The organism is Anaerosalibacter bizertensis, from assembly GCF_009696605.1.
In the GTDB taxonomy this organism is placed as follows: Bacteria; Bacillota; Clostridia; order Tissierellales; family Sporanaerobacteraceae; genus Anaerosalibacter; species Anaerosalibacter bizertensis.
This window is the reverse complement of the sequence record NZ_VULR01000015.1, coordinates 1-52,810: the sequence shown is the minus strand read 5'-3', so window position 1 is coordinate 52,810 and position 52,810 is coordinate 1. Positions and strand designations below refer to the sequence as shown.

At 32.4% G+C, this 52,810-nt stretch carries 45 protein-coding genes; 32 read left to right on the top strand and 13 right to left on the bottom strand.

What is annotated here, in order from left to right; genetic code table 11:
* The first annotated feature begins 102 nt into the window (after positions 1–102).
* The 6 genes from FYJ27_RS10200 (at position 103) to FYJ27_RS10175 (ending at position 7,526) form a co-directional block, all read left to right on the top strand.
* Entirely contained in the window at positions 103–504 is a 402-nt protein-coding gene (locus FYJ27_RS10200) for a FadR/GntR family transcriptional regulator (protein WP_154484745.1), read from the top strand.
* A 52-nt stretch (positions 505–556) separates the two neighbouring features.
* On the top strand, positions 557–823 hold the full coding sequence (locus FYJ27_RS10195) for an NAD(P)-dependent oxidoreductase (RefSeq protein WP_154484744.1): 267 nt from the start codon (positions 557–559) through the stop codon (positions 821–823).
* A 167-nt stretch (positions 824–990) separates the two neighbouring features.
* Entirely contained in the window at positions 991–2,442 is a 1,452-nt protein-coding gene (locus FYJ27_RS10190) for an alanine/glycine:cation symporter family protein (protein WP_154484743.1), read from the top strand.
* A 24-nt stretch (positions 2,443–2,466) separates the two neighbouring features.
* A complete protein-coding gene (locus FYJ27_RS10185; RefSeq protein WP_154484742.1) occupies positions 2,467–4,095 on the top strand; it encodes an amidohydrolase in 1,629 nt (542 codons plus the stop codon).
* A gap of 10 nt (positions 4,096–4,105) precedes the next feature.
* Positions 4,106–5,761, top strand: a complete 1,656-nt coding sequence (locus tag FYJ27_RS10180; RefSeq protein WP_154484741.1) for a M20/M25/M40 family metallo-hydrolase — start codon at positions 4,106–4,108, stop codon at positions 5,759–5,761.
* A 136-nt stretch (positions 5,762–5,897) separates the two neighbouring features.
* Positions 5,898–7,526 carry an amidohydrolase gene (locus FYJ27_RS10175; RefSeq protein ID WP_229775535.1) on the top strand — a complete coding sequence of 543 codons (1,629 nt, stop codon included), beginning with the start codon at positions 5,898–5,900 and terminating at the stop codon, positions 7,524–7,526.
* Between the two features lie 105 nt (positions 7,527–7,631).
* Here the strand turns inward: FYJ27_RS10175 and FYJ27_RS10170 are convergent, their stop codons facing one another.
* Positions 7,632–7,907 carry a hypothetical protein gene (locus FYJ27_RS10170; RefSeq protein WP_229775534.1) on the bottom strand — a complete coding sequence of 92 codons (276 nt, stop codon included), beginning with the start codon at positions 7,905–7,907 and terminating at the stop codon, positions 7,632–7,634.
* 206 nt (positions 7,908–8,113) lie between these two features.
* Here FYJ27_RS10170 and FYJ27_RS10165 point away from each other — a divergent pair, with 206 nt between their 5' ends.
* From FYJ27_RS10165 to FYJ27_RS10065, 21 genes are all read left to right on the top strand, one after another.
* Positions 8,114–9,475, top strand: coding sequence for a sigma-54 interaction domain-containing protein (locus FYJ27_RS10165; RefSeq protein WP_154484739.1), 1,362 nt, complete (start codon positions 8,114–8,116; stop codon positions 9,473–9,475).
* Positions 9,476–10,118: 643 nt separating this feature from the next.
* Positions 10,119–11,561, top strand: coding sequence for a sodium:solute symporter family protein (locus tag FYJ27_RS10160; RefSeq protein ID WP_154484738.1), 1,443 nt, complete (start codon positions 10,119–10,121; stop codon positions 11,559–11,561).
* An 89-nt stretch (positions 11,562–11,650) separates the two neighbouring features.
* Positions 11,651–12,829, top strand: coding sequence for a pyridoxal phosphate-dependent aminotransferase (locus FYJ27_RS10155; protein ID WP_154484737.1), 1,179 nt, complete (start codon positions 11,651–11,653; stop codon positions 12,827–12,829).
* Between the two features lie 104 nt (positions 12,830–12,933).
* Positions 12,934–14,580, top strand: a complete 1,647-nt coding sequence (locus FYJ27_RS10150) for a M20/M25/M40 family metallo-hydrolase (protein ID WP_154484736.1) — start codon at positions 12,934–12,936, stop codon at positions 14,578–14,580.
* A gap of 172 nt (positions 14,581–14,752) precedes the next feature.
* Positions 14,753–15,772 carry a LacI family DNA-binding transcriptional regulator gene (locus FYJ27_RS10145; RefSeq protein ID WP_154484735.1) on the top strand — a complete coding sequence of 340 codons (1,020 nt, stop codon included), beginning with the start codon at positions 14,753–14,755 and terminating at the stop codon, positions 15,770–15,772.
* 12 nt (positions 15,773–15,784) lie between these two features.
* Positions 15,785–16,915, top strand: a complete 1,131-nt coding sequence (locus FYJ27_RS10140; protein WP_154484734.1) for an ABC transporter ATP-binding protein — start codon at positions 15,785–15,787, stop codon at positions 16,913–16,915.
* A complete protein-coding gene (locus FYJ27_RS10135; protein ID WP_154484733.1) occupies positions 16,908–18,266 on the top strand; it encodes an ABC transporter substrate-binding protein in 1,359 nt (452 codons plus the stop codon). The genes FYJ27_RS10140 and FYJ27_RS10135 overlap by 8 nt, the downstream gene beginning before the upstream one ends.
* 65 nt (positions 18,267–18,331) lie before the next feature.
* The gene (locus FYJ27_RS10130; protein WP_154484732.1) at positions 18,332–19,198 is read left to right on the top strand and encodes a carbohydrate ABC transporter permease; all 867 of its coding nucleotides are present in this window, start codon (positions 18,332–18,334) and stop codon (positions 19,196–19,198) included.
* Positions 19,198–20,025, top strand: coding sequence for a carbohydrate ABC transporter permease (locus tag FYJ27_RS10125; protein WP_154484731.1), 828 nt, complete (start codon positions 19,198–19,200; stop codon positions 20,023–20,025). The genes FYJ27_RS10130 and FYJ27_RS10125 overlap by 1 nt, the downstream gene beginning before the upstream one ends.
* A gap of 19 nt (positions 20,026–20,044) precedes the next feature.
* Positions 20,045–22,195, top strand: a complete 2,151-nt coding sequence (locus FYJ27_RS10120) for a TIM-barrel domain-containing protein (RefSeq protein ID WP_326831076.1) — start codon at positions 20,045–20,047, stop codon at positions 22,193–22,195.
* 15 nt (positions 22,196–22,210) lie between these two features.
* Entirely contained in the window at positions 22,211–23,689 is a 1,479-nt protein-coding gene (gene malQ, locus FYJ27_RS10115; RefSeq protein ID WP_154484730.1) for a 4-alpha-glucanotransferase, read from the top strand.
* Positions 23,690–23,694: 5 nt separating this feature from the next.
* Entirely contained in the window at positions 23,695–26,070 is a 2,376-nt protein-coding gene (locus FYJ27_RS10110; protein ID WP_154484729.1) for a glycogen/starch/alpha-glucan phosphorylase, read from the top strand.
* A 144-nt stretch (positions 26,071–26,214) separates the two neighbouring features.
* On the top strand, positions 26,215–27,936 hold the full coding sequence (locus FYJ27_RS10105; protein WP_195839122.1) for an HD-GYP domain-containing protein: 1,722 nt from the start codon (positions 26,215–26,217) through the stop codon (positions 27,934–27,936).
* A 349-nt stretch (positions 27,937–28,285) separates the two neighbouring features.
* On the top strand, positions 28,286–29,038 hold the full coding sequence (locus FYJ27_RS10100) for a DeoR/GlpR family DNA-binding transcription regulator (protein ID WP_154484727.1): 753 nt from the start codon (positions 28,286–28,288) through the stop codon (positions 29,036–29,038).
* Between the two features lie 19 nt (positions 29,039–29,057).
* A complete protein-coding gene (gene fba, locus FYJ27_RS10095) occupies positions 29,058–29,912 on the top strand; it encodes a class II fructose-1,6-bisphosphate aldolase (protein ID WP_154484726.1) in 855 nt (284 codons plus the stop codon).
* A 16-nt stretch (positions 29,913–29,928) separates the two neighbouring features.
* Positions 29,929–30,861 carry a 1-phosphofructokinase gene (pfkB, locus tag FYJ27_RS10090; protein ID WP_154484725.1) on the top strand — a complete coding sequence of 311 codons (933 nt, stop codon included), beginning with the start codon at positions 29,929–29,931 and terminating at the stop codon, positions 30,859–30,861.
* A 207-nt stretch (positions 30,862–31,068) separates the two neighbouring features.
* Positions 31,069–31,497 carry a galactose-6-phosphate isomerase subunit LacA gene (gene lacA / locus FYJ27_RS10085; RefSeq protein ID WP_154484724.1) on the top strand — a complete coding sequence of 143 codons (429 nt, stop codon included), beginning with the start codon at positions 31,069–31,071 and terminating at the stop codon, positions 31,495–31,497.
* Positions 31,498–31,508: 11 nt separating this feature from the next.
* Complete coding sequence (gene lacB, locus FYJ27_RS10080; RefSeq protein ID WP_154484723.1) at positions 31,509–32,024, top strand: galactose-6-phosphate isomerase subunit LacB; 516 nt, start codon at positions 31,509–31,511, stop codon at positions 32,022–32,024.
* A gap of 211 nt (positions 32,025–32,235) precedes the next feature.
* Positions 32,236–33,939, top strand: coding sequence for a PTS transporter subunit EIIC (locus tag FYJ27_RS10075; RefSeq protein WP_154484722.1), 1,704 nt, complete (start codon positions 32,236–32,238; stop codon positions 33,937–33,939).
* 21 nt (positions 33,940–33,960) lie between these two features.
* Complete coding sequence (locus tag FYJ27_RS10070; protein WP_154484721.1) at positions 33,961–35,403, top strand: glycoside hydrolase family 1 protein; 1,443 nt, start codon at positions 33,961–33,963, stop codon at positions 35,401–35,403.
* 79 nt (positions 35,404–35,482) lie between these two features.
* Positions 35,483–35,794, top strand: a complete 312-nt coding sequence (locus FYJ27_RS10065; RefSeq protein ID WP_154484720.1) for a PTS lactose/cellobiose transporter subunit IIA — start codon at positions 35,483–35,485, stop codon at positions 35,792–35,794.
* Positions 35,795–35,934: 140 nt separating this feature from the next.
* Here FYJ27_RS10065 and panC read toward each other — a convergent pair whose 3' ends face one another.
* From panC to FYJ27_RS10050, 3 genes are read right to left on the bottom strand one after another with little or no spacing between them, the layout of a single operon-like run.
* Entirely contained in the window at positions 35,935–36,792 is an 858-nt protein-coding gene (panC, locus tag FYJ27_RS10060) for a pantoate--beta-alanine ligase (RefSeq protein WP_154484719.1), read from the bottom strand.
* A gap of 14 nt (positions 36,793–36,806) precedes the next feature.
* Positions 36,807–37,634: a 3-methyl-2-oxobutanoate hydroxymethyltransferase gene (gene panB, locus FYJ27_RS10055; RefSeq protein WP_154484718.1), complete on the bottom strand. Its 828-nt coding sequence runs from the start codon at positions 37,632–37,634 to the stop codon at positions 36,807–36,809.
* The gene (locus tag FYJ27_RS10050) at positions 37,609–38,469 is read right to left on the bottom strand and encodes a Rossmann-like and DUF2520 domain-containing protein (RefSeq protein WP_154484717.1); all 861 of its coding nucleotides are present in this window, start codon (positions 38,467–38,469) and stop codon (positions 37,609–37,611) included. The genes panB and FYJ27_RS10050 overlap by 26 nt, the downstream gene beginning before the upstream one ends.
* Positions 38,470–38,661: 192 nt before the next feature.
* Here FYJ27_RS10050 and FYJ27_RS10045 point away from each other — a divergent pair, with 192 nt between their 5' ends.
* On the top strand, positions 38,662–39,207 hold the full coding sequence (locus tag FYJ27_RS10045; RefSeq protein WP_154484716.1) for a TIGR01440 family protein: 546 nt from the start codon (positions 38,662–38,664) through the stop codon (positions 39,205–39,207).
* A gap of 61 nt (positions 39,208–39,268) precedes the next feature.
* Here the strand turns inward: FYJ27_RS10045 and FYJ27_RS10040 are convergent, their stop codons facing one another.
* From FYJ27_RS10040 to FYJ27_RS10015, 6 genes are all read right to left on the bottom strand, one after another.
* Positions 39,269–40,429 (bottom strand): DUF1015 domain-containing protein, encoded by a 1,161-nt coding sequence (locus FYJ27_RS10040; RefSeq protein WP_154484715.1) that lies wholly within the window; start codon positions 40,427–40,429, stop codon positions 39,269–39,271.
* 23 nt (positions 40,430–40,452) lie between these two features.
* Complete coding sequence (locus tag FYJ27_RS10035; protein WP_154484714.1) at positions 40,453–41,619, bottom strand: phosphoglycerate dehydrogenase; 1,167 nt, start codon at positions 41,617–41,619, stop codon at positions 40,453–40,455.
* Positions 41,620–41,646: 27 nt separating this feature from the next.
* Positions 41,647–42,729, bottom strand: a complete 1,083-nt coding sequence (serC, locus tag FYJ27_RS10030; protein ID WP_154484713.1) for a 3-phosphoserine/phosphohydroxythreonine transaminase — start codon at positions 42,727–42,729, stop codon at positions 41,647–41,649.
* 217 nt (positions 42,730–42,946) lie between these two features.
* Positions 42,947–43,969 (bottom strand): NADPH dehydrogenase NamA, encoded by a 1,023-nt coding sequence (namA, locus tag FYJ27_RS10025; RefSeq protein WP_154484712.1) that lies wholly within the window; start codon positions 43,967–43,969, stop codon positions 42,947–42,949.
* A 114-nt stretch (positions 43,970–44,083) separates the two neighbouring features.
* Entirely contained in the window at positions 44,084–44,443 is a 360-nt protein-coding gene (locus FYJ27_RS10020; protein ID WP_154484711.1) for a hypothetical protein, read from the bottom strand.
* 52 nt (positions 44,444–44,495) lie between these two features.
* Positions 44,496–46,076, bottom strand: a complete 1,581-nt coding sequence (locus FYJ27_RS10015) for a PucR family transcriptional regulator (RefSeq protein WP_195839121.1) — start codon at positions 46,074–46,076, stop codon at positions 44,496–44,498.
* A 142-nt stretch (positions 46,077–46,218) separates the two neighbouring features.
* Between FYJ27_RS10015 and FYJ27_RS10010 the strand changes: the two genes are divergently transcribed.
* Both FYJ27_RS10010 and FYJ27_RS10005 read left to right on the top strand, forming a co-directional pair.
* Positions 46,219–48,165, top strand: a complete 1,947-nt coding sequence (locus tag FYJ27_RS10010) for an NAD(P)/FAD-dependent oxidoreductase (RefSeq protein WP_154484709.1) — start codon at positions 46,219–46,221, stop codon at positions 48,163–48,165.
* Between the two features lie 382 nt (positions 48,166–48,547).
* The gene (locus FYJ27_RS10005) at positions 48,548–49,258 is read left to right on the top strand and encodes an MgtC/SapB family protein (RefSeq protein WP_154484708.1); all 711 of its coding nucleotides are present in this window, start codon (positions 48,548–48,550) and stop codon (positions 49,256–49,258) included.
* A 91-nt stretch (positions 49,259–49,349) separates the two neighbouring features.
* Here the strand turns inward: FYJ27_RS10005 and FYJ27_RS10000 are convergent, their stop codons facing one another.
* The 3 genes from FYJ27_RS10000 to FYJ27_RS12795 are packed head-to-tail and all read right to left on the bottom strand — an operon-like array spanning position 49,350 to position 51,310.
* Positions 49,350–50,321, bottom strand: a complete 972-nt coding sequence (locus FYJ27_RS10000; RefSeq protein ID WP_154484707.1) for a dipeptidase — start codon at positions 50,319–50,321, stop codon at positions 49,350–49,352.
* A gap of 21 nt (positions 50,322–50,342) precedes the next feature.
* On the bottom strand, positions 50,343–51,044 hold the full coding sequence (locus FYJ27_RS09995; protein ID WP_229775532.1) for a DUF819 family protein: 702 nt from the start codon (positions 51,042–51,044) through the stop codon (positions 50,343–50,345).
* Entirely contained in the window at positions 50,984–51,310 is a 327-nt protein-coding gene (locus FYJ27_RS12795; RefSeq protein ID WP_229775531.1) for a DUF819 family protein, read from the bottom strand. Before FYJ27_RS12795 ends, FYJ27_RS09995 begins: the two co-directional genes overlap by 61 nt.
* Positions 51,311–51,490: 180 nt before the next feature.
* Between FYJ27_RS12795 and FYJ27_RS09990 the strand changes: the two genes are divergently transcribed.
* Both FYJ27_RS09990 and FYJ27_RS09985 read left to right on the top strand, forming a co-directional pair.
* Positions 51,491–52,045, top strand: coding sequence for a cupin domain-containing protein (locus FYJ27_RS09990; RefSeq protein ID WP_154484706.1), 555 nt, complete (start codon positions 51,491–51,493; stop codon positions 52,043–52,045).
* 231 nt (positions 52,046–52,276) lie between these two features.
* On the top strand, positions 52,277–52,810 hold a 534-nt coding region (locus tag FYJ27_RS09985), incomplete at its 3' end, for a transposase (protein ID WP_195839120.1).

Below are 52,810 nucleotides of genomic sequence, written 5' to 3'. Positions count from 1 at the left end.
TATTTATTTTCCATACTTGTATCGTATCACATTTTGTGTACGTTGCCAAATTATACATACACATAGTTTTATATTTGGGCTATCCATCCCACACCTAAAGAAGTGGGCTTTTCGCCCCTTGCTGTAAAATTAGCTGCTGAGAGAAGGACAGATGAAGATATAAAAGAAATGCATTATTTAATAGAACAACAAGAACAACTTCTTCAAGATGAAGAGGTAGATGTAAAACAGTTTATGAAGCTAGATATAGAATTTCATTGTGTCATATCTAGGGCAACTAACAATGAAATACTAAAAAGGTTAACTTTAGAGCTAGTAGAAAGTTATAATAGATATATTTTAATAGCCCCCTTTTTAGATAGAGCAAATACTATAGTTTCAGAACATAAACGAATAATAGAGGCCATTAAAGAAGAGGACGGGGAAAAAGCTGCAAAGATAGTACAAAATCATATTACCGATATAAGGGAAAGTTTAAAAGAAAGAATTGAAAAGATTTTATAATTATAGAGGTATACAAATACAAAAAACTCATAGGATGGTGTGTTAATTATGTCTGAAAAATTTCAATGTTAATATTTTAATTTATTATCCTAGAATAAAAGAGGAATTTAAAGAAGAAAGGGTTAAGTTTGTTGATTTTGAAAGACTTTTAAAAGATTCTGATATAATCACTTTACATATTCCTCTAACTGAAGAAACTAGATATATGTTTGATATAGAAGCATTTAAAACAATGAAAAGTACGTCTTTTCTTGTAAATACATCAAGAGGAGCTATAGTTAAAGAACAAGATCTGTACACAGCTTTAAATATGGGGTAAAATAACCATTGAATTGTCAGAATCTTGTTTATATAATGAATGTATACAAACACATATACAAATTCACTCATATTTTTTTACCCAAAAAAGAAAACGTTTTCTACGGAGGTGAAACACAGGAAATTTTTTAGGTTCTTCAAATCTTTCAAAATAAGGGAGGAATTTATATGGAATTATTTTCAAAGATAGTTGGATGGCTATGGGGACCCCCTCTAATTATTATGATGACAGTAACGGGACTTTATTTTACTATTGGTTCAGGCTTTTTTCAGTTTTCAAAATTCGGACATATAATGAAAAAAACTTTCGGCTCTATTGTAGGTAAGGAAGAAGATGAGGGCGGGGAAGGTTTACTTTCTTCGTTTGAAGCTATAAGTGTTGCTATAGGAGGATCTGTAGGTGTTGCTAATATTGGTGGTGTAGCTACAGCAGTAGCAGTAGGTGGCCCAGGAGCAATATTTTGGATGTGGATGTCAGCACTTCTAGGCATGGTTTTAAAGATGGCAGAAGTAACTTTATCAGTATATTATAGAAATAAAGATGAGAATGGTGTTCCATTTGGTGGTCCTACATTCTACATGGAAAAAGGATTGGGAGAAGAAAGAGGAATTAAAATATGGCCTGTACTGGCAGTAATATTTGGTGCAGGAATATTCTCAACATTTTTCTTAACATTACAAAACTATACTGTATCAGAAGCCATAGGTAATACATTTGGTATAAGCCTTATAACTGTAAGTGTTATTTATGTAATCTGTACTTATTTAATCATAAGTGGTGGTATTCCAAGTTTAGGTAAAGCAGCAGCAAAGATTGTTCCTTTTATGTGTTTATTCTATATAGTTGGTGGTCTTATAATAATATTCAAAAACATTACTGTACTTCCTCAAGCACTTTCAATGATAGTAAAAGGAGCTTTCACCGGTACTGCAGCTGTAGGAGGATTTGCTGGTATAGGAGCTATGAAAGCTTTACAACTAGGTATGGCAAGAGCCGTATATAGTAATGAAGCTGGTTGGGGTACTTCTCCAATGATTCATGCTACAGCTAAAGTTGAACATCCAGTGAAACAAGGACTTTGGGGAGCATTTGAAGTATTTATAGATACAATTGTAGTTTGTACAATAACAGCATTAGTAGTTATTATGACTGGACAATGGTCAACAGGACTTGATGGAGCAACATTGGCTTTAACTGCTTTTGAAGTAGGCTTAGGTAGATTTGGAAGAATAATAATTGCATTTTCTATATTCTTACTTGGACTTTCAACAACAACTGGTTGGTATGCATATTATGAAGTTATTCTTCGTCACTTATTCAAAAATAGACCTGATATAAAAGACAATATCCTTAAAGTATATAGATGGGTATATCCTATACCAGGAATGCTTTTAGTAATTATGGCAGTAACAAGTGGACTACCAGGAGCAGCAGTATGGCTATTTGGAGATTTCACATCAGCTATTCCAACATTTGCAAATGTTATAACCATATTGATACTTAGCCCTGTTTTTTTCAAGCTTATTAAAGACTACAAAGCAAGATATTTAGGCATAGGCAAAGTAGATCCAGAGTTTGAAGTATTTTATGAAGACAAGAAGGAAAAAGCATCTAGGTAGTTAGCAAAAAAGGAGGTCTTTATATTGGACAGAATTTTTATCAACGGAAAAGTAGCAACTATAGACTCAAAGAACTCTTTTGCTGAGGCTGTAGCTGTAGAAAATGGGAAAATAGCTAAAGTAGGTTCTAAAGAAGAAGTTTTAGAACTTAAAAATGATAAAACAGAAGTCATAGATTTAGAAGGGAAACTTCTTCTTCCAGGATTTAATGATAGCCATATGCATTTACTGATGTATAGTTATCATCTTCAAAATGTAAATCTTGTAGGAACTACTTCTATAGATAATATAATAGAAAGAACAAAGAATTTTATAAAAGAAAGAAATATCGCTTCAGGGAAATGGATTTTAGGAATAGGCTGGAATCAAGATTATTTTACAGAAGGCGAAAGGGTTTTCCCTACTAAATACGATTTAGACAAGATATCTACTGAACACCCAATAGTTTTTATAAGAGCTTGTTATCATATAGTAATAGCAAATAGTAAGGCTATGGAACTAGCTGGAATAACCAAGGATTCTCCTCAAATAGAAGGGGGGAAATTTGACCTTGATGAAAATGGGGAACCTATAGGAATATTTAGGGAAAAAGCTCAAGGTTTAATAACTAGCCATATTCCAGAGCCTACAGTAGAAGAAATAAAAGAAATGCTCATTGAAGGTATGGAAAATGCCAACAAATGTGGACTTACATCTGTACAAACAGATGACTTTGAAGCTATACCGGGGAAAAATTATGAAAATATAATAAAAGCTTATAAAGAATTAAATGAAGAAGGGAAAATAAACTTAAGGATATATGAACAATGTCTACTACCAAGTATGGAAAGATTGAAAGGATTTTTAGATAGAGGATATAGAACGGGACATGGGGACGATTTCTTTAAAATAGGGCCATTAAAGTTATTAGGAGATGGATCACTTGGAGCAAGAACGGCAGCTTTAACTAAACCCTATGCAGATTGTCCGGAAACTTGTGGTATACCAGTATTTACCCAAGAGGAAATAGATGAACTAGTAGAAATGGCTCATAACAATGATATGCAAATAGCAGTTCACTGCATAGGAAATAAGGCAATGTACATGGTATTTGAAGCAATGGAAAAAGCTTTAACAAAAAATCCAAAAGAAGATCATCGTTACGGAATAGTACATTGCCAGATAACTGATAAATACCTATTAGACAAGTTTAAAGAATTAAATGCAGTAGCTTATATTCAACCAATATTCTTAGACTATGATTGGCATATAGCAGAGTCTAGAATAGGGAGCGAACTACTAAAAACCAGCTATAACTGGAAAACCCTATTGCATAGTGGAGTCCATCTAGGATTTGGCTCAGATGCACCAGTAGAATCCTTCGATGTACTAAATGGTATCTATGAAGCCGTAACAAGTAAAGATTTAAATGGAAATCCAGAAGGTGGATGGAAACCAGATCAAACCCTTACAGTAGAGGAAGCTGTTCATTGCTTTACTATGGGAGGAGCATATGCTTCCTTTGAAGAAAATGTGAAGGGATCTATAGAAGAAGGTAAATTAGCAGATATGGTAGTCCTTTCAAGAAATATATTTGAAATACCAGAAGACGAAATAAAAGATATAGAAGTGGAGATGACAATTTTCAATGGAAATATAGTATATGAAAAATAGGAGGGTTAATATGTATTTAAACTGTTTGGAAGAAGTTAAAAATATAACTAAAGAATTAGTGAAGGTACCAAGTATAGTAAAAACAGATGGGGAAACTAAATGTGCACAGAAAATATATGATTATTATAAAGAAATCCCATACTTTAAAGAAAATCCAGAAAGACTTCAAATGGTACAAACAATAGATGACGAAATAGAAAGGCATATAGTTGTTGCCCATGTAAAAGGTACAAAAGGAGATTCAAACAAAGCCATAATACTTATGGGACATTTAGATACAGTAGGAGTAGATGATTTTGGCACTATTAAAGAATATGCCTTTGATCCAGACAAACTTCCAGAGGCTTTAAGAAAACTAAATTTAGACGAAGAACTAAATGCAGATATAGATTCAGGAGAGTATATGTTTGGAAGAGGGGCTCTTGATATGAAATCAGGAGTAGCAGGCCATATGTATTTAATAAAATATTTTTCAGAACATCCAGAAGAACTAAATGGACATCTTATAGCACTGGCAGAATGTGATGAGGAAGACAATTCCCATGGTATATTAACTGGTTTGAAAGTTTTTAAAGATATAAAAGAGAAGGAAAACTTAGAATATGTTGCAGCTATAAATGCAGATTATTCTACTCCATATCATGCAAAAGATGAAAACAGATATGTATACTTTGGAACTATAGGAAAACTACTTCCATCCTTCTATGTAGTAGGAAAAGAAACCCATGTAGGTCAAGCTTTTGGTGGATTAGATCCAAACTTAGTAGTAGCAGAGCTTACAAGGCTTATAGAGTTAAATCCAGAACTTTGTGATGAAGCCTTTGGAGAAGTTACTATACCTCCAATGTCACTAAAACAAGCAGATTTTAAAGAAGGATATACAGTTCAAACTGCCTTAGCTGCTTATTCCTATTATAACTTCTTTACTCATAGTATGAGTCCAAAAGATGTAATGGAAAAGATGAAAGAAAAGGCAGAAGAAGCCTTTGACAATATTATAGAATATACCAATAGTTCCTATAAAGAATTTTGTGAAAAAGGAGGCCATACATATACAAAGCTTCCATGGAAGAAAAGGGTATATACTTGGGACGAGTTTTACAATGAATTAGTAGATATTCATGGGGATAAATTTAAAAAACATATACGCGATTTTGCAGATGAATTAAATAAAAAACAACCAACTATGGATTTAAGAGAATTCAGTGCAAAGGTTATAGAAGAAGCTTGGAAATGGGTTGAAGATAGGAGTCCAGCCATAATAATATACTACTCTTCAATATTTTCAGCTAGAATAGAAGTAACAGGAAAAGATGAAAAAGAGAAAAATCTATTGGATAGTGTCAATGAATCTATAGATTTTGTACAGAAGTATTCAGATAAACCTATAGTAACTAAAATGTTCTATCCATATATTTCAGACTCTAGCTTTATGACAATAAGTGATGATCTGGAAGATTTAAAGGCGTTGGAAAACAATATGCCAGCTTGGGGAACAAAATATGTATACAATGTAGATGATATACTGGCTATAAATGTCCCAGTAGTAAATATAGGTACCTTTGGTAAAGATGGACATAAAGTAACTGAAAGGGTTCATATGAAACATACCTTTGAAAATGTACCTAATATAACATACAATACAATTAAAAAAATATTAGCTTAAAAATTACAAGCATTTCAACAAAATAACTAAAGGTAATAACGCCATATTACAATATGAAACTCCTTTCTGTAGCTTATAGGAAGGAGTTTCCATGTATAATATACCTATGGAATTAATTAAAAGAGGGGGTTTTAATATGGATAAAATAATTTTAAACGGAAAAATAGCTACAATGGCTTCAAAAGATATGTCTTGGGCTGAAGCTATAGCTATAAAGGATAGAAAAATAGCCAAAGTAGGTACCAATGAAGAAATACTAGCTTTGAAAAAGGATGATACAGAAATAATAGACTTAGAAGGTAAAACGGTACTTCCAGGTTTTAACGATAGCCATATGCATCTACTTAGCTATGGATATTCTTGTAGAGCTGTAAATCTAAATGGAACAGAATCCATAGATGATATAGTAGGAAGGATAAAGGACTTTATTGAAGATAAGAATATAAAAGAAGGGAAATGGATTGTAGGAAGAGGATGGAATGATGATTATTTTAAAGATGAAAAAACTTTCCCTACTAGGTATGATCTAGATAAGGCTTCAACAGAACATCCAATAGCTATAATTAGAGCCTGTGGCCATATTCAAATAGCTAATAGCAAGGCCTTAGAATTAGCGGGAATAACTAAAGATACCTCCCAAATAGAAGGCGGAAAGTTTGATTTAGATGAAAAGGGTGAACCTATAGGAATATTTAGAGAAAATGCTGTAGAACTTCTAACTAGCAAGATTCCAGAACCTACAGTAGAAGATATAAAGGAAATGCTACTTGAAGGTATAGAAGATGCCAATGCCTGTGGTATAACTTCTATTCAAACAGATGATTTTGAAGCTATACCAGGGAAAAACTATGAAAATATGATAAAAGCATATAGAGAATTAGAAAAGGAAGGAAAACTTAGTCTTAGAATATATGAACAATGTTTACTACCAAGTATAGAAAGATTGAAAGGATTTTTAGACAGAGGATATAGAACAGGGTTGGGGAATGAATATTTCAAAATAGGGCCATTGAAATTATTGGGAGATGGATCTCTTGGAGCAAGGACGGCAGCTTTAACTAAACCCTATGCAGACTGTCCAGAAACTTGTGGTATACCAGTATTTACCCAAGAGGAAATAGATGAACTAGTAGAAGTAGCCCATAATAATGGTATGCAAATAGCAGTTCACTGTATAGGAGATAAAGCAATGTATATGGCCTTTGAAGCAATAGAAAAAGCTTTAGAGAAAAACCCAAAAGAAGACCATCGTAATGGAATAGTACATTGTCAAATAACTGATGAATACCTATTAAACAAGTTTAAAGAATTAAATATGATAGCCTATATCCAACCAATATTCATAGACTATGACTGGAAGATAGTTGAGTCTAGAATAGGAAGTGAACTACTTAAAACCAGCTATAACTGGAAAACCCTATTGCATAGTGGGGTCCATATAGCTTGCGGCTCAGATGCACCAGTAGAATCCTTTGATGTACTAAATGGAATATATGAAGCAGTTACAAGGAAAGATTTAAAGGGAAATCCAGAAGGTGGTTGGATGCCAGAACAGAAACTTACAGTAGAAGAAGCAGTTTGGGGATTCACCAAAGCAGGATCCTATACTTCCTTTGAAGAAGATATAAAAGGTTCAATAGAAGAAGGAAAAGTAGCAGATATAGTAGTCCTTTCAAGAAATATATTTGAAATACCAGAAGATGAAATAAAAGATATAGAAGTAGAAATGACCATATTTGATGGAGAAATAGTATATGAGAGATAAAATTGTTTGATTTGAATATTAGGGATTATGCTAACAACGGTATGATTATTTTTTTCAGTAAAACAAAACATTTCACAGGTATTCCTACCTGTGAAATGTTTTGTTTTACTTTATTCTCCTGAGTATTATTTCCTCATGTTTAGACACTTCTTCCTCAATTCTATCTAATTTATCAGAATTTTGTTTGTGTCCATCAAATAAGGCATCTAATTTAGATATAACTTCATGTTCAATTTTAGTATTTGTTTTTTTAGCTTCATTCTCTACACCATCTATTTTTAAATTGACTTGTTTAAATCCTTCTTGCATTTCATTATATATTTTTGTCATAAATTCAAACAATTGTTCATTTATCATGTTCATATTATTTTTATCAACCACCCCATTATACACCCCCATATGTAAACTATTTTTATTATATCATTAAATTATTATTTTATTCAATAGAAAAACATCCCACAAAATCAATTAGGCTATTATAAAAAATATATTATTTGAATATTAGAAATAGTAATGATAATATAAAATTAAAATATATACTACAATATTCTTCATTTCTATATAAAAAAGGGGGTATTACATAGAATATGCGGAAAACAGATGTAGAAATTATTCCCACACTATTTAACCATATAGATTTTCTAGTTGTTACTGACAAGGAGGGATATATAGAATACTATAAAGTATTTAGAAGTTTGGGAAGTAGAATAGTAAAGGATCCAGTAGGACTCCATATATTAGAATTACATCAACATTTGGACGAAAAAACTAGTACAATCATGAGAGTGTTAAAGAATAAAGAACCAATAATAAATGAAAAGCAGTACTTAAATATTTTCAAAGAAAGAACTGTAACTGTTATATCTACTACTCTACCTATAAAAGAGGGAAATGAAGTAATAGGTGCAGTAGATATTAACAGGTATATCTATAAAAGTATTCGTGACATAGAAAATAGTAAATATGAAGATATAACTAAGAAAAAAAATCATGTATTTACTATAGATGATATTCTAACCAAAAATGATGCTATGATTAAAGTGAAAAATAGGACCCTTAAAGCTGCTCAAACCAACTCGCCTGTTATGATATATGGAGAGACAGGTACAGGTAAGGAACTAATAGCCCAATCTATACACAATCATAGTCTAAGAAAGGACAATCCTTTTATTGTACAAAACTGTTCAGCAATACCATTAACATTAGGAGAAAGTACTTTCTTCGGCACTACAAGAGGAAGTTTCACAGGTGCAGAAAATAAAATGGGACTTTTTGAGATGGCAGATGGCGGTACCTTAGTATTAGATGAGATAAATTCTATGGATATAAATCTACAATCTAAATTACTTAGAACAGTAGAAAACGAATCTTTTAGACGGGTTGGTGGTAAGGATTTAATAAATGTTGATGTAAAGCTTATTTCTATTTTAAATGAAGATATCTATTCAGTCTTAGAAAACAATAAAATGAGAAGGGATCTTTTCTACAGATTAGGTGTAGTCCTAATCCATATACCACCTCTTAGAGAAAGGAAAGAAGATATACCTCTACTGGTAGATAGTTTTATAAATGAATACAATTTTAAAATGGGAAAAAATATAAAAGGTGTTAGCAAAGATGTTATGGATTTATTTATGGAATATAATTGGCCAGGTAATGTAAGGGAATTAAAACATGTTATTGAAAGTGTCTTTAATTTTACTGAAGATGACATTATAGAGGAAGAGCAATTACCAAATTATATAATACCTAAAGAACAAGAAAAAGCATCGAGAATTAGTATAAATAGTAATTTCTGTTTGAATGATGCAGTTGATGATTATGAAAAAGGATATATTGAATTAGCATTGAAAAGTAGTTCTACTATAACTGAAGCAGCTCAATTATTAAAAATATCAAGACAAAGTTTAAAATATAAAATAGATACTTATGGAATTGAAATTAAATAAAATGTAATATTTATAAATAAGAAGACAGAAAACGCAAAGAAAACTTTGCGTTTTCTGTCTTTTTATTTATAAAATTATAATAAATTATTAAAATAATATCATAAAAACTTTCAAAATAAAAATATGAATATTGATATACAGCCATTGAGAAAGGAAATAAAACTCAATAGTTTATGATTGGTATGATGTTTGCAATAATACTTAATATACAAACAATAAAGAATTATGAAACTATTGAAATATCTCATAGGAGGTGATTAAATTTTTATATAAATATAATTACTTGAGGGAATTGCATAATTTGATCTATAAAATTAAATAAAAAAGTATAGAGCGATAGCTCATTAAAAATGAGATTTTAAATTTCATATTTTAATTTTATAGATTTGCAAAGCCCTCCTAATTAGTATTAACATTCAAGTATTTATATTCTGTTAATCAGCTTTATTTAATGATTTATCTAAATTTACTGCAATAGTTCCAGCTACTAAAGTTATACAATTTAGTAGTGCATGTACTTTAACTTTTTTAATGCTTGTAAAGAATTTAATAATCAAGAAAAGATTTAAATTGACTTAAAAACTATTGTTAATAAAGGAAAATTATAATTTAATTATAAGTGTATTATATAAGGAGGATATTTATGGGTTCATTTGATATATTCATAATAATTGTTTATTTTGGTCTATTAATAATTATCGGTTCAATAGTATCTAAGCAAGTACATACGAATAAGGATGCACTTGCTGGTGGAGAAGGATTTGGGATTTTTACAGCTGCAGTTGGAAGAACTGCCAATATGGCAGGAGGGCCTGCAACAGTTGGAAATACTACTTATGGCTATCAGAGTGGACTTGGAGGAAGTTGGTTTGCAATTTCAAATATTATCGGAATGTGGGTAGCGGCCCCATTTGCTCCAAGAATGTATAGAGCAATGAAGCGTAAAGACTCTATTACAATAGGTGGTTATATAGGAAATAGATTTGGAAAATTTCCTAAAATATTTGCTGGTATCACTAATTTCTTAGCTTATACTGGGTTTGTTGCATCAAATCTATTAGCTACAGGAACAGTTCTTAGATTAATCCTTGGCTGGGACTTTAAAACTAGTATGATTATTACAGCAGTTATTGTAACTATCTATACATTATCAGGAGGATTAAAGTCTGTATTTCAGATAAATATAATTCAAGTAGCAATCATGATTTTGGGATTTGCTGGAATATTAATGCCATTATCAATAAAGGCAGTTGGCGGATGGAGTGTATTAATGAGTTCAATACCAGATGCTTTTCGAGATTTTGGAGTGATGGGTTGGGGAACAATTATAGGTACTATAATTATTCCTACGGCTTTAACGGGATTTACCACACAAGCGGGATTCATAGGAATAGCTTCATCTAAAAATTTAGATGTTACCTGGAAATCAACATTGCTAGGTGGAGTATTCTATATTTTTATAGCAATTCCAGTTATTTTTGTTGGCATGTCTGCTTTCTTGCTGTTTCCTGAAGCAAATGCACAACAAATTCTTGCAATAAGCATTGTAAAAATACTTCCAACTGGATTAATTGGAGTATTAGTAGCATCAGTTATTTCTGCTACTATGAGTACAGCAGCTTCTTGTGCCTTAAATGCTGTAACTTGCTTTAGCAAGGATGTGTTAGAACCTTTAAGAGGGAAAAAACTAGATGATAAATCTGGATTACGTTTAACACGTATTTTAATTGTTATAATAAGCTTGATTGCAACATTATTTGCTGTATTACTACCAGATGTTATTGAATTACTTTTAATTGGCTATTCTTTAGCAGCTGGCGGATTATTAGTTCCAGTATTTGCAACGATGTTTTGGAAAAGAGCAACTAATTCAGGAATTATTGCTGCTATGTTAGGGGGAGGTATTTCCTATTTAATTTTAGAAAGTGTTATAAAAGTAAGTTGGCCACCATTATTTTTAAGTATTCCATTAAGTTTAGCATTGGTAATCATAGTATCTCTTATGACAGAGCCACAAGAATTAGAAAAGTATGCTCCGTATTTTGAAGACTCATGGGCTAAATATACTAGTGCAACTGAAAAATAAATATAGATAATTAATTGAAAATAATAAAAGTTATTTGTAATGAAAAATGGCTCCTCTATTTAATTATTTAAGAAAGGAAAAGTGATAATATGAGAAGTAGTAATTCTAGGATTAAAGATATTAAATTTGGTGGATTATATGAAATTTTCACCAAGGCAAATGCTTTAGAAGAAGAAGGCAAAAGAATTATTCATATGGAGATTGGACGGCCTGATTTTGATTCTCCTGAAATGGCAAAAAAGGCAGTAAAAAAAGCATTGGATAATGAGCACGTCCACTACACAGATATAAATGGGATTCGTCCTTTAAGGGAAGCTATTATTAATAAAGAAAAAAGAAGATTTGGATTAGAATATGATTCTGAAACTGAAATCACAGTAACAGCAGGAGCTTGTGAAGCACTTTCTGCAATTTTACTAGCCTATATGGATGCTGGTGAAGAGTTACTTTGTACTAGTCCTTTTTTCTCAGCTTATTCTGAAATGGCTCTAATTACAGGAGTTAAGTTAGTAGAGGTTCCAGTATATATTGATAATAATTGGAAATTAGATATTAATGAAATTAGAAAAAGAATTACTTCAAAGACTAAGATGCTTTTAATTAATTCACCAAATAATCCTACTGGGTATGTGTTGTCAAAAGAAGAACTTCAATTAATAGCAGATATTGCAATTGAAAATGATTTAGTAGTTATTTCAGACGAATGTTATGATGAATTTAATTATGAAGGGGAACATGTTTCAATAAGTACATTGCCAAACATGAAAGAGCGTACTTTAGTAGTTAAGTCAACTTCAAAGTCTTTTTCAATGACGGGTTGGAGAATTGGTTATGTATTAGGACCAGATCATATGATTAGATATATCAACAAAGTGCATCAAAACCTATCTACATGTGCTACAGCTTTTGCCCAATATGGTGCTGTAGAAGCTTTTAATAATGGAGATAAATATATAGAGAATATGGTTACCGAGTTTAAACGCCGAGGTGATCGTTTTTATGAAGATTTATCCAAAATCAAAGGATTACAAATTGTTAAACCTGAAGGAGCTTTTTATATGTTTCCCAAAATTACTTCTTTTGGATTATCAGATGTTGAGGTTGCAGAATATTTATTGGAAGAAGTTGGAGTAGTAGGAGTTCCCGGTTCATCATTTGGAGAATTTGGAAAAGGGCATATACGATTAGCTTACTCTAGATCATATGAAGATATTGTAGAAGCAGGAGAAAAACTTAAATTTGCCTTTGATAAACTAAGAAAAAGATAATTATTCACATGATTAGAATTAGCAAGAATGCAAAAATAGTAGTTAGGAAATAGCATCTTTTAATATACTTTTATTATATTGTCACCTTAGGAGGTATTTGAAAAATGAATAAAGATATAAGTAAAAAGATCAAAAATCTTACAATAAAATTAACAGAAATTCGAGGAGTTGTAGGAACAAAAGAAGAAAACAATGTAGCTGACAAGGTATATGAAAAGTTTATGGAAATGGATTATTTTAAAAAACATCCAGAATATGTTGACTATGTAGATGTAATAGATGATCCTCTTGGAAGAAAAAGTGTAATGGCTATGGTTAAAGGAGAAAAAGGGAATAGTAATAAAACAGTTATTTTGATTGGCCATATAGATACTGTAGGAATATCTGACTATGGTGATTTAAAAGAATATGCTACTAAACCTTTAGAATTAGTAGAGAAATTTAAAGGAAGACCTCTTCCAGAAGATGTAGTTAAAGATTTAGAGTCTGGAGAGTATTTATTTGGTAGAGGTATATTCGATATGAAATGTGGAGTAGCTACCCTTATGACTTTAATAGAAGAAATCTCCAATGATGTAGAAAATTTTGAAGGAAATATAGTATTTGCAGGAGTATGTGATGAAGAAGGGAACTCTGGTGGTATGCTTTCAGTAGTTCCTGAGCTAGTTAAATTGAAAAACAAAGAAAACTTTGAATATCTAGCAGTACTTGATACAGACTATAGTGCAGCAAGATATGAAGGGGATAATACTAGATATGTATATGTAGGTACTGTAGGAAAGCTAATGCCTACATTCTATATAGTTGGAGCAGAGACCCATGCAGGGGATCCTTTCAAGGGAATAGACTCTAACCTAATATCTTCAGCTATAACTAATGAAATAGATTTAAATACTAAATACTGTGACGAAGCAGAAGGAGAAGTTACTGTACCTCCGATTACTTTAAGACAACAAGATTTAAAACCAGAGTATTCTGTTCAAACAGCAAAGACTAGCCATCTTTACTTTAACTATGGTACCCATGTAAGTACTCCAGATGAAGTTATGGCTAAGGTAATTGAAGGAGCAGACCTAGCCTTCCAAAAGGTAATTGACAATTTAAATGTAGAATATAAAAAATACTGTGATTCAAATAAGTTTCCATATGAAAAGCTACCTTGGAAATCAAGGGTTATGTCCTATGACGAACTATATAAGAAGGTAAAGGAAGAAAGAGGGGAAGAAGTAGATAAGCTAATAGAAGATTTAAATAAGGAACTACTGGATGATCCTAATGTAGACGATAGAGACTTTGCACTAAAAATAGTAGAAGGTGTTCACAATATGTGGTCAGATAAAGATCCTGTAGTTGTAGTATTCTTCTCACCACCATATTATCCACATATATATGTAGAAGGTAAATCTAAACTAGAAGAAAAACTTTTAAATACAGTGAAGGAAACTGTTGAAAACACAGATTCTAAATACGATATCAAAGTTAAGAAATTCTATCCTTATATTTCTGATTTAAGCTACGCAGCAGCTCCAAGGGAAGAAGAAGCTATTGAATCCTTGAAAAACAATATGCCGGGATTTGGAACAAAATATAAACTACCTATTGAAGATTTGCAAGAGCTAAATCTTCCTGTACTGAATATAGGGCCTTTTGGTAAAGATGCTCATAAATTTACAGAGAGATTGGAAAAAGACTATTCCTTCAATGTAGCACCAGAAATTGTTTACAATACTATTATAAATTTATTGAAATAATGTGGTATAGAAATAGGGCAGACTGATTTGTATAGTTTGCCTTATTTCTTTTATTCATAAATTAATATTTGAAAATTTAAAAAGGTGTGGTATAATGATATTAAAAGAAATTGGGAACGTTTCCGGTAACGTTTTCGGTAACGTTCCCTAAAACATATGGAAGAGTGATGCTATGGCTGATTTGAGCATAAAAGATATTGCAGAGATTGCAGGTGTTGGGGTAAGTACTGTATCCCGAGTTTTAAACGATCATCCAGATGTAGGAGCCAAGACTAGGGAAAAAGTTTTGGAGATAATTGAGGAATACAACTATATTCCTAACAATAGTGCAAGGAATTTAAAGAGGAGTAGTACAAACAATATTGGGGTTTTAGTTAAAGGTATCCATAACCCATTTTTTTCACAGATGATAAAGGCTGTGGAAGAAGAAATAAATAAAAAAGATTATTCTATGATACTCCATTACAATGAGAAAAACTCTAACGATATTGAAGTCGCTATAGAACTTATAAAGGAAAAGAGACTAAAAGGCTTGATCTGCCTTGGAGGAGATTTCGATGATTTAGAAAACAATCAACTACTGAATTTAAAAACTCCTATAGTTTTAACATCTATAAATATAACTGAAGAAGTAAATAAGGATGTGTTCTCCAGTGTCATAATAGAAAACGAAATTGCAGCTTTTGAAGCAGTAGACTATCTATGTAAGCTAGGACATGAAAAGATTGGATTAATTAGTACTGGAGAAGGGGACAAAAACGTAGGAAGGCTTAGACAGGAAGGATATAAAAAGGCCTTAAAAGCAAATGGAATAGAATATAATGAAGAACTCATATCCTTTGCCCATTATACCTTTAAATCTGGCTATGAATCTATGAGTAGATTGTTGGACAAAGGTTTAGGCATAACAGCAGTATTTGTTACTTCAGACATAATGGCAATAGGTGCTTCAAAGGCAATCTTAAGCAGAGGTTTAAGGATTCCTGAAGATATATCTATAGTTGGATTTGATGGAATTGAATACTCAGAGTATTTCCATCCATCTATAACTACAGTGAAACAACCAATAGAAGAAATGGGTAGAAAGAGTGCAGAAATATTATTTCATTTAATAGAAGATAAAAAAGAACAACAACATATAGTATTTAAAACTGAACTATTAAAAAGAGAATCTTGTAAAAAATTAAAATAGGGGGACTATTTTATGTCGAAGGTAGTATTGAAAGGTGTTGAAAAAGTTTATCCCAATGGCTTTAAAGCTGTTCATGGAATTGATTTAGAAATTAAAGATGGTGAATTCATGGTTTTAGTAGGACCTTCAGGCTGTGCAAAGTCTACTACCCTAAGGATGGTAGCAGGATTAGAAGAGATAAGTGGAGGTACTATTAGTATAGATGACAAGGTGGTAAACGATATCCCACCTAAGGATAGGGGTATAGCTATGGTATTCCAAAACTATGCCCTATATCCTCATATGACAGTATATGAAAATATGGGGTTTTCCCTAAAGATGAAGAAAAAATCTAAAAATATTATTGATGAAAAGGTAAGAGAAGCAGCTAAGATATTGGATATAGAAGATTTATTAGATAGAAAACCTAAAGAATTGTCAGGAGGACAGAGACAAAGGGTGGCTGTAGGTAGGGCCATAGTGAGGGATCCAAAAGTATTCCTATTTGATGAGCCACTATCCAACTTAGATGCAAAACTAAGGGTTCATATGAGGGTTCAACTATCCCAGCTTCATCAAAGACTCAAATCTACTATGATCTATGTAACCCATGACCAAGTAGAAGCTATGACTATGGGAGATAGGATATGTGTTATGAACCTAGGAAAGATAATGCAAGTAGATACTCCACTAAATGTATATCAATATCCAGCAAATAAATTTGTAGCAGGTTTTATTGGCTCACCACCTATGAATTTTATGGAAGGGGAAGTAATTGAAACAAATAATAATATACAAATTAAAATCAAGGAGGTGAAGCTGAAACTACCATTAGATAAGGCTAAAAATTTAAAAGACCATATTGGCAAGAAAGTATGGTTTGGCATTAGACCAGAAGATATAACTATAGGGAATTCAGATGGAGAAAATACAATGAAAGGTAAAGTAAAAGTAATTGAATTTATGGGAAATGAAGCCTTTGTATATTCTCAAATAGGGAATGAAGAGCTCATATCCAAAGTGGATTTCCTAGGTGCCAAAGATTTAAAGAATGGTAGTGAATGTTTCTTTTCTATTAATATGGACAAATGTCATATATTTGATTATGACAGTGAAAAAAATATAAGCCTAGGGCTTAAAATTAAGGGGGAGTTCAATGTTTAAGTCAAAAAAAGTCTTGACATTAGCAATTGTCATGGTACTTGCTCTATCATTAGTTGTAACAGGTTGCTCAAATGATGTAAAAGATGAAGAAGCTAATAGTGGAAATGAAAAGGCTGCAACTGAAAAGTCAGGAGAAAAAGCAGAAATAGATATATTCCAATTTAAAGTTGAAATAGCTAAAGAATTGGAAGAAGCAGCAAAAGCTTATGAAGAAGAAAATCCAAATGTAAAAATAAATATTCAAACAGTTGGCGGTGGAGACGACTATGGTGCTGCACTAAAGGCTGCATTCCAATCAGGAAGTGAACCAGATATATTCAATGTTGGTGGTCCACAAGATATTAAAGACTGGATGGACAAGCTAGAAGATCTATCTGATCAACCTTGGGTAGATAAAGCACTAGAAGGAGTACTATCAGGAGCTACTGTAGATGACAAGGTATATGCATTGCCTTTCAACCTTGAAGGCTATGGATTTGTTTACAATACAGAAATATTTAAAGCTGCAGGTATCGATGCAGAAAAAATAGTAGATTTCAAAAGCTTAGAAGAAGCGGTTAAAACTTTAGACAAGAAAATTAAAGATGGAGAATTAGAAGAAGATTTTCCACTACTTGAATCTGTATTTGAATTTCCAGCAAAAGAAACTTGGATCACTGGACTACATACATCAAATGTAGCTCTAGGACAAGAATTTGACAGCTCCATAGAAGCTTTCAATGCAGAAGAAGTAGAGTTTAAATATGGAGATTCATTAAAGAAAATAATAGATTTACAAGCAGACTATTCAATGCATAGAGATGACAAACAAAAATTAAATGCTGTAGACTATACAACACAAGCAGAAGAAGGAATAGCAATAGAACGTGTAGCTATTATACAACAAGGAAACTGGGTATATGGCTTAGTTGAAGGTGTAGACGAAGAAGTAGCAGAAAAACTAGATATACTACCTATACCTTTAGAAGGTGGAAAAGAAGACTCTATACCAGTTGGAGTTCCAATGCACTGGGTAGTAAATAAAGATAGTGATGACGCAGTAAAAGATGCAGCTAAAGATTTCTTAAACTGGTTATATACATCTGAAAAAGGAAAAGACTATGTAGTAAATGAATTCCATTTCATACCTCCACTAACTGGATATGAAGATTTAGAAGTAGAAGACTCCCTAGGAAGAGCAGTTTCAAGATATGCAGAAGCAGGAAAGACAACTCCTTGGGTATTCATGGGTTATCCAACAGCATGGGGCATGGAAGGATTAGGAAATAATATACAAAAATACTTATCAGGAGAATTTACTTGGGAACAAGTAATATCTGAATCACAAGCTCAATGGAAAGAAATGAGATAAGAATAAAACTTAAGGGATATACATTTGATGTATATCCCTAAATAATATATGGAAAGGGGATCAATATGAAAAATTCCAAAGGTTGGTTTTGGATTTTTGTAGGTCCAGTACTATTAGCATTTATTATTGTGGTTATTGTCCCCATGATTACAGGAATATATTATTCCTTTACAGATTGGAACGGAATAGGCAATGATGCAAACTGGGTAGGTCTTAAAAACTATACAAAAATATTTACTGAAGATAAGGACTTTTTAAATGCCTTCCTATTTACAGCAAAATTTGCCTTAGTGTCTTTAATAACCATAAATGTAATAGGCTTTGGTCTAGCACTTTTAATGACTAAGGATTTTAAATTGACTAATTTCTTTAGAAGTATATTCTTCATGCCCAATATGATAGGTGGACTTATACTAGGATTTGTTTGGCAGTTTATATTTACAAAAGGCTTTGACTCACTAGGAAAACTATTAAATTGGAGCTTTCTAAGAGGGTGGCTAGCCGATCCAACAACAGGATTTTGGGGACTGGTAATACTTATGTCTTGGCAGATGTCAGGTTATATGATGGTTATCTATATAGCGGCAATAGAAAATATACCAGAATCATCCCTTGAAGCAGCCAAGATAGATGGAGCCAATGCTTGGCAAAGGCTTAGATATATAATAATGCCACTAGTAGCACCAGCTTTCACAGTAGGACTATTTTTAACACTATCAAATTCCTTTAAACTATATGATCAAAACCTATCATTAACAGCAGGTGGTCCTCACAATTCCACCCAGATGTTGGCTATGAATATATACAATACAGCTTTTAAATTTAATAAACTAGGACTAGCCCAGGCAAAGGCAGTTATATTCTTAATCACTGTAGCAGTTATTACATTGACACAGATTTATTATAGCAAGAGAAGAGAGGTGGAAATGTAATGGAAGGGGAAAAGAAAAGTAAGAAGGGAACTTTGATACTCACTATATTCTTGGCTATTATTTTCCTATTGCCTTTTTATATAGTGTTGACCAACTCATTTAAAACCCAAAAAGGGATATTCCTAAATGTAACAGGACTTCCTTTTGGCCAGTTCTTCACTTTAGAAAACTATGTAAATGCTTTTAAAGAATTGGATTTTGTCCGTTCATTCTTTAATTCACTTTTAATAACGGTAGTTAGTACAGTTTTAATTGTCATATTTTCATCTATGGCAGCTTGGATGCTAGTTAGGACTAAATCAAAACTAAGTAGCTTCCTATACTTTTTATTTGCTGCAGCTATGCTCATACCATTCCAATCTGTAATGCTACCCCTTATAAATTTAATGGGGAGAATAGGATTTTTAAATAGGGGTGGATTGATCTTCATGTATATTGGCTTTGGAGCCAGTCTATCTATAATGCTCTACCATGGCTTTATAAAGAGTATACCTGTAGAATTAGAAGAAGCTGCAACTATAGATGGCTGTAACAAGTTTCAAATATTTTGGTACATTATATTCCCAATGCTTAAGCCAATAACGGTGACAGTTAGCATATTAAATGCTATGTGGATATGGAATGATTTCTTGCTACCACAGTTAGTAATCAATAGACCAGAATCCCATACAATACCACTAAAGATGTTCTACTTCTTTGGACAGCATTCCAAACAATGGCATCTAGCATTGGCAGGCCTTGTAATCGGCATGATACCTATAATCATATTCTATATACTGGCACAAAAACATATTATAAAAGGGGTTACAAAAGGCTCAATAAAATAGTTTTGGAGGGATATGTACTGTGAAGGTTTATAAGATAGGAGACAATATTTTAAAATATAGATTTGGAACCCCCTTTCCTACAGATGCAGTAGTGAAAGCTGGGGAAGGAATAGAAAAAGATAGTATAGATTATTTTCAAATAGAAGAAAAGGAAGAATTAAAACTCCTTTATAAAATGGCTCCTAAAGATATAGTATTTGGTCTAGGAGAAAATCAAAGAGGCATCAATAAAAGGGGAGGAAAGTATATATCCTTCTGTTCCGATGATCCAAACCATACTCCAGGGAAAAGGTCACTATATGGAGCCCATAATTTTATAATAATAGATGGGATGGAGAACTTTGGAGTATTTATAGACCATCCAGGGAAGGTAGTATTCGACATAGGATTTAATCACAAGGATTATTTAGAAATAACCATTGAAGATAAAAATTTCGACCTATATATAATAGAGGGAAATAGCCCTAGAGAAATAGTTAGTAGCTTTTTAAATATTATTGGAGAAGGCTATGTACCACCAAAATGGGCCTTTGGATATCAACAGTCTAGGTGGAGCTATCCAGATGCAGAAAAGGTAGAAGAAATAGCAGACAAATTTATTGAAAACAATATCCCCTGCGATGCCATCTACTTAGATATAGACTATATGGAAGACTATAAAAACTTTACAGTAAGTGAAGAAAGATTTCCAAACTTTAAAGAATTTGTAGAGAAGATGAAGGACAAAGGATTTAGGCTGATTCCTATAATAGATGCAGGGGTGAAAATAGAAGATGGCTATGAGATATATGAAGAAGGGGTAGAAAAGGGATATTTCTGTGTAAATAGTGAAGGGGAGCCCTTTGTAGCAGCAGTATGGCCAGGTAGGGTACATTTTCCAGATTTTTTAAATAGGGAATCTAGACTATGGTTTGGGAAGAAATATGGAAAATTAATTGACTGTGGCATAGAAGGATTTTGGAATGATATGAATGAGCCAGCTATTTTCTATACAAATAGGGGAATAGAGCAGGCTATAGAAGAAGCTAAAAAAGCTGAAGGCAAGAACTTAAATATAGATAGTTTCTTTGGTCTTAAAGATGAGTTTAGGGATATATCAAATAATATAGAAGACTATAAATCCTTCTATCACAATATAGAGGGCAAACTAGTGAACCACTATGATGTTCACAATCTATATGGCTACAATATGACTAGGTCTGCTGATGAAGGTTTTAAGAATATAGCCCCTAATAAGAGATTTTTACTAATCTCCAGATCTTCCTATATAGGAATGCATAGACATTCAGGAATATGGACTGGGGACAACCACTCCTGGTGGGAACATATTCTATTGAATGTAAAGATGATGCCTTCATTAAATATGTGTGGATTCCTATACTCTGGAGCAGATACAGGAGGATTTAGTGATGATGCCAACGGGGAGCTTGCTGTAAGGTGGACCCAGTTTAGTATATTTACACCATTATTTAGGAATCACTCTGCCAAAGGTACAAGACATCAAGAACCCTTTGCCTTTGATGAAGAAAGTAATTCTATTATGAAAGAGGCTATAAAACTTAGATATGGACTTATACCTTATATTTATTCTGAATATATGAAGGCAATTATAAATAAGGATATCTACTTTGCACCAATATCCTTTGAATACAATGATGAATATTCAAGAAGGGTAGAAGACCAACTTCTAGTTGGAGATTCACTGATGATTAGCCCTATATATGAAGAAAACAGTAGAGGAAGATATATATGGCTGCCAGAGGATATGCTCCTATGGAAAGCCAAGGACTATAGTGAAAGAAAGTATGAAATTGTAGAAAAGGGCCATAGGTATTTAGATATTGATATAGATGAAATACCTATATTTATTAGGAAAAATAAAGTATTGGTACTAGGAAAACATGCCAATACTGTTGATGATATAGATAATGAAGAGCTAGTAGTCATAGCCTTTGCAGAAGACAAGGCTAGCTATACCTATTATGATGATGACGGAAGATCCTTAGACTATAGGGATGGAATATATTCAAAAATCATTATTGAAATTGAAAAGAGGGAAGATGACTACCAGATAAATGTAGAAAACCATGGCAATAAGGATATTAAGAGATTGAAACTAGAAATAGTAGATAGAGAAGGGAAAGTAACTAAGAAAACTATCAATATTTAATAAAGGAGAAGGAATATGACTGGAAGAAGTAGCGGAATACTAATGCATATTACATCCTTGCCAAGTCCCTATGGTATTGGCACCTTTGGCAAGGATGCTTATAGATTTGTAGATTTTTTAGAAAAAGCAGGACAAGGCTACTGGCAAGTATTGCCCCTAGGCCTAACTGGATATGGAGATTCTCCTTACCAATCCTTTTCATCCTTCGCTGGAAACCCTTATTTCATAGACTTAGAACTATTAAGGGAGGAAGGACTCCTTGAAAAAACTGATTATCAAGGACTAGATTTTGGTAATAATGATGAAAAGGTTGACTATAAAAAGATTTTCCAACATAAGATGCCTGTTTTAAGGACTGCCTATGAAAGAGGGAAGGAAAAATATATAGAAGAAATAAAAACATTCCGAGAAGAAAACAAAGATTGGATTGAAGATTTCGCCCTATATATGGCTGTGAAAAAAGAATTTGATTTAAAATCCTGGCAAGAATGGGATGAAGATATTAAGCTGAGGAAAGAATCTGCTCTAGAATATTATAGTGGAAAACTAGAAGATGAAATAGATTATTGGATATTTCTACAATATATATTTGCTAAACAGTGGAAAGAACTTAAATCCTATGCCAATAGCAAAGGGATTAAGATAATTGGAGATATACCTATATATGTAGCACCAGATAGTGCAGATACTTGGGCAAATAGTGAACTATTCTTATTAGATAAAGATAAGAAGCCTATTGTAGTAGGAGGCTGTCCTCCAGATGCCTTTTCAAGTACTGGCCAACTATGGGGAAACCCTATATACAATTGGGAGCTATTAGAAGAAAGGGGCTTTGACTGGTGGATTAGAAGGATTGAAAACAATATGGAGTTATTTGATGTAACAAGGATAGACCATTTTAGAGGTTTTGAATCCTATTGGGAAGTACCCTTTGAAGAAGAGACTGCAATAAATGGTAGATGGAAAAAGGGACCAGGGATGAAACTATTCCATGCAATTAACAATACACTAGGTAATGTAGATATTATTGCTGAAGATCTAGGATTTTTAACTGAAGAAGTAATAAGTCTTAGAGAGGAAACTGGCTACCCTGGCATGAAGGTACTCCAATTTGCCTTCGACACAAGGGAGGAAAGTGACTATCTACCCCATAACTATGATAGCAACTGTGTTGTATATACTGGAACCCATGATAACGATACAGTAGGTGGATGGCTGAAAAACGCTGGAGCTTCAGACGTAGAACATGCTATTAAATATTTAAAATTAAATGAAGATGAAGGCTACCATTGGGGATTTATTAGGGGAGCCTGGAGTTCAGTAGCCAATCTTTCAATAGCCCAAATGCAAGATTTCTTAGGCTTAGGAAGTGAAGCTAGGATGAACATACCTTCAACAATAGGTGGAAATTGGCAATGGCGAGTGAAACCTGAATATTTAACCGATGAATTGGCAGAAAAAATTCACGATATGACTAAGTTATATGGGAGGTAGAGGATTTGTTTGATAAGGTAAAGTTTAAAGAAACTGTAGAAACCATATTGAAAGTAGACTATGGGAAAACCATTGAAAATGCAGAAGAATATGAGAAATACAATAGTGTATCTAAGGCAATAATGGAGCAAATAGCAGATAACTGGAATGGAACGGAAAAGCTATATTCAAAAGGTAAACAAGCCTATTATTTTTCAGCAGAATATCTAATAGGAAGGGCCTTAGGTAACAATCTACTGAACTTAGGTATATATGAAGAAGTGGAAGATACCCTAAAAGCGTTGAATATAGATATAAATAGTATAGAAGAAATAGAAGAAGATGCAGGTCTAGGAAATGGAGGACTAGGAAGACTGGCAGCTTGTTTCATGGACTCAGCTGCAACTATGAACCTCCCTCTTACTGGCTATGGAATTAGATACCAATATGGAATATTCAAGCAGAAGTTTGAAAATGGATTTCAAGTAGAAAGTGGGGACAATTGGCAAAAGTATGGGGACCCTTGGTCCATTAGGAGGGCTGAAGATACAGTCCTAGTAGAATTTGGAGATGGAAAGGTAAAGGCTGTTCCCTACGATATGCCTATTGTAGGATATAATACTAAAAATATAAATACCCTAAGACTTTGGAGTGCAGAGCCTATGGAAGACTTTAATTTCCAACTATTCAATGAGCAGAAATATGATGAATCGGTGAAAGAGAAGAACAGGGCAGAAGATATATCCAGAGTCCTATATCCTAATGATTCCAACGAAGAAGGGAAGCTACTTAGGCTTAAACAACAGTACTTCTTCGTATCAGCTTCCTTAAAGGATTTAGTAGGCAAATATAAGGGCAGATTTGGAAAGGATTTTAGTAAGTTTTCAGATTACCATGCTATACAGCTTAACGACACCCATCCAGCAGTGGCAATACCTGAGCTAATGAGAATATTAATAGATGAGGAAAATATGGCATGGGAAGATGCTTGGAATATAGTTGAAAATACTTTTTCCTATACCAACCATACAATATTGGCTGAAGCACTGGAACAATGGGATATAGAACTATTCAAAAAAGTACTGCCAAGAATATATGAAATAGTTGAAGAAATAGATAGAAGATTTGTACTAGAACTAGAGGAAAAAGATTATTCCCTTGAGAAAATACAGGAAATGGGAATAATATCTAACAATACAATTAAAATGGCTTGGTTGGCAATCCATGGTACCCATACAACTAATGGAGTAGCACAGCTCCATACAGATATATTGAAGAATAAAGAGCTGAAGGATTGGAACAAGCTATATCCAGAAAGATTTCAAAACAAGACCAATGGCATAACCCCTAGAAGATGGATAGCATTGTGCAATAGGGAGTTAACAGGAATGATAACAGGACTACTTGGCACAGAAGAATGGATAACAGATCTATCTATGTTGAAGAAATTAGAAAGATATATAGATGATGAAGAAGTTTTAAATAGGCTATTGGCTATAAAGATGGATAAGAAGGAAGAATTGGCAGACTATATACTTGAAAAAGAAGGAATAGGGATAGAGCCAAATTCCATATTCGATATTCAAATAAAGAGGCTCCATGAGTATAAAAGGCAACTTTTAAATGCTTTCCACATATTAGACCTATACTACAGGCTTAAAGAAGATCCAGATATGGATATACTGCCAAGAACCTTCATATTTGGAGCAAAGGCAGCACCAGGATATTTTAGGGCTAAGGGAATAATAAAATATATAAATGAAATAGCTAAATTGGTAAACAATGATCCAGATATAGATGGCAAGATTAAAGTTGTATTCGTCCAAAACTACAATGTATCCTATGGAGAAAAACTATTCCCTGCTGCAGATATATCAGAACAGATATCTACTGCTGGCAAAGAAGCTTCAGGTACTGGAAATATGAAATTCATGCTAAACGGTACCCCTACATTGGGAACCTATGATGGAGCAAATGTAGAAATAGTGAAAGAAGCAGGAGAAGAGAACAACTTCATCTTTGGTGCTAGGGTAGAAGAGCTAGAAGAAATTGAAGAAAGCTACAATCCAGTAGAATACTATGAAAATACTCCAGGACTAAAAAGGGTAGTAGATACCCTAATAGATGGAACCTTTGACGATGGTGGCACAGGTATGTTCAAAGAGCTATACGACTCCTTACTAATAGGTGCCCATTGGCATAGACCAGACAATTATTTCATATTTAGAGATTTTGATGAATATAGACAAGCTCACAAGAAGGTTGATAGAGCCTATAGGGATAGACTTGATTGGGCAAGAAAATGTTTAAAAAACATAGCCAATGCTGGAAAATTCTCCAGTGACAGAACCATATTAGAATATGGCAAGGAAATATGGCATATAGAAGAGAGGAGACTATAATGAAAAGCGACAGGCTTAAAAACCTGTCGCTTTTATTCATTATACGAATATATAACCGAATATTGTCGAAAAACAAAATAAATGGTAAAATAGTCCTATAGACAACGGTAATTTATAACTATGTATTTGAAGGAGGGGGTTTTATTGTCTGTTAAATTAGATATTAATTCAAGTATATGGATTAGAAGTCAATGTAGTACAGTAAAGAAAGAACTAGAAGAAACAGAAAAAAAGATTTGTAAAATATTGGATTATGACATATGTGCCTCTCTTTTGTTCAACGATTCAAGGAACATAGCTATTAACAAAAGTACATATGCTAAAACTCTACATGATAAGAAAAGTATATTTCCCAACATTATATTTTTCAAAAAAGATCCTGATAACAAATTAAATGAACTTATAAGAACTAAGGATATAGTGGAAAATTATTATATAGAGGAAAAATGTAAAACGCTAGAGGAAGTCATATCTGAAGTTTTTATTCCTATTTTCAATTCCCAAGGTGATACTATGATATTAATAGGCTGTATATATTTAGGTTCCTATAGTAAAAAACGTTTTCTAGAAGAAGTATTATTAGAAGATACAATGTTGAATGAATATATATCTAAAATATCAAAACTTCTTACATTATCTTTGTTAAAATTTGAACAAATGGAAAATGTAATGAATATGATTAACATATTTACAGAGCTTATAAAACAAAAAGACCATTTTTTACCTAACCATAACTATAATGTAGCTAACTGGTGTAAGATAATTGGCATAGAGCTTGGCTTATCTCATCAGGAGTTGGACAAGCTATACCTTGCAGGATTGTTACATGATATAGGCAAAGTCATGATAGACTTCAATATTGTAAATAAGCCTGATAGATTAACAGAAGAAGAGTATGAGATAATTAAAGAACATCCAATATATAGTTATATTATTTCAAAATACCTACTAGGCCATATACCAAAATTAAATGATGTACCTGAAATAGTTAAACATCATCATGAAAGATATGATGGAAAGGGATATCCTGATGGATTAAAAGGTGAAGAAGTTCTACTTAGTAGCTATATAGTCGGTATTTCTGATGCAGTAGATGCCATGATGTCCAATAGGGCCTATAAAAAGGCTATGCCACTAAATACAGTAATTAGTGAGCTATATAGGAATAAAGGCACCCAATTCCATCCACAATTAGTAGATATTATGGTGAAGAGACTGGCTAAAGCTGAAGAACAATTTGAGAAAATACTTGAAAATACTATTAATCTAAGCTCTTTAATAGTTAGTTATAAAGAAGATATATTTATTTTAGAAGGTTCATTAATGAATATAGATAATTGCTATATGTTTAAACCTTTTGAAAAATTCTTAATAGAAGATTTTGAACTATCTAAAGTCATGGATGTAGAAATAGTAATTAAAGATTTGACTAATCTACACCATTATCATGTGAAAGTTGAAGATTTCAAAGATGATACTTTCTACATATCCCATTTACAGCTTATACCATTATCAAATACATTTAATTTACTTTGGAGTATTGAAGGAATACTATACCACCCAATAGATAATAAAGAAATGCCTATAGAAATAATGAGGATTGGTGGAGATGCTTTTTCCTTTGCCATTCGTGGTGATATAGCAGAAGAAATACCTTATGGAAAACCTTTGAAGGCAAAGATATTATTTGAAGAATATGATATTGATATTTCAGGGAATATAGTGAAAGGTTATGATTTTGGACCTTATAAATATTTTGACTTTTACTATACAAATATTCCAGATTTCAAAAGGGATATGATATTTCGACAACTGTTTAGGAAACAAATAGAATTGAGAAAAGCTATACTAGAGTATAAAAGTTAAAACAATAGCCAAAGTTATATAACTTTGGCTATTGTTAATAAAATACTATCCTTTAATATCTATAATTTTTTCCCTAAATCAATGAAAATATTATTTTAACTTTTAAAACTGGTCTTAATGTCTTAATATTTACAATTTCAATATAATCTATAGAGAGAATTTTAGTATAAAAGTAACTATTATGTTTTGTAATAGCTTAAGTTTATACTAAATATTAGGAATGTAATGTTGATAATATTTTTATTTTATATATGTATTGACAAGGAACAGATATGTTGATAGCATTTACATAAAAGAACAAAACATAACAGCATATAACATAAAGTAAAGTAGTTAGAGGAGTGATTTTTTGTTAAAAGCTGAGAGAATCGACAAGATATTGGAAATGTTTAATGAAAACAATGTCATTAAGATATCGGAAATAAGCAAATTGCTTGATGTAAGTGAAATGACTGTTAGGAGAGATTTAAAAATATTAGAGGAACGTGGACATGTAATCTGTATTCATGGCGGTGCTAAAAAGAAAGAACATAATATGTTTAGAGAGTTATCCCATAATGAAAAAAAGGATATAATGGTTGAAGAAAAAAAGCATATTGCAGAGATGGCTGCTAGTTTAATAGAAGAAAATGATATTGTATTTATTGGTCCAGGTACTACGAATGAGTTTATATATGATTTTCTTAATATCTCTTATGCAAAGATAATTACAAACTCCATATCAGTTTTTTCAAAGTTTGCTAACGATAATCGATTCGAGTTGATTCTTGTTGGAGGAAGGATACGTTCTAGAACAGGGGCATTTGTTGGCAGTTTTGCTAATGAAATGTTGTCAAAGTTAAAAGTAAAATTAGCTTTTGTAGGAGCTAATGGAATTTCTGAGAATTATATTACTAATTCTAATGAGGAAGAGGGGGTATGCCAAAAAATTATTTTAAACAATGCTAATGAAAGATATATTTTATGTGATAATAGTAAATTTGATAGAGATGCTTTTTATAGATTTTATAATTTAGAAGATGTAACAGCTGTAATCACAGATGATAAGATTGATCCTAATATTAAAGAGAAATATAGTCAGTATGTTAAGATAATTAATTAATAATAAGGGAGGAAAAAATATGGATATTGTATCAACTAAAGAAATGCTTTTAGATGCAAAGAAGAATAATTATGCTATTCCAGCTTTTAATATTCATAATTTAGAGACTATGCAAGCAGTATTAGAGAGCGCATGGGAAATGAAGTCACCAATAATTATAGCAACTACTCCAGGAACTGTTAATTATGCAGGAGTAGATTTTTTAGTTAATATGGCCAAGGCAGGTGCCAAAAATTTCGATATCCCTATTGCAATCCATTTAGATCATTGTAGTGATGTAGATTTTGTAAAAAAATGTATATTAGCAGGTTATAAATCTGTAATGATAGATGCTTCAATAAAAGAATATGAAGAGAATATTAGATTAACAAGAGAAGTAGTAGAGTTTGGTCAAAAGTATGGTGTAACTGTAGAATCGGAATTGGGAGTAGTAGGCGGCCAAGAAGATGAAAGAAAAGTAGATGAGAAGGATGCACTATATACTGATCCCAATGTAGCTTTAGACTTTCTGGAAAAAACAGAAGTTGATTCTTTAGCGGTAGCTATAGGAACGGCTCATGGAGTATATAAATTAGAACCAAAGCTTGATATAGATAGATTAGATGAAATACGCAATAACGTTTATGTTCCATTAGTTCTTCATGGTGCTTCAGGAGTTCCAGAAGAAAGTGTAAAAGAAGCTATAAGACATGGTATTTGTAAAATAAATATTAGTACTGAATTAAAAATGGCTTTTATTAAAGAGATTAGGAAATATTTAGCAGAAAATCCATCTGCAAGTGATCCACGAAACTATTTAACACCTGGTAAAGAAGCTATTAAGAAAGTTGTTATGGATAAGATTAGAATTTGTGGATGTGAAAACAGGGCATAATTTGGAGGTGAATTCTTTGATATTAACTATAACATTAAATCCTTCCATAGATAGAAGGTATTATATTAAGGGATTTGAAAAGGACAAAGTTGTTAGAGCGGAAGATGTTCAGTACACTCCTGGAGGCAAGGGTTTGAATGTAACTAGAGTAGTTAAGAAATTTACTAATTCAGTAATGGCTACTGGTTTTATAGGTGGCAAAAGTGGTTCTTTTATAAAAGAAAAATTAGATGAATTAGAAATTAATAATAAATTTATTCCTATTAGTGGGGAGACAAGAAGCTGTTTAGCTATTCATTCAGATGATGGAAGTAAAACTGAAATATTAGAAAAAGGACCAATTATATCCAATAAAGAAATATTGAAATTTAATGATTTATATAATGAGCTGTTGGAAGAAAGTGAAATAATATGTGCTTCAGGGAGTTTACCTCAGGGGTTACCAATAGAAACATATAAAGATATGATATCTGTGGCTAAAGCTAAAAATAAAAAATTTATACTTGATACTAGTGGTGATGCCTTAAAAAAAGGTATAGAAGCTTCGCCTTTTTTAGTTAAACCTAATAAAGAAGAATTAGAAAAACTTGCAGGTCATGCTATAACTTCTAATGATGAAGTGATTAGAGCATCAAAATATTTATTAGAAAATGATATTGAAATTATAGTTGTTTCACTTGGTAAAGATGGTGCAATAGTTTTCAATAGAGGTTATGCTTATAAAATAAATATACCAAATATAAAGGCAATAAATTCTGTAGGCTCTGGAGATTCTATGATTGCAGGGTTTGCTATTTCATTGCTAGAAAAATATGATTTTGAATACATGTTAAAATTAGCATCAGCATGTGGTACAGCCAATGCTATGGAAGAAGAAACGGGTAAAGTAGATGTAGATAATGTTAAAAGTATTATTAATGAGGTTAGTATTACAAAATTGAAATTATAATACTATATTTAACGAATATATCGCCTATATATTTAACTTCGTTCAATTATTTATGAGGTTAAGATGTATAGGCGATATATTTTTATACAAATTATAAATAATATGTTAAAAACATATTGACAAATAATAATCATATTGATATTCTTAACATAAGGTAACAAAAACGAACAATATATACCAATATATTTTATAAAGGAGTGGATTTATTTGAAGGTTATTATTGGTTCTGATACTAAAGGTTTTGAGTTAAAGGCGTATTTAGTAAACTTTCTAAGTTCAGAAGGATATAAAGTCATGGATATGACACCAGATCCTAATTTAAACTTTGTCGAATCAGCTAGATTGGTAAGTGAGGAGGTTTTAAAAGAAGAAGATAATTTTGGAATTGTAATTGATGAGTATGGTGCAGGATCTTTTATGGTTGCTAACAAAATAAAAGGGGTTGTTTGTGCAGAAGTATCTGATGAGCATTCTGCCCGTATGACAAAAGAACATAACAATGCTAATATTATTTCCTTGGGTTCTGGCATAGTAGGGAAAACACTTGCAAAAAATATAGTTATGAGTTTTTTAAATAATAATTATAGTGGTGGAAGACATCAAATAAGAGTAGACATGTTAAATAGACTAGCATAGGAGTGATAAATATGAAAATTTCTATTGGATGTGACCATATTGTCACAGATATTAAAAATCATATTGTGAAGTATTTAGAAGATAAGGGACATGAAGTAATTGATAATGGGACATATGATAATGTGAGAACACATTATCCTATATATGGCAAAAAAACTGCTGAAAAAGTAGTAAACAAAGAGGCAGATCTTGGTATTGTAATTTGTGGAACTGGTGTAGGGATTACAACTTCAGCTAATAAAATAAAAGGAATTAGAGCAGCTTTAGTAAGAGATGTATCTACTGCCAAGTATGCTAAAGAAGAATTAAATGCAAATGTTATTGGTATTGGTGGAAGGATTACAGGTATAGGATTGATGGAAGAAATCATAGATACATTTATATCTACTAAATATAAAGAGACAGAAGAAAATAAAGAGCTTATTAAATCTATTGATGACATGATAGAAGATGACAGCTACGTAAATGATGAGCATTTATTTGATGACCTTCTTGAGAAGTGGGACAAGGGTTATTATCATGACTAATAGAATTGCTGGATAAGTAGATAAAGAGTTGATTAGAAGAGAAAACGTATCCTATAGGTATGAACATAGAATTTGTACAACTATTTATTTAATTGTAGTAACTAAAAATAAACAGAAGTAGAAACGGGGCGGATAAATGAACAAAAAAGTAATGAAGATAATTGGGTTTAAATTGTAGCATATAAAACCCAAGACTTTAGGAGGAGATAAAATGAATAAAGTTATGGATTGCTTAATCGACCGAATAAAAAAATGGCAACCATATTTCGACGCATTTGCAGCTAATAAATATGTAAGCGGAATGCGAAATGGTTTGATTGCACCGATGTACGTACTTTTATTTTCAAGTATTTTTATGGTTATTACATATGTACCAAATATTTTTGGGTTCTATTGGAGTGAATCAGTTGAATCGATGCTTCTTCGCCCATATGATTTAACAATGGGTGTTTATGGCCTCATTGTTTCAGCAACTGTTGCAAAAGCATTTACAGATATTTTGAATCAGAAACAAGAAACAGGTAAAAGTATTAGCGCTTTAGCTACAATGGTATCAGCACTATCAGTATACTTAATTTTAATGGGAGATCCAGTTGAAGGTGGTATTTCTACAGAGTATCTTGGTGCTTCGGGAATGATTGTTGGAATTATTATTGGTTTGGTGATTCCAAATATCTTCAAGTTTTCTATTGATCATAATCTAACAATTAAATTGCCAAAAGAAGTTCCACCAAACCTTTCAGAATCATTTGCAAGTGTTATTGCATATGGTTTAGCCATTACAGTATTTTGGATTTTTGATATTATTTTTAAAAACTTTAGTGGAGGAATGAATGTCGCTGAAGCTTTAATGAATGTTTTAAATCCTATTTTCATGGCAGCTGAATCTTATCTTGGGATGTCAATTATTTATGGGGCAACAGCATTCTTCCAATTCCTTGGAATGAATGGTCCAGATATTGTGTTCCCAGCTGTTAAACCTGCGATGTTCCAGAATTTAGCTGAAAACCAAGAGCTATATCGACAAGGTTTACATTCATTTCATGCAATGACTAATGCGTCCTATGATATGGCAATTGCCTTTGGTGGTACAGGTGCAACTTTGATGGTTACATTGATGTTTGCATTTTTATCTAAATCAAAAGGAAACCGGGCAGTTGGTCGAGCGGCGATTGTGCCGGTAATGTTTAACGTAAACGAACCAATTACATTCGGCGCCCCACTTATTTTAAGTCCGATTTTTCTGGTTCCATTTATTCTAGCACCAATTGCAAATACGATTTTATTGCGACTTTTTATAACAACATTGGGAATGAGTGGATTTATTATGGAAGTTCCATGGACGACACCAGGATTTATTGGAACGATCCTGGGAACGAATTTCGACCCACTTTCGTTCTTGCTAGTGCCGTTGATTGCAATAGTTGATGGGATCATCTACTATCCATTCTTCAGAGTTTATGACCAAAAAGTACTAGAGGATGAGAAAGCAAAAGAAGAATTAGTATTAGCTGGTGCTGAAGAGGTAACTACAAAAACTGAAGAATTAGCAGAAAAACCAACTGGTGATTCTATTGGAAAAGATAAATTGAACGTTCTTGTTTTATGTGCAGGTGGTGGTACAAGTGGTATGCTAGCTAACGCTTTAAATGATAGCAGAGAAGAACTTAAAGAAGAGTATGGAGTAGAATTTACTGCCAGAGGTGGACATTATGGACAGCACTCTGAATTTATGTCAGAAACGGATGTAGTTATTTTAGCGCCCCAGGTTTCAAGCCATTTAACAAATATGCAAAATGAAGCAGCGCGACATGATGCAATTGCTTTAGGTACAGGAGGTACAGAGTATATTAAATATACACAAAATCCAAAATCTGCTGCCGAGTTTATTTTAAATTCTATTTCTAAACAATAAAAAATGAAAGGAAGTGTAATGATGACAAAAAGACAGTTTCCAAAGGATTTCTTATGGGGTAGTGCTTCAGCAGCCTATCACTTTGAGGGAGCTTTTGATAAAGACGGTAAAGGATTGACTGTACAAGACGTAACTCCAGACGGTGCACGTGGTAGAATTACGGATGGACCTACATCGGATAACTTGAAATTAGGTGCAGCAAATTTTTACGAAAACTATAAAGAAGATATTAAATTATTCGCTGAGATGGGATTTAAGGCTTTTAGAACTTCTATTTCTTGGGCTAGAATTTTCCCAAATGGTGATGATAAAGAACCAAATGAAAAAGGATTACAGTTTTATGATAATGTTATCGACGAGTTGTTAAAGTATGGTATTGAACCAGTTATTACTTTGGCTCACTACGAAACACCATTAGCGTTAGCTGAAAAATACAATGGTTGGATGAGTAGAGAGGTTATTGATCATTTCGTAAATTATGCTGTGACAGTCTTTGAAAGATACAAAAATAAGGTAAAGTATTGGTTAACATTTAACGAAATAAATGCTATTTTAGAAACGCCATTTATTGCTGGTGGGATTAAAACACCAGAGGATGAGCTTTCTCCATCTGATTTATATCAGGCAGCTCACCATCAATTAGTTGCAAGTGCGTTAGTTACAAAGAAAGCAAAAGAAATTAACCCAGATTTCTTAGTTGGATGTATGATTTCTCAAAAAGGTGTTTATCCACTTCGTCCACATCCAGCTGATGGGGTACAAGAAATGAAAAAGAAACAAGAGCTAGATTTCTTCACCCATGTACATGCTCGTGGAGAATATCCAAGCTACATTAAGAGAGTATTTGAAGAAAATAACATTAAACTAGACATCACAAAAGAAGATCGTAAGATTTTAAAAGAGTACCCAGTTGACTACATTTCTGTAAGTTACTATAGAAGTGTGTGTACAACAGCTCTAGAAGGTGAAGAATATGAGGATGTTCGTGATGTTTCAGAAGATACATTTACTATTAAAGAAGTTGAAAACCCATATTTAGAAACGAGTCAATGGGGCTGGCAAATTGATCCGGTTGGTCTTAGAATTGCTCTAAATGAAATGTACGATAAATATGAGCTTCCAATTTTTATCGTTGAAAATGGACTTGGAGCTCATGACACTTTAGTCCAGGGTAAAGATGGTGAGTTAACTGTTCATGATGACTATCGTATCCATTACTTGCAGGAACACTTGAAACAAACATATGAAGCAATGCTTGATGGAGTTGATATCATTGGCTTTTTAAGTTGGGCAGCTATGGACGTAGTTAGTACAACAGAAGGATCAATTGATAAACGTTATGGTCTTATCTATATAGATTTACAAGAAGACGGAACAGGTACTTTGCAACGCTACAAGAAAGATAGCTTTTACTGGTACAAGAATGTAATCGAAACATCTGGTGCTTCACTTTGGGTAGATTAGGTAACCATATTCAATGGTGAGAATAGTGTGAAACATGTTTGGTTTACGTTGAAATATAAACATTAGGGAGGTTCAAAATATGGACAGAAAAGAAATAAACATGCTTGGTATGGAAATTGTTGCTTATGCAGGCGAAGCAAGAACAATGCTATTGAATGCTGTTAAAGAGGCACAAAAAGGTAATAAAGAGAAGTCAAAGAGCTTAATCGAAGAAGCAAAGGAAAGCTTGAATAAAGCACATAATGTCCATGCGAAGGCGCTTACAGATGAAGCTAGAGGCGAACTTGAAGAAATGGGACTTATCATGATTCATGGACAAGATCATCTGATGACAACTATACTGTTGAGCGATATCGTTGAGCATTTGTGTAATATATACTATGAAAAGTAATAAGGGTTAATAAACTTATTTTTGAAAAGTTATCACTAAATGTTTACTCAAGAATCTAGGTACAACTACTAATATAAAAATGCTCTTTTCTGGTTTTTATTTCAATTTTGCCAGAAAAGAGCATTTATTTTAACTACTTTCTAATATCCCTCCCCTAATTCAATAAAAATATTATCTATTAGACGAGTATTGCCAACCTTTACAGCCAATGCTATAAGTATATTATCTTCAACCTTTAAAACTGGTTTCAAAGTCTTATTATTTACAATTTCAATATAATCTATAGAAGTATTCTTTCCTGAGTTTATTGTATTCTCTATTTCCTTTTTAATTACTCCAGCATCTTTTTCTCCATTTAGTATTAAATCCTTTGCCAGAGTTAAAGACTTGTATAACAATAGACCATCTTTTCTCTCTTCATCATTTAAATAGGTATTCCTTGAACTAAGGGCCAATCCATCATCTTCTCTGACAGTAGGACAGCCTATTATTTCAATATCCATATTTAAATCTTCCACCATTTTTTTAACTATTATAAGCTGTTGAGCATCTTTTTGTCCAAAATAAGCCCTATTGGCCTTAGTTATATTGAATAGCTTAGTTAAAATAGTTGTAACACCTCTAAAGTGGGTAGGTCTAGAAATTCCACACAATACTTTCCCCAAGTCTTCTACTTCAACAAAGGTTAGGAAATCTTCAGGATACATTTCATCACTTTGGGGCAAGAACACAAAATCACAATTATTAGCCCTACATACTTCTAAATCTTTTTCCCTTGTTCTTGGATATCTATCAAAATCTTCATTAGGCCCAAATTGGGTTGGATTAACAAATATACTTACTACAACTATATCATTTTCTTCCCTAGCTTTTTTAATAAGGCTCATATGTCCAGCATGGAGACAGCCCATTGTTGGAACCAATCCAATAGAAAGGCCTTTTTCTTTACAAGTTTTCATTTCATTTTTCATATTATTTATAGATTCTACGATTACCATCTTTAGCCTCCCGATTATTTAAATTCATTTATTATTTCTGGATCTATTTTAAAAGTATGTTTCTTTTCTGGGAAAGAACTATCTTTTACTTCTTTTATATAATTCTTTATAGCTCCATCTATATCTTCTTTTAGATTTCTATACTGCTTAACAAATTTTGGAACAAAGTCAGAGTACATTCCCAACATGTCATTGACTACTAATATTTGACCATCACAATACTTTCCGGCCCCTATACCAATAGTAGGGATAGATACTTTCTCTGAAATAATCTTAGAAACTTCTTCAGGAATACATTCTAAAACTATAGCAAATGCTCCAGCATCTTCTAAGTATCTAGCATCATCTATAAGCTTTTGAATCTGTTTTTTATTCTTACCTTGTACTTTAAATCCTCCAAAGGCATTAATAGATTGAGGAGTTAATCCTATATGTCCCATAACAGGAATTTGAGCTTTCACAATTGTCTCTACCTTATCTAAAACATCATGGCCACCCTCTAATTTAACAGCATGGGCATGGCCTTCTTGTATCAATCTACCAGCATTTCTAATAGTCTCTTCTGTATTCACATGGTAGGATAAGAAAGGCAGATCTGCTACTATTAAAGCATTTTTTGCTCCACGACTTACAGCTTTTGTATGGTGTACCATATCATCTACAGTTACAGATAGGGTATCATCATAGCCTAAAGTCACCATTCCTAGAGAGTCTCCAACCAATATTCCGTCTATTCCAGCACTATCTACTAATTTAGCCATGGAATAATCGTAAGAGGTAACCATAGTTAATTTTTCATTATTATTTTTTGCTTCTCTAAATGTTGCCACAGTCTTCTTCATTAGAATCACTCCTTAAAATTTTATATATTTCTTCTATCTTCTCATTAGACAAATTTCCCTTCTCTTCCACTATTTCCAATGCTACCAGTCCTAGTTCTTCATATACTTCCTTATATTTAGGAAGGTTCTCCATATGGAGTTTTATTGTACTAGTATCCCTCCTAACTATTGGACCAGTTAAAGAATCATTAATACCTTTTTGGCTAATATTTGACAAAGCACTTTCCATTAATGGAAGTATTCCATCAGTAGATAAATCCTTATCTAAACCACATTGTAACAGTAGGTTTTGTCCTATTTTGGCCAATGCAACTACATAGTTTGAAACAAATACTGCAGAAGCATGGTACAGTGGTTTGTCCTCTTTATTCATTACAAAATACTTAATATTAGCCTTGTGAAGGAATTCTTCTACCTTTTCAATATTGTCTCCTTCAATTGAAAAAACAACCTTCTCTAAATCAGATGATTCTTTACCTGCAAATGAAAATAAAGGGTGAAGAGAATAACACAGTGCACCTTTATCTTTGCAATTAGTAAAAATTGCAGAAGATAAACAACCACTCATATGGAATATCTTTTTATTAGATAGATCAAAGTCCACCATTTTATTCCATACATCTCCTATCTGGTCATCTGGTGTTGTGATAAAAATATAATTGGATTTTTTGATTAGTTCACCAAAGTTTAAAGGCGAACTCCTAGTTAGATTTGCTGCATAAAAGGAGGATTCTCTTGTCCGACTATGATATCCAACAATAGAGAAACCTTGCTGTTTGAGGTAGTGTCCAAAGGAACAGCCAACCTTTCCGGCACCTATAAAACCTATATTCATTTTTCGCACTCCTTATACTATAGTCCCATTCCAAAAAGGATATGAGCTAAATAGATTATAGCATGATTTAAAAAAAATAAAAAGGCTTGAGAAATTTTTTGGACAACTAGGGTTATGTTTAGTAAAATAGAGATATAATAGTTTATATAATATATTGATTATAATATTTAAAATAAAAAGGAAGTGTTTTTTATGGATAAATTAGAAACTATAAAGAAGGATTTTATAACTGCAGTAGAAGAGCTGTTGGAGGTAGCCAATTTAAAGGAAGAAGATATTCTAGTGATAGGTTGTAGTACCAGTGAAATCAGTGGAGAATCCATTGGTTCCAATTCTGTTCCAGACATTGCCAACGAGCTTATTGATGCTATAATGCCTATTGTTAAAAGAGAAAATATATTTTTAGCTACCCAATCCTGTGAACATTTAAATAGAGCTTTAGTTGTAGATGAAGCATGTGCAAAAAAATATAATCTACCACCTGTAACTGTAGTACCCCATCCTAAAGCTGGAGGCTCACTAAGCTCTGCTTATTATAGATATTTAGATAATCCAATAGTAGTTGAAGAAATACAAGCAGATGCAGGATTAGATATAGGGGATACTTTCATCGGAATGCATCTAAAAAGGGTAGCAGTACCAGTAAGACTATCTGTTAAAGAAATAGGTGCAGCCCACTTAACTGCAGCAAGGGTAAGACCAAAGTTAATTGGAGGAGCAAGAGCAAAATACGAATAGATAATAGAAAAATAGCAAGTTAGACTTAACTAACTTGCTATTTTTCTAATTAATATGGTATTTATAATCTATGTATAAAAATACCGCTCCTTAACTTTGGTTCAAACCAAGTGGATTTTGGAGGCATGGTTTTATTTAAATCTGCCAATGTCATCAATTCTTCAATAGTAGTAGGATATAGTGAAAAACCTACCTTCATATCAGTATCTACCCTATACTCTATTTCTTTTAAACCTCGAATACCACCTATGAAATCAATGCGTTCATCTGTTCTAGGATCTTCTATTCCTAAAATAGGAGACAATAGATACTTCTGCAAAATAAACACATCTAAAGAGAAAAGAGGATTAGACCTATCTATTATCTCTTCCTTAGCTTTAAGAATATACCATTGATTTTCCAGATACATTCCAAAGGAATGAGGGGTTTCAGGGGTATAAGGCTCTTTTTCATCCCAAATATTCACAGTAAAATAAGGTTCAATGGCAGATAGAAACCTTTCTTTAGTCAGTCCATTTAAATCTTTTACAACCCTATTATAGTCTAAAATCTTAAGTTGTTTGTCAGGGAAAAGAACGGCTAAGAAATAATTAAACTCTTCTTCTCCTGTATAATTAGGGTTTTTCCTTCGCCTCTGTAGCCCTACCTTTACTGCTGCAGCTGCTCTATGGTGACCATCAGCAATATATAAATTAGGTACTTTCTCAAAGGCAGATTGAATTTTTTCAATATATTCCTCAATTATTTCATCAATAGTGAACTCTTTATTATATGTTAGAAAAATAGGTCCAGTATGGGCATTACATGTATCTACATGGTTGATCCTATCCTGTTCCTTGTCTGCTCTTGTTAATTCATGTTTTTTAATATCATTGTCAATATAAGCGTCAATAGGGACACAACCTACAACCCCTATTTGGGAGTGTTTCCCCATTGTTAGCTTATATAGGTACAAGGAAGGGGTAGAATCTTGTTCATAGATACCTTCCTCAATCATCCTGTCTAGATATTTTCTTGCATGTTCATAGATTTCATTTTTATCATGTTTTTCACTATCGTCAAAATATATTTCAGGTTTATCAATATTTAAAAAAGAATAAGGATTATTTTTCACACTGTCCTTTGCTTCTTCTTTATTCATAACATCATAGGGCAATGCTGCTACCTTAGAAACAATATCTGGCTTAGGTCGAAATGCTGAAAAAGTTTTTAATATTGTCAATCATATCTCTCCTCTACAATAAATTACAAAACTCTAACCCTAATAATACCTTCAATATTTTCTATACTATCTATAATTTCCTTTGTTGGTTGTTCTGCAACATCTAGCAAAGTATATGCATATTTACCTTTACTCTTATTCAATAAATTATCAATATTAATATGGGCATCAGCCAATAGTGTAGTTATCTGGCCTACCATATTGGGAATATTGTGGTTGACTATTGAAATACGATAGGAAGGGCTTCTCCTTGGCATCACACATTCTGGATAGTTAACAGAGTTTCTAATATTCCCATTTTCCAAATAGTCTTTTAGCTCATTAACAGCCATTATAGCACAGTTTTCCTCAGACTCAGCAGTGGAAGCCCCTAAATGGGGTACACAAAGGACTTCATCCATTCCCAATATTTCTTCTTCAGGAAAATCTGTAACATACTTATCTACAATACCTTCTTCAATAGCTTCTTTAAGAGCTACTACATCTATTAATTCATTTCTTGAAAAGTTTAATAGTTTAACCCCTTTCTTCATTAGAGAAAATTCTTCTCGTCCAATCATATACTTTGTTTGTTCTAATAATGGTACATGGATAGTGATAAAGTCAGATTTCTCCAATAGTTCTTGTAAAGTTTCAGCCTTATCAACACCTCTGGAAAGATTCCAAGCTGAGTCGATTGACATAAAAGGGTCGTAGCCTAGAACTTCCATGTCTAAGGAGTGGGCAGCATTGGCTACCAATACACCAATAGCCCCTAAACCAATAACCCCCAATCTTTTACCTTTTATTTCACCGCCTTTAAAGGCCTTTTTTCCTTGTTCTACTTTCTTATCAATTGGTCCATCTTCATTAGAAAGGGAATTTGTCCATTCAATTCCTTCGATGATTTTCCTAGAAGCCAATAGGAGTCCGCAGATAGTCAACTCTTTAACTGCATTGGCATTTGCTCCTGGAGTATTGAATACTATAATACCCTTTTCAGAACAACTATCTATTGGGATATTGTTGACACCTACACCAGCCCTTGCAATAGCTTTTAAAGAACTGGGTAAGTCCATATTTTTTAGTTCTTGACTCCTTACTAAAATACCATCTGGCTCCTGTATATCTGTTCCTAGAATATATTTATCTTTTCCCAAAAGTTCTAATCCCTTTTGGGAAATCTTATTAAATACCTGTATTTTATACATTAATATCACCCTATCTACTATATAAATTTATATATTTTTTTCTTCAAATGCTTTCATAAAACTTACCAATGCCTGAACCCCTTCTATAGGCATAGCATTGTAAATACTTGCTCGCATTCCACCTACACTTCTATGGCCTTTTAAATTCATAAGTCCTTCTTTAGCTGCTTCTTCAACGAAAGCTGCATCTAGTTCTTTAGTAGGTAGAACAAATGTAACATTCATTAGTGAACGGTCTTTTTTATTTACAGTTCCTTTAAATAGTGAAGAACTATCTATATAGTCATAGAGAAGTTTGGCTTTTTCTCTATTTTTCTCAGCTATGGCTTCCAATCCACCTTGCTCTTTAATCCATTGAAATACTAATTTAGCAATATATATACTATATGTAGGAGGAGTATTGTACATAGAATTAGCATCTACATGAATCTTATAGTTAAACATATTAGGTGTAATATCCATAGCTTGTCCAATTAAATCATCTCGGATGATGACAACTGTTAGACCTGCAGGGCCTATATTTTTCTGAGCTCCTGCAAAGATAACTCCAAAATTAGATACATCACAAGGCTCTGATAAAATATTGGAAGACATATCTGCTACCAATGGTACATCCTTAGTATCAGGCAATGTAGTATATCTTGTTCCATAGATAGTATTGTTTGTTGTAATGTAGAAATAGTCTGCACCTTCATCAAAAGAAGAAGGGTCTAAGCTTGGAATATGATTAAAATTCTCCTTTTTAGAAGAGGCAACTATTCTTACTTTCCCATATCTTTTAGCCTCTTCAATTGCCTTCTGTGACCATCTTCCTGTGTTCACATAGTCTGCCTTACAAGACTTTCTAAATAAATTCAGTGGAACCATAGCAAATTGGCTAGAAGCCCCACCTTGTAAAAAGAGTACTTTATAATTTGAAGGAATATCCATCAATTCTCTTAAAAGATTCTCTGCTTCTAGAATAATATCTTTAAATTCTTTGGACCTATGGCTCATTTCCATTACAGATATTCCTGTATCTTTATAGCACAACATCTCTTCTTGAGCTTTTTTTAGCACGGCTTCTGGCAATATAGCAGGGCCTGCGGAAAAATTATATACCTGTTTCATAGCAACTCTCCTTTGTATATTAAATTATGTTTTAAGATTAAAATCTACGGCTTATCACTTTAATGATTCTTAACTTTAATGTATAAAAGAATATAATATACCATTATAACATAATTTTCTGAATATACTAGTGAATTGGAGATAAAAACAAAAGAAATAAAAAAATAAATACTAAAAAGGGACTGAAGAAACAGTCCCTTTTTAGTTTTAGTATTTATTAAATTTTAGATCTTCTATAGGAGTGAGGCCATTCTATATCTTCCTTTAATTTATTGGCTGCTTCCAATGGCCAATAGGGATTTCTAAGTAATTCCCTACCTAAAAATATAAAATCTGCCCTGTTATTTTTGAGTATTTCTTCAGCCATTTCTGGTTCTGTAATTAAACCACCAGCTATAACTGGTAATCCAGTACCCTTTTTAATAGTTTCTGCAAAAGGAACTTGGTAGCCAGGATATGCGTCGATATTAGCATGAACAACAGCTCCAGAGCTTACATTTATTATATCTATACCTTCATCTTTTACTAAATTTATAATATCTACTAAATCTTCTGGATGATTTCCATCGTTAACGTATTCTTCACCAGAGACCCTTAATATGATAGGTTTATCTTCAGGCCATACTGTATTTATTTCCTGTATTATTTCTCTTAAAAATCTAGTCCTATTTTCTAGACTTCCACCATAGTCATCTTTCCTTTTATTAGTAAGAGGTGATAAAAATTCATTAATTAAATATCCGTGGGCACCATGAATTTCAATAGTATCGAATCCAGCTTCATTAGCCCTTCTAGCACCTTCTTTAAAGGCGTTTATTACAACTTTTATGTCATCTTTAGTCATTTCTTCAGGCGTAGAATAGCTACCATCAAAAGCTATAGGTGATGGAGCAATGATTTTTTCAGATTTTATTTCACATTTCCTTCCAGCATGGGCTAATTGGATTCCAACTTTTGCACCAAAAGCTTTAGAAGTTTTAACTATTCTAGATAGCCCTTCTATATGTGAATCATCCCAAATCCCTAAATCTCCATTTTTTATTCTACCCCTACTTTCTACTGCTGTGGCTTCCAATATTATAAGACCAGTACCTCCAATAGCTCTAGAACCATAGTGGATTTCATGCCAATCCTTAACATAGCCTTTATCATCAGAAGCGACCATACACATTGGAGCCATTACTATACGGTTTTTCAATTCTAAATTTTTAATTTTAGCACTTGAAAAAAGTTTGCTCATATAAAATCCTCCTCTACTAATATTATCTTATACCCAATATTAGTATACTTATAATAATTTTACTAAATAAAAGTATATTTTATTTAAATAAAAAAATAGAACCTGTTAAAGGTTCTATTTTACTGATTTCAGTTTTGCTATATCATTCCAATTTTTAGATGTAACAATTTCTACAGTATTTAAATCTTCTATTAATGTATCTATCTTTTCATTGATTTCTTCTCTAAATTCTGTGAGATTAGCAGTTTGTTCTATTACAGCTTTTAAATCTTTTTTAATTTCTTCCTGTCCTATTTCAAGATTTTTCTGCCTATCCTCAAGAGCTTTTTGTCCTGTTTCAAGGTTTTTCTGTCTATCTTCGAGAGCTTTCTGTCTTTCTTCAAGATTCTTTTGGCCTATTGCAAGGCTTTCCTGTCCTGTCTCAAGGGTCTCTAATTTCTTCAGTACTATTTGTTGAAACTCTTCATTTGTCATAGCTACTTACTATACTCCCTTCTCCCTTATATTTTATTATTATTATACCATATTAATATTTATATAGAATAGGAAGTTTTAGATTCTCTACACTTAAAAGATATTCTAATATTTTTATAGACATAGTGATTTTAAAGATTTCTTCTCCATTATCTAAGTTTAAATTTCCTATCTTCCTTATTTTATCCAGCCTATAGTTCATAGTATTCCTATGGATGAACAATTTATTGGCAGATTGGACTGCATTCCTATCTTCTTCTATGTAGGTTTTCAAAGTTTTATAGTATTCAGTATTGTTATCTTCATCATATTGAATAATCTTAAATAATCCATCATTGCAAAAGTTTAGAAGTTCTTTATCTAATCCAGTTTTATTGAGAAGATGATAGAATTTAAGGTCTTCATAGAAGAATACATTTCCTTCCAAATCTAAATCGTAAATCAACTTCAAAGTATCTATTCCTTGCCTATAGAAATGGCCTATTTCTAATATATTTTCAAAAATATCACTTACCCATAAGATAATATTATTTTCTTTTATAAAATTCTTTAAACTTTCCTGAGCTTTATCACTTAAACTAGAATCATCTTTAAAATCTAAGAGGATTAAAATATTGTTTTTATAAAATAAAGATTTATGGTTAGGGAGTATATTATCTAAAGATTGTTTTAAAAAATTGGCAGGGTTGTTAGTAGAATTGTAGTTAGAAATATCTATAATCAATAGCTGTAGATTATGTCCAAAATTACATTGAGCAGATTTCATACGTTCATCTAAAGTCTTATTATCCTTTACATTTCCCTCTATTAAATCTACAATTAAATTCTCATACATTATTCCATTAAGATTCCTATATACATCATTCTTTTTCAATTCTTCAGATACTACATTGCTTAAAAGTTTTACAATCCTATAGGTATTGTCATTAAATTTTTCATTACATTCAAGGGCTATTACATAGCCTACAACATTACTATCTATTAGTACCTTGCTAACTAGTTTTCTAATAGGGCTACCTGAACAAATAACCTGGAAGGGTTCATTAGAATTAGGTGATTTTTGAACAGCTCTAATCTTTTTAACCTCTGAAATAAATTCATAGGAACAATAACCCATATTTATATTCCTAATCCAGAAAGGTTCCGTTATCATTTCCATATCTGAATGGGCCAGTATTTTATATCCAGTATCTATCAATATAACAGGGTTGTCCAATATTTCAGAACCAACATTTACTATATACTTAACCCCTCTATTCTTTATAAGGGCATCTAATAGTATAGCTGAGCTATCAAGGATTATAAAATCTTTCACAAATAGATTTTTTACTTCATGGAACAATAGATTTAAATCTTGTACTGGTGGAATAACAATAATATTTAAATCCTTTCCTATAAAATCATCCTTAATTTCCTCATCCTTTTCAATTAAAAAATTCCCTTCAGAAATTTCTCCTAACTTTTTATTAAACAAAGAAGCTTTCCCTACATATAATATATTCTTTTCAATAGTCCCTATATTATTTGTCAGTAGTTCTGTTTCAAATAATATTTGGTCTTCACTATTTTTAGAAAATATTGTAGGAGAATAATTTATAAGGCTGTTATATATTTGACGGAGTTTAATGGTCATTAACATCACCTCTTAATAATATTATAGTGCAATGTGCACAAAAAAACCACTTAAAATTGTATTTTTCATATATAGTAACCTATTCCTATTTAAGATAAAGTTATAGATAGAAAGTTAAATAACTAACGAGGGGGCTTATTTTATGGAGTATGAAAAGCTTTTCACAAGTGGAAGAATAGGACAGTTAAGGCTTAAAAACAGAATAGTAATGCCAGCAATGGGGACTTCATTAGCTACATCAACAGGAGAAGCATCAGATGAAATAATTAAATACTATGAAGAAAGAGCAAAAGGTGGTTGTGGTCTAATAATTACAGAGATCACTAGAATCGACAATGAAACAGGGGTTGGAACTCTAAACCAATTATGTGCCATAGAAGGTAAGCATGTACCTAGACTAGAAAGATTGGCAAGGGCAGTCCATAGACATGATACAAAGATATTTTTACAACTTCACCATCCAGGAAGACAATCCCATAGTAGGCTTATTGATGGAAGACAGATAGCAGCACCAAGCCCTATAACATGTAAGACTATAGGGGAAGAACCAAGAGAAATGACTACTGAAGAAGTAGAAGGCCTTGTAAAGAAATTTGTTATAGGGGCAAAGATAGCACAGACAGCAGGAATAGATGGAGTTGAACTCCATGGTGCCCATGGGTATTTAATAGGCCAATTCATGAGTCCACTTACAAATAGAAGGACTGATAAATATGGTGGAAGCTTCAACAATAGGATGAGATTTGTAACAGAAATCATTCTAGGAATAAAACATATTTGTGGACCAAAATTCCCAATAAGTGTGAGAATAGATGGAGATGAATTTGTTGAAGGTGGAATAACCCATGAAGAAGCTATAAAAATGGCTAGATACTTAGAAAGTATAGGGGTAGATGCTATAAATGTAAGTTCAGGAACCTATGAATCAGCCGTAACAATTATTGAGCCAATATCCTATAAAGAAGGTTGGAAGAAACATTTAGCCCAAGGTATAAAAGACAATGTAAAAATTCCAGTAATCGCTTGTAATGCCATTAAAACTCCAGAATTTGCAGAAAAGCTATTAGAAGAAGGAAACTGTGACTTTGTAGCTGTAGGTAGGGGACAATTGGCAGATCCTCAATGGGGCAAGAAAGCTATGGAAGGTAGAGAAAAAGAAATAAGGCCTTGTATAGCTTGTCTACACTGTATAGAGCAATTAATGAATGGAAAAGCAGTAGAATGTGCTGTAAATCCTAGACTAGGATATGAAGTGGAATATACAGACTATAAAAAAGATGGCAATGGAAGAAGGGTAGTAGTTATAGGTGGAGGACCAGCAGGAATGGAAGCTGCTAGGGTATTAGCTGAAAGAGAATATAAAGTAGTATTATTTGAAAAGAAAGAAAATCTAGGTGGCAGCGTATATCTAGGAAGTAAACCACCTTGTAAAGAAAGATTACAAAATTTAGTAGACAATATGGAATACCAAATTAGACAACTTGGTGTAGATATAAGGCTAGGCACAGCACCTACTATAGAAGATATAAAAGCTCTAGATCCATATTCAATATTTGTAGCAATGGGTGGAAACAGTATAGTACCAGAACTCCCAGGAGTACATGGAGAAAATGTAGTATTGGCTACAGATGTATTGGATAAGGAAATGGACGTAAAGAATAAGAAGATATTAGTAGTAGGTTCTGGAATGACAGGACTAGAAACAGCAGAATACTTAGCTGAAAAAGGTAACGAAGTAACAGTAGTAGAGATGGTAAAAGAAATAGGTCCTGGTGTCCATGGATCAGTACTATACGATATAACTACTAGACTTAAAAAATATGGTGTAGAAATGATTCCTAGAAGACAATTAGTTGGAATAGATAAAGAGAGAGCATATGTGTTAAATACTTTCAATAACGAAAAAATAGCTATGGAAGCAGACTATGTAGTACTTTCATTGGGGGTAGGAAGTGTAGCAAATAGTCAATTTGTACAAGAGCTAGAAGAAAACTTCAATAATATAAGGATTTTAGGAGATGCAAGTAGACCAGGAAAAATTTCTAATGCAACACAAACAGGCTTCGATTTAGCTTATACATTAGAATAATAAAGGGGGCATCTGTGATAATAGGATGGAGAGTTAAAAATATATTGGACGGAAAAAATCCAGACATAAACTTTTTCAAATAAAATAGTTATGTTAAAGTGAATAAATATCCCTAAACAGACTTGGCTCCAATTTCCATGGAGCCAAGTCTGTTATTTTTTATAATGTTTCAAATTAAAAAAATAAAGCATACTTATCTATTGTCATATATTAATAATGATGATAATATGAAAGGAAATAAATAGGATAAAAGTAGTAGGCAGAGAAGCAAAGGAAAAATAATAGTTAAGATAATGTTAAAAATATAACGAACAGTGGAACGTTATAAACTTTATGGGATATAATAAGCAAAGAAGTAAAAAAATATTTAAGGTGATTATATATGACTAGTTATAAAGAAATAATAATAAGGCTTGTTTTATCGGCTTTAATTGGCGGTTTAATTGGAGTTGAAAGGGAAGTAAATAATAGGCCAGCAGGTCTTAGAACCCATATTCTAGTAAGTGTCAGTTCAGCTCTAATGATGTTAGTATCTATAAATGGATTTATCGATGCTGAAACAGGATTGAGAACAGGGGATTCGGCAAGATTAGCAGCCCAAGTAATAAGTGGTATGGGATTTTTAGGAGCTGGAACTATAATTAAGACAGGTAGCAATATACAAGGTTTAACTACTGCTGCTAGCTTGTGGACCTGTGCAGGTATAGGTCTAGCCATTGGCAATGGTTACTATCTTGGAGGATTGTTGACCTCTATTATTGTTCTATTCACTTTAATGAGTTTAAGTTCTTTTGAAAAAAAGATAGCTAAAAAGAAATATAAAGTACTAAAGATTACAGGTGTTAATAGGCCTGGACTTATTGGTGAAATAGGAACTATGTTAGGAAAACATGATGTAATTATAAAAAATATAGACATTGTAAACAACGAAGTTGAAGAAGATGAAGAAGAATATAGTACAATGGAAATACATTTTATACTAGATATAAAGAAATACTTTAATTCCAGTATGCTTTTTTGTGAAATTTGTGAAGTAGATGGAATACATGAGGCTATTTTTGATGGAAATAGGGTACTCTGCAGTATTGATTGATAACCCTATGGAAACTGTTGATAACTTTAGTCCATATTCTAGACTTATCCACAATAAAGTAACCGAAGGATAAAATCCTTCGGCTATATTTCTATAACAACTCTTCAATAATTCTATAAAAGTTTTTATAAGATACTTTTTCAATATCTTCTTCACTATATCCTCTTTTTTTCATTTCAGCAATTAGGTTATGGGTTTTAGAAGCGTTTTCAAAGTCTTTAGTCCCTATGGTATCCCCTTCTACGAAATCATCAGTTGTATTGTTTTCAAGAAAATCAAAGAAATCAAATCCAAAGCAAATATGGTCTATACCCATGATATCCACCATATGGTCTAAATGGTCTACTAAATGTTTTAAATCCTGTTTATCCTTATCTAAATGGACAAATTCATTGAAGGAATTTAGTCCAACAAGGCCGCCTCTTTCACTAATAGCTTTTAGTTGTTCATCAGAAAGATTCCTTTTTACATTACAAAGGGCTCTACAGTTGGAGTGGGAAGCTATGAAAGGTTTAGTAGTCTTTTCATATACATCCCAGAAAGTTTTATCATTGGCATGGGAGACATCTATTATGATTCCCAGCTTTTCCATTAAATGAATAGCTTTTTCTCCTAAGGCTGTAACACCTCTTTCAGGATTTCCTCTTACACCTGTAGCCAACAGATTTTCCTCATTCCAAGTAAGGGAGGCATGTCTTACTCCAAACATATATAGGGCATTTAAAAGATCTATATTATCCCCAATGCCACTTAAACCTTCTAGCCCAATTATAACAGCTAATTTTTTTTCCTCTAATGCTTTATCAAAATCTCCTTTTCCTAGGATTATTCTTAAAATATCTTGATTTCCCATAATCTCTGTAGAAGTTGCTGAAATCATTTCTACTAATCTCTTTTTAGGATTCTTATCATGGGGTGGGTCTATCCACAACACAAATATTCCACCTATGATATTTCCACTATTGAATCTATTTAAATGTCTATTCTTTATAACATCCTTCATTCCATTATCTCTTTGAACAGTAACATCTGTCCAAATATCTCCATGACAGTCAAAAATCATTTTTGGTCCCTCCCTACTAATCTATAAGATGCTTAATAAATTTCCAATGAATATTCCAAAATAATTTCCAATTATATATCCTAAAGTTCCTGCTAAAATAGCTGGTAGTACTAGTGGAGTCCATCCCTTTGCAATAGCCATTGCTGCAGCAGTAGTAGGGCCACCAATATTAGAGTTTGAAGCTATTAAAATTTCTTCTAAATTGAATTTGAATAGTTTTCCTATAAATAAGATAAATAGCATATTAACGATGACCATTATAGCACAGAATAATAACAACAACGGCGATTTTGTGATGATAAGATGTATAGAAGCTGGTACTCCAATAACTACAAAGAAAATGTAGATTAAAAAGGTACCGATTTCCTGAGCACCATTAATATTCCCAAAGAAGTCTGGTAGATAAGTTGCAAGAATCATAGTTAGAGTAGTGATAATTAGATATTTGTTACCTAGAAGGCCATTAAGTAATGATAATCCAAAATTATTAGTAGGAATAACACTACCTAAAAATCCAGCCAATGCATCTGAAATAGCCACTATTATAAAAGATATACCTATTGTGAAAGCAATGTCTTTAAGGGATATTTCTTTTTTATCCCAGTATGCTGCTGCTCTGGTTTTGGCTTCCTCATCTTCTCCTACACGTTCCAATTCATCAATTAAAGGATGGTTAAAGTTCTTTCTGAAAATATGACTACCATCCTGCCACTTTCTTTCCAAATCTTTTTAATATTTGCATTAAATAAAAGCATAGGTAGGGCTAAAGGTACTACATAATCCCATACCATATCATAGGTTGGTGCATCAGTAGGTATGATTTTAAAATTCGCAAGAGCCATAGCTATAACAAGACCAATAATTGCTCCAGTTATCTTAGATGCCCACGGGTAAGTTTGTTCAAGATAGATACTTAAAGCTGCAATTCCCGTAAGTATTGCCCATAATGCCCAGGTGTTATCAGGGCTGATTAAAGTACTTTCTACCATTTAAAAGCTCCCCCTTAAATTAATTATTATTTTGAAAATTGTGAATAACTAATTTCATTATAATAGAAACTACAGAAAAATTCAATATAATAAATAAAAAATCAATATATTGAATAACATTATCTTTTTTTTCTGAAGTATGGTAAAATATTAACAATATAGTTTATAGGAGTGAGGGCTTTGGAAATAGATATAGGTTCCAAAATTAAAGGAATAAGAAAGGAAAAAGGCATTAGTATAGCAGAGCTTTCTAAAAACTCAGGTGTTAGTGCTGGCCTAATAAGCCAAGTTGAAAGGAACGCTGTAAACCCTTCTGTAGCTACACTTTGGAAAATATCTAAAAGTTTAAACGTATCTATTGGATATTTTTTTGATGAGGAGGAAGGGGTTCCAGAATTCAATCCAATAGTTAAAAAGGATAAAAGGAAGAGGATAGTCACTTCTGATTCCAATGCTATCTATGAATTGTTGACACCAGATCTAAATAGGAAGATTGAATTTTTATATATTACCATAAACCCAGGAGATTCTTCAAGGGCAGGCCTTATATCCCATGAAGGAGAAGAATGTGGAATAGTTATAAAAGGTAAACTAATGGTTAAAACAGAATATGAAGAATATATTTTAGAAGAAGGGGATAGTATCTACCTAGATAGTACTGTAGGACATAGATATATAAATCTTGGAGAAGAAAAATGTATATCTATTTGGGCTATGACACCACCAAGTTTTTAGTATGTGAACTAGTGAGGATAAAATAATAAAAAAGGGGCTGTTTCAAAATAAACAACCCATAAAATAAAAACAGGTCAAAGAGCACTGGCTCTAAGACCTGTTTTTTAGTATAATTTATCTGCAATGAAAAACCATACTAAATTTAATCATAAAGCAAAAATCAAAAAAATGCAACTATCTTTTAGTTTTGATTTGACTAATAATTTTGATATGGATGACGAGGTTTTCCTGGTGCACAATATTATTGAGGAGATGAATTTAAGTTTTTTAACTAGTGCCTACTCTCATAAAGGTAGAAAGCCGGCTGTAGAACCACGTACTATGTTAAAAGTATTAGTTTTTGCATATCTAAATAGAAAATATTCAGCTAGAGATATTGAAGATGCTTGTAGATATGATCTTCGGTTTAGATGGCTTCTAAACAATAGTAAGACTCCTGATCATGTAACTATTAATAGATTTAGGAATAAAATTTATCCTTTTATGGATGAAATATTAAAACAATTAATAGATTTGTTAATAGAACAAGGAGAAGTTGATTTAAAAAGTATTTACATAGATGGAACAAAAATAGAGGCAAATGCAAATAGATACACATTTGTATGGAAAAAGTCTATCATTAAATATCAGAAAAGATTAATAGAAAAGATTTCGGAGTATTTTAATATTAATGATGAATTATCAAAAGGCGATCTTAAAAAGCTTGTTTTAAAGGAATTTAATAATGTAAGAAATATTTGTAAATCAAAAGATATAGTATTTGTT

What these genes read in the sequence shown, in the direction of transcription:
- FYJ27_RS10165 (WP_154484739.1), top strand. Translation starts at nt 8,114, where the DNA reads ATGCGGAAAACAGATGTAGAAATTATTCCCACACTATTTAACCATATA.
- malQ (WP_154484730.1), top strand. Translation starts at nt 22,211, where the DNA reads ATGACTGGAAGAAGTAGCGGAATACTAATGCATATTACATCCTTGCCA.
- namA (WP_154484712.1), bottom strand. Translation starts at nt 43,969, where the DNA reads ATGAGCAAACTTTTTTCAAGTGCTAAAATTAAAAATTTAGAATTGAAA.
- FYJ27_RS10190 (WP_154484743.1), top strand. Translation starts at nt 991, where the DNA reads ATGGAATTATTTTCAAAGATAGTTGGATGGCTATGGGGACCCCCTCTA.
- FYJ27_RS10135 (WP_154484733.1), top strand. Translation starts at nt 16,908, where the DNA reads ATGTTTAAGTCAAAAAAAGTCTTGACATTAGCAATTGTCATGGTACTT.
- fba (WP_154484726.1), top strand. Translation starts at nt 29,058, where the DNA reads ATGGATATTGTATCAACTAAAGAAATGCTTTTAGATGCAAAGAAGAAT.
- FYJ27_RS10070 (WP_154484721.1), top strand. Translation starts at nt 33,961, where the DNA reads ATGACAAAAAGACAGTTTCCAAAGGATTTCTTATGGGGTAGTGCTTCA.
- FYJ27_RS10160 (WP_154484738.1), top strand. Translation starts at nt 10,119, where the DNA reads ATGGGTTCATTTGATATATTCATAATAATTGTTTATTTTGGTCTATTA.
- FYJ27_RS10155 (WP_154484737.1), top strand. Translation starts at nt 11,651, where the DNA reads ATGAGAAGTAGTAATTCTAGGATTAAAGATATTAAATTTGGTGGATTA.
- serC (WP_154484713.1), bottom strand. Translation starts at nt 42,729, where the DNA reads ATGAAACAGGTATATAATTTTTCCGCAGGCCCTGCTATATTGCCAGAA.
- FYJ27_RS10010 (WP_154484709.1), top strand. Translation starts at nt 46,219, where the DNA reads ATGGAGTATGAAAAGCTTTTCACAAGTGGAAGAATAGGACAGTTAAGG.
- FYJ27_RS10045 (WP_154484716.1), top strand. Translation starts at nt 38,662, where the DNA reads ATGGATAAATTAGAAACTATAAAGAAGGATTTTATAACTGCAGTAGAA.
- FYJ27_RS10125 (WP_154484731.1), top strand. Translation starts at nt 19,198, where the DNA reads ATGGAAGGGGAAAAGAAAAGTAAGAAGGGAACTTTGATACTCACTATA.
- FYJ27_RS10150 (WP_154484736.1), top strand. Translation starts at nt 12,934, where the DNA reads ATGAATAAAGATATAAGTAAAAAGATCAAAAATCTTACAATAAAATTA.
- FYJ27_RS10050 (WP_154484717.1), bottom strand. Translation starts at nt 38,469, where the DNA reads ATGAATATAGGTTTTATAGGTGCCGGAAAGGTTGGCTGTTCCTTTGGA.
- FYJ27_RS10035 (WP_154484714.1), bottom strand. Translation starts at nt 41,619, where the DNA reads ATGTATAAAATACAGGTATTTAATAAGATTTCCCAAAAGGGATTAGAA.
- panB (WP_154484718.1), bottom strand. Translation starts at nt 37,634, where the DNA reads ATGAAGAAGACTGTGGCAACATTTAGAGAAGCAAAAAATAATAATGAA.
- FYJ27_RS10180 (WP_154484741.1), top strand. Translation starts at nt 4,106, where the DNA reads ATGTATTTAAACTGTTTGGAAGAAGTTAAAAATATAACTAAAGAATTA.
- FYJ27_RS10075 (WP_154484722.1), top strand. Translation starts at nt 32,236, where the DNA reads ATGAATAAAGTTATGGATTGCTTAATCGACCGAATAAAAAAATGGCAA.
- FYJ27_RS10145 (WP_154484735.1), top strand. Translation starts at nt 14,753, where the DNA reads ATGGCTGATTTGAGCATAAAAGATATTGCAGAGATTGCAGGTGTTGGG.
- FYJ27_RS10130 (WP_154484732.1), top strand. Translation starts at nt 18,332, where the DNA reads ATGAAAAATTCCAAAGGTTGGTTTTGGATTTTTGTAGGTCCAGTACTA.
- FYJ27_RS10140 (WP_154484734.1), top strand. Translation starts at nt 15,785, where the DNA reads ATGTCGAAGGTAGTATTGAAAGGTGTTGAAAAAGTTTATCCCAATGGC.
- FYJ27_RS10015 (WP_195839121.1), bottom strand. Translation starts at nt 46,076, where the DNA reads ATGACCATTAAACTCCGTCAAATATATAACAGCCTTATAAATTATTCT.
- FYJ27_RS10005 (WP_154484708.1), top strand. Translation starts at nt 48,548, where the DNA reads ATGACTAGTTATAAAGAAATAATAATAAGGCTTGTTTTATCGGCTTTA.
- FYJ27_RS10065 (WP_154484720.1), top strand. Translation starts at nt 35,483, where the DNA reads ATGGACAGAAAAGAAATAAACATGCTTGGTATGGAAATTGTTGCTTAT.
- FYJ27_RS12795 (WP_229775531.1), bottom strand. Translation starts at nt 51,310, where the DNA reads ATGGTAGAAAGTACTTTAATCAGCCCTGATAACACCTGGGCATTATGG.
- FYJ27_RS10175 (WP_229775535.1), top strand. Translation starts at nt 5,898, where the DNA reads ATGGATAAAATAATTTTAAACGGAAAAATAGCTACAATGGCTTCAAAA.
- lacB (WP_154484723.1), top strand. Translation starts at nt 31,509, where the DNA reads ATGAAAATTTCTATTGGATGTGACCATATTGTCACAGATATTAAAAAT.
- FYJ27_RS10000 (WP_154484707.1), bottom strand. Translation starts at nt 50,321, where the DNA reads ATGATTTTTGACTGTCATGGAGATATTTGGACAGATGTTACTGTTCAA.
- panC (WP_154484719.1), bottom strand. Translation starts at nt 36,792, where the DNA reads ATGGTAATCGTAGAATCTATAAATAATATGAAAAATGAAATGAAAACT.
- FYJ27_RS10020 (WP_154484711.1), bottom strand. Translation starts at nt 44,443, where the DNA reads ATGACAAATGAAGAGTTTCAACAAATAGTACTGAAGAAATTAGAGACC.